At 72.9% G+C, this 54,935-nt stretch carries 54 protein-coding genes (1 of these 54 running past the window's edge); 25 read left to right on the forward strand and 29 right to left on the reverse strand.

Annotation, left to right across the window (positions count from 1 at the left end):
• Positions 1-147: 147 nt before the first annotated feature.
• Positions 148-1,713 carry an APC family permease gene (locus tag ACFYZY_RS26875; RefSeq protein WP_388698972.1) on the reverse strand — a complete coding sequence of 522 codons (1,566 nt, stop codon included), beginning with the start codon at positions 1,711-1,713 and terminating at the stop codon, positions 148-150.
• Between the two features lie 584 nt (positions 1,714-2,297).
• Between ACFYZY_RS26875 and ACFYZY_RS26880 the strand changes: the two genes are divergently transcribed.
• Entirely contained in the window at positions 2,298-5,345 is a 3,048-nt protein-coding gene (locus ACFYZY_RS26880; protein WP_388698975.1) for a BTAD domain-containing putative transcriptional regulator, read from the forward strand.
• A 215-nt stretch (positions 5,346-5,560) separates the two neighbouring features.
• Positions 5,561-5,776, forward strand: coding sequence for a hypothetical protein (locus ACFYZY_RS26885; protein ID WP_388698978.1), 216 nt, complete (start codon positions 5,561-5,563; stop codon positions 5,774-5,776).
• A gap of 209 nt (positions 5,777-5,985) precedes the next feature.
• Here the strand turns inward: ACFYZY_RS26885 and ACFYZY_RS26890 are convergent, their stop codons facing one another.
• The 3 genes from ACFYZY_RS26890 to ACFYZY_RS26900 all read right to left on the reverse strand — a co-directional run bounded on the left by ACFYZY_RS26890 (position 5,986) and on the right by ACFYZY_RS26900 (position 10,267).
• On the reverse strand, positions 5,986-6,540 hold the full coding sequence (locus tag ACFYZY_RS26890; protein WP_388698980.1) for a hypothetical protein: 555 nt from the start codon (positions 6,538-6,540) through the stop codon (positions 5,986-5,988).
• Between the two features lie 317 nt (positions 6,541-6,857).
• Positions 6,858-9,281, reverse strand: coding sequence for a PQQ-binding-like beta-propeller repeat protein (locus ACFYZY_RS26895; RefSeq protein ID WP_388698982.1), 2,424 nt, complete (start codon positions 9,279-9,281; stop codon positions 6,858-6,860).
• Positions 9,282-9,466: 185 nt separating this feature from the next.
• A complete protein-coding gene (locus ACFYZY_RS26900) occupies positions 9,467-10,267 on the reverse strand; it encodes a VOC family protein (protein ID WP_388698985.1) in 801 nt (266 codons plus the stop codon).
• A 379-nt stretch (positions 10,268-10,646) separates the two neighbouring features.
• Between ACFYZY_RS26900 and ACFYZY_RS26905 the strand changes: the two genes are divergently transcribed.
• From ACFYZY_RS26905 to ACFYZY_RS26915, 3 genes are all read left to right on the forward strand, one after another.
• On the forward strand, positions 10,647-11,294 hold the full coding sequence (locus ACFYZY_RS26905) for a TetR family transcriptional regulator (RefSeq protein WP_388698988.1): 648 nt from the start codon (positions 10,647-10,649) through the stop codon (positions 11,292-11,294).
• A 162-nt stretch (positions 11,295-11,456) separates the two neighbouring features.
• Positions 11,457-12,119: a pyridoxal 5'-phosphate synthase gene (locus ACFYZY_RS26910; protein ID WP_388698991.1), complete on the forward strand. Its 663-nt coding sequence runs from the start codon at positions 11,457-11,459 to the stop codon at positions 12,117-12,119.
• Positions 12,120-12,152: 33 nt separating this feature from the next.
• On the forward strand, positions 12,153-12,401 hold the full coding sequence (locus tag ACFYZY_RS26915; protein ID WP_388698994.1) for an SCO4226 family nickel-binding protein: 249 nt from the start codon (positions 12,153-12,155) through the stop codon (positions 12,399-12,401).
• Positions 12,402-12,507: 106 nt separating this feature from the next.
• Here the strand turns inward: ACFYZY_RS26915 and ACFYZY_RS26920 are convergent, their stop codons facing one another.
• The 3 genes from ACFYZY_RS26920 to ACFYZY_RS26930 all read right to left on the reverse strand — a co-directional run bounded on the left by ACFYZY_RS26920 (position 12,508) and on the right by ACFYZY_RS26930 (position 15,298).
• Positions 12,508-13,152, reverse strand: a complete 645-nt coding sequence (locus ACFYZY_RS26920; RefSeq protein ID WP_388698997.1) for a TetR/AcrR family transcriptional regulator — start codon at positions 13,150-13,152, stop codon at positions 12,508-12,510.
• 115 nt (positions 13,153-13,267) lie between these two features.
• Complete coding sequence (locus ACFYZY_RS26925) at positions 13,268-14,629, reverse strand: dicarboxylate/amino acid:cation symporter (protein ID WP_388699000.1); 1,362 nt, start codon at positions 14,627-14,629, stop codon at positions 13,268-13,270.
• A gap of 402 nt (positions 14,630-15,031) precedes the next feature.
• On the reverse strand, positions 15,032-15,298 hold the full coding sequence (locus ACFYZY_RS26930; protein ID WP_388699166.1) for a DUF4229 domain-containing protein: 267 nt from the start codon (positions 15,296-15,298) through the stop codon (positions 15,032-15,034).
• 127 nt (positions 15,299-15,425) lie between these two features.
• Here ACFYZY_RS26930 and ACFYZY_RS26935 point away from each other — a divergent pair, with 127 nt between their 5' ends.
• Positions 15,426-15,959, forward strand: a complete 534-nt coding sequence (locus ACFYZY_RS26935) for a GNAT family N-acetyltransferase (RefSeq protein ID WP_388699003.1) — start codon at positions 15,426-15,428, stop codon at positions 15,957-15,959.
• A gap of 97 nt (positions 15,960-16,056) precedes the next feature.
• Positions 16,057-16,923 (forward strand): GyrI-like domain-containing protein, encoded by an 867-nt coding sequence (locus ACFYZY_RS26940; RefSeq protein ID WP_388699006.1) that lies wholly within the window; start codon positions 16,057-16,059, stop codon positions 16,921-16,923.
• A gap of 49 nt (positions 16,924-16,972) precedes the next feature.
• Here the strand turns inward: ACFYZY_RS26940 and mqnE are convergent, their stop codons facing one another.
• Positions 16,973-18,136, reverse strand: coding sequence for an aminofutalosine synthase MqnE (mqnE, locus tag ACFYZY_RS26945; protein WP_388699010.1), 1,164 nt, complete (start codon positions 18,134-18,136; stop codon positions 16,973-16,975).
• A 73-nt stretch (positions 18,137-18,209) separates the two neighbouring features.
• Positions 18,210-18,665: an Lrp/AsnC family transcriptional regulator gene (locus ACFYZY_RS26950; RefSeq protein ID WP_388699014.1), complete on the reverse strand. Its 456-nt coding sequence runs from the start codon at positions 18,663-18,665 to the stop codon at positions 18,210-18,212.
• 125 nt (positions 18,666-18,790) lie between these two features.
• Here ACFYZY_RS26950 and ACFYZY_RS26955 point away from each other — a divergent pair, with 125 nt between their 5' ends.
• Positions 18,791-18,919: a hypothetical protein gene (locus tag ACFYZY_RS26955; protein WP_388699174.1), complete on the forward strand. Its 129-nt coding sequence runs from the start codon at positions 18,791-18,793 to the stop codon at positions 18,917-18,919.
• On the opposite strand, the gene ACFYZY_RS26960 is transcribed toward ACFYZY_RS26955, so the two are convergent.
• From ACFYZY_RS26960 to ACFYZY_RS26970, 3 genes are all read right to left on the reverse strand, one after another.
• Positions 18,916-19,590: a UbiX family flavin prenyltransferase gene (locus ACFYZY_RS26960; RefSeq protein WP_388699017.1), complete on the reverse strand. Its 675-nt coding sequence runs from the start codon at positions 19,588-19,590 to the stop codon at positions 18,916-18,918. The two genes, ACFYZY_RS26955 and ACFYZY_RS26960, sit on opposite strands and share 4 nt — an antisense overlap.
• 31 nt (positions 19,591-19,621) lie before the next feature.
• Positions 19,622-20,524, reverse strand: coding sequence for a menaquinone biosynthesis prenyltransferase MqnP (mqnP, locus tag ACFYZY_RS26965; RefSeq protein WP_388699020.1), 903 nt, complete (start codon positions 20,522-20,524; stop codon positions 19,622-19,624).
• 79 nt (positions 20,525-20,603) lie between these two features.
• Positions 20,604-22,061, reverse strand: coding sequence for a menaquinone biosynthesis decarboxylase (locus ACFYZY_RS26970; protein ID WP_388699023.1), 1,458 nt, complete (start codon positions 22,059-22,061; stop codon positions 20,604-20,606).
• Positions 22,062-22,151: 90 nt separating this feature from the next.
• On the opposite strand from ACFYZY_RS26970, the gene ACFYZY_RS26975 reads away from it, so the two are divergent.
• Positions 22,152-22,529 (forward strand): PLD nuclease N-terminal domain-containing protein, encoded by a 378-nt coding sequence (locus tag ACFYZY_RS26975; protein ID WP_388699026.1) that lies wholly within the window; start codon positions 22,152-22,154, stop codon positions 22,527-22,529.
• A gap of 79 nt (positions 22,530-22,608) precedes the next feature.
• A complete protein-coding gene (locus ACFYZY_RS26980) occupies positions 22,609-23,499 on the forward strand; it encodes a LysR family transcriptional regulator (protein ID WP_388699028.1) in 891 nt (296 codons plus the stop codon).
• Here the strand turns inward: ACFYZY_RS26980 and ACFYZY_RS26985 are convergent.
• Positions 23,396-24,331 (reverse strand): DMT family transporter, encoded by a 936-nt coding sequence (locus ACFYZY_RS26985; RefSeq protein ID WP_388699030.1) that lies wholly within the window; start codon positions 24,329-24,331, stop codon positions 23,396-23,398. The two genes, ACFYZY_RS26980 and ACFYZY_RS26985, sit on opposite strands and share 104 nt — an antisense overlap.
• 148 nt (positions 24,332-24,479) lie before the next feature.
• On the opposite strand from ACFYZY_RS26985, the gene ACFYZY_RS26990 reads away from it, so the two are divergent.
• On the forward strand, positions 24,480-25,109 hold the full coding sequence (locus tag ACFYZY_RS26990) for a flavodoxin family protein (protein ID WP_388699032.1): 630 nt from the start codon (positions 24,480-24,482) through the stop codon (positions 25,107-25,109).
• 19 nt (positions 25,110-25,128) lie between these two features.
• On the opposite strand, the gene ACFYZY_RS26995 is transcribed toward ACFYZY_RS26990, so the two are convergent.
• A complete protein-coding gene (locus ACFYZY_RS26995; protein ID WP_388699035.1) occupies positions 25,129-25,623 on the reverse strand; it encodes a hypothetical protein in 495 nt (164 codons plus the stop codon).
• Between the two features lie 282 nt (positions 25,624-25,905).
• On the opposite strand from ACFYZY_RS26995, the gene ACFYZY_RS27000 reads away from it, so the two are divergent.
• The 3 genes from ACFYZY_RS27000 to ACFYZY_RS27010 all read left to right on the forward strand — a co-directional run bounded on the left by ACFYZY_RS27000 (position 25,906) and on the right by ACFYZY_RS27010 (position 30,089).
• A complete protein-coding gene (locus ACFYZY_RS27000) occupies positions 25,906-26,358 on the forward strand; it encodes a nucleoside deaminase (protein ID WP_388699037.1) in 453 nt (150 codons plus the stop codon).
• A 109-nt stretch (positions 26,359-26,467) separates the two neighbouring features.
• Entirely contained in the window at positions 26,468-28,531 is a 2,064-nt protein-coding gene (locus tag ACFYZY_RS27005; protein WP_388699040.1) for a hypothetical protein, read from the forward strand.
• Between the two features lie 4 nt (positions 28,532-28,535).
• The gene (locus ACFYZY_RS27010) at positions 28,536-30,089 is read left to right on the forward strand and encodes an ABC transporter substrate-binding protein (protein ID WP_388699043.1); all 1,554 of its coding nucleotides are present in this window, start codon (positions 28,536-28,538) and stop codon (positions 30,087-30,089) included.
• Between the two features lie 12 nt (positions 30,090-30,101).
• On the opposite strand, the gene ACFYZY_RS27015 is transcribed toward ACFYZY_RS27010, so the two are convergent.
• The 8 genes from ACFYZY_RS27015 to hemL form a co-directional block, all read right to left on the reverse strand.
• Positions 30,102-30,635 (reverse strand): SRPBCC domain-containing protein, encoded by a 534-nt coding sequence (locus ACFYZY_RS27015; protein ID WP_388699046.1) that lies wholly within the window; start codon positions 30,633-30,635, stop codon positions 30,102-30,104.
• Between the two features lie 46 nt (positions 30,636-30,681).
• Positions 30,682-31,758 (reverse strand): c-type cytochrome biogenesis protein CcsB, encoded by a 1,077-nt coding sequence (gene ccsB, locus ACFYZY_RS27020; RefSeq protein ID WP_388699049.1) that lies wholly within the window; start codon positions 31,756-31,758, stop codon positions 30,682-30,684.
• A complete protein-coding gene (locus tag ACFYZY_RS27025; protein ID WP_388699051.1) occupies positions 31,755-33,593 on the reverse strand; it encodes a cytochrome c biogenesis protein ResB in 1,839 nt (612 codons plus the stop codon). The genes ccsB and ACFYZY_RS27025 overlap by 4 nt, the downstream gene beginning before the upstream one ends.
• A gap of 5 nt (positions 33,594-33,598) precedes the next feature.
• Complete coding sequence (locus ACFYZY_RS27030) at positions 33,599-34,336, reverse strand: cytochrome c biogenesis CcdA family protein (protein WP_388699054.1); 738 nt, start codon at positions 34,334-34,336, stop codon at positions 33,599-33,601.
• 4 nt (positions 34,337-34,340) lie between these two features.
• On the reverse strand, positions 34,341-34,946 hold the full coding sequence (locus tag ACFYZY_RS27035) for a TlpA family protein disulfide reductase (protein WP_388699057.1): 606 nt from the start codon (positions 34,944-34,946) through the stop codon (positions 34,341-34,343).
• Positions 34,947-35,023: 77 nt separating this feature from the next.
• Entirely contained in the window at positions 35,024-36,334 is a 1,311-nt protein-coding gene (locus ACFYZY_RS27040) for a hypothetical protein (RefSeq protein ID WP_388699060.1), read from the reverse strand.
• Positions 36,335-36,537: 203 nt separating this feature from the next.
• A complete protein-coding gene (locus tag ACFYZY_RS27045) occupies positions 36,538-37,200 on the reverse strand; it encodes a histidine phosphatase family protein (protein WP_388699169.1) in 663 nt (220 codons plus the stop codon).
• 146 nt (positions 37,201-37,346) lie between these two features.
• Positions 37,347-38,654: a glutamate-1-semialdehyde 2,1-aminomutase gene (gene hemL / locus ACFYZY_RS27050; protein WP_388699063.1), complete on the reverse strand. Its 1,308-nt coding sequence runs from the start codon at positions 38,652-38,654 to the stop codon at positions 37,347-37,349.
• 269 nt (positions 38,655-38,923) lie between these two features.
• Between hemL and ACFYZY_RS27055 the strand changes: the two genes are divergently transcribed.
• Entirely contained in the window at positions 38,924-39,541 is a 618-nt protein-coding gene (locus ACFYZY_RS27055; protein ID WP_388699066.1) for a hypothetical protein, read from the forward strand.
• Between the two features lie 527 nt (positions 39,542-40,068).
• Positions 40,069-40,470 (forward strand): MerR family transcriptional regulator, encoded by a 402-nt coding sequence (locus tag ACFYZY_RS27060; RefSeq protein WP_388699171.1) that lies wholly within the window; start codon positions 40,069-40,071, stop codon positions 40,468-40,470.
• 12 nt (positions 40,471-40,482) lie between these two features.
• Here ACFYZY_RS27060 and ACFYZY_RS27065 read toward each other — a convergent pair whose 3' ends face one another.
• Entirely contained in the window at positions 40,483-41,454 is a 972-nt protein-coding gene (locus ACFYZY_RS27065; protein WP_388699068.1) for an ABC transporter substrate-binding protein, read from the reverse strand.
• A 126-nt stretch (positions 41,455-41,580) separates the two neighbouring features.
• Positions 41,581-42,159: a TIGR03086 family metal-binding protein gene (locus ACFYZY_RS27070; protein ID WP_388699071.1), complete on the reverse strand. Its 579-nt coding sequence runs from the start codon at positions 42,157-42,159 to the stop codon at positions 41,581-41,583.
• 72 nt (positions 42,160-42,231) lie between these two features.
• On the opposite strand from ACFYZY_RS27070, the gene ACFYZY_RS27075 reads away from it, so the two are divergent.
• Together ACFYZY_RS27075 and ACFYZY_RS27080 are read left to right on the forward strand one after the other, a co-directional pair.
• Positions 42,232-43,272 (forward strand): DUF6597 domain-containing transcriptional factor, encoded by a 1,041-nt coding sequence (locus ACFYZY_RS27075; RefSeq protein WP_388699074.1) that lies wholly within the window; start codon positions 42,232-42,234, stop codon positions 43,270-43,272.
• 14 nt (positions 43,273-43,286) lie between these two features.
• The gene (locus tag ACFYZY_RS27080) at positions 43,287-43,883 is read left to right on the forward strand and encodes a GNAT family N-acetyltransferase (protein WP_388699077.1); all 597 of its coding nucleotides are present in this window, start codon (positions 43,287-43,289) and stop codon (positions 43,881-43,883) included.
• Here the strand turns inward: ACFYZY_RS27080 and ACFYZY_RS27085 are convergent.
• On the reverse strand, positions 43,871-44,320 hold the full coding sequence (locus ACFYZY_RS27085) for a GNAT family N-acetyltransferase (protein ID WP_388699079.1): 450 nt from the start codon (positions 44,318-44,320) through the stop codon (positions 43,871-43,873). The genes ACFYZY_RS27080 and ACFYZY_RS27085 overlap by 13 nt on opposite strands.
• A gap of 164 nt (positions 44,321-44,484) precedes the next feature.
• On the opposite strand from ACFYZY_RS27085, the gene ACFYZY_RS27090 reads away from it, so the two are divergent.
• Positions 44,485-45,336 (forward strand): NAD(P)H-binding protein, encoded by an 852-nt coding sequence (locus ACFYZY_RS27090; protein ID WP_388699082.1) that lies wholly within the window; start codon positions 44,485-44,487, stop codon positions 45,334-45,336.
• 129 nt (positions 45,337-45,465) lie between these two features.
• Positions 45,466-46,203 (forward strand): Mut7-C RNAse domain-containing protein, encoded by a 738-nt coding sequence (locus ACFYZY_RS27095; RefSeq protein WP_388699084.1) that lies wholly within the window; start codon positions 45,466-45,468, stop codon positions 46,201-46,203.
• On the opposite strand, the gene ACFYZY_RS27100 is transcribed toward ACFYZY_RS27095, so the two are convergent.
• Together ACFYZY_RS27100 and ACFYZY_RS27105 are read right to left on the reverse strand one after the other, a co-directional pair.
• Positions 46,200-46,772 (reverse strand): MarR family winged helix-turn-helix transcriptional regulator, encoded by a 573-nt coding sequence (locus ACFYZY_RS27100; protein WP_388699087.1) that lies wholly within the window; start codon positions 46,770-46,772, stop codon positions 46,200-46,202. The genes ACFYZY_RS27095 and ACFYZY_RS27100 overlap by 4 nt on opposite strands.
• Before the next feature lie 56 nt (positions 46,773-46,828).
• Positions 46,829-47,308 carry a hypothetical protein gene (locus ACFYZY_RS27105; protein WP_388699090.1) on the reverse strand — a complete coding sequence of 160 codons (480 nt, stop codon included), beginning with the start codon at positions 47,306-47,308 and terminating at the stop codon, positions 46,829-46,831.
• Between the two features lie 158 nt (positions 47,309-47,466).
• Between ACFYZY_RS27105 and ACFYZY_RS27110 the strand changes: the two genes are divergently transcribed.
• Both ACFYZY_RS27110 and ACFYZY_RS27115 read left to right on the forward strand, forming a co-directional pair.
• Positions 47,467-48,231, forward strand: coding sequence for an SDR family NAD(P)-dependent oxidoreductase (locus tag ACFYZY_RS27110; protein WP_388699093.1), 765 nt, complete (start codon positions 47,467-47,469; stop codon positions 48,229-48,231).
• Between the two features lie 155 nt (positions 48,232-48,386).
• Entirely contained in the window at positions 48,387-49,277 is an 891-nt protein-coding gene (locus tag ACFYZY_RS27115) for a hypothetical protein (protein WP_388699095.1), read from the forward strand.
• 65 nt (positions 49,278-49,342) lie between these two features.
• Here ACFYZY_RS27115 and ACFYZY_RS27120 read toward each other — a convergent pair whose 3' ends face one another.
• Complete coding sequence (locus tag ACFYZY_RS27120; protein ID WP_388699098.1) at positions 49,343-50,536, reverse strand: RtcB family protein; 1,194 nt, start codon at positions 50,534-50,536, stop codon at positions 49,343-49,345.
• 174 nt (positions 50,537-50,710) lie between these two features.
• Between ACFYZY_RS27120 and ACFYZY_RS27125 the strand changes: the two genes are divergently transcribed.
• From ACFYZY_RS27125 to ACFYZY_RS27135, 3 genes are all read left to right on the forward strand, one after another.
• Entirely contained in the window at positions 50,711-51,643 is a 933-nt protein-coding gene (locus ACFYZY_RS27125) for a DUF3558 domain-containing protein (protein ID WP_388699100.1), read from the forward strand.
• Positions 51,644-51,767: 124 nt separating this feature from the next.
• On the forward strand, positions 51,768-52,502 hold the full coding sequence (locus tag ACFYZY_RS27130; protein WP_388699103.1) for a DUF3558 domain-containing protein: 735 nt from the start codon (positions 51,768-51,770) through the stop codon (positions 52,500-52,502).
• A 124-nt stretch (positions 52,503-52,626) separates the two neighbouring features.
• On the forward strand, positions 52,627-53,958 hold the full coding sequence (locus ACFYZY_RS27135) for a DUF2637 domain-containing protein (RefSeq protein ID WP_388699106.1): 1,332 nt from the start codon (positions 52,627-52,629) through the stop codon (positions 53,956-53,958).
• 84 nt (positions 53,959-54,042) lie between these two features.
• Here the strand turns inward: ACFYZY_RS27135 and lysS are convergent, their stop codons facing one another.
• Positions 54,043-54,935, reverse strand: the 3' portion of a protein-coding gene (gene lysS / locus ACFYZY_RS27140; RefSeq protein ID WP_388699109.1) for a lysine--tRNA ligase. 874 nt of this gene lie beyond the right edge of the window; only the last 893 of its 1,767 coding nucleotides appear in the window; its start codon lies off the right edge, out of view; the stop codon is at positions 54,043-54,045.

The following is a 54,935-nucleotide window of genomic DNA, read 5'->3' on the forward strand; positions in this document are numbered from 1 at the left end:
GGGGGGGGGGGGGGGGGGGCCTCGCCCGCCCGCGCGGCGCCCGGGGGGCCCGGGCGGCGCGGGGCGGGGGCGGCGCGGGCCCTCTCGGGGGGGGGGGGGGGCCCCCGCCCCCCCCCCACCTCCGCGTTCCGGCGCCCCGGGGGCCGGTCAGTCCTCCATCACCAGGGACGGGGTCTCCCGGGTCAGGACCTCGCCCCGGAAGAAGGCGGGGCTGCGGCGCTGCATGACCAGCATGATCACCACTCCGAGGAGCAGCAGCCCGACGCCGATCACGAAGACCGAGCCCATGCCGAGGACGGCGGAGCCGGAGCCGTACGCCGGGTCCCACATGTCGTACAGGGTCTTGCCGAAGACCGCCGTGAGCATGAGGCCGCCGAGCAGCGGCATCAGGCCCTTGAAGGCGAAGTCGCGGAAGGAGCGGAACAGCTCCCCGCGGAAGTACCGGACGCAGGCGAAGGCCGTGAGCGCGTAGTAGAAGCAGATCATCAGGCCGAGGGCGTAGATGGTGTCGACCAGGACGTGCTCGCTGACCAGGGTCATCACGGTGTAGAAGGCACCGGTGGCGACGCCCGCCACGACCGTGGCCCTGCCCGGGGTCTTGAAGACCGGGTGGACCTCGGTGAAGGACTTCGGCAGCGCCTCGTACGTGGACATCGCGAGGACCGTGCGGGCGACCGGGATGAAGGTCGTCTGGAGGCTCGCGGCGGCGGAGGCCAGGACCGCGACGAAGAGCAGGATGCCGAGCGTGGGGCCCATGACGGGGCCGGCCAGGGCGGCGAAGACGTTGTCGGAGGTCTCCGGGTTGGCGAGGCCGAGACCGTCCTCGCCGGAGCCGACGGCCATCTGGGCGGCGATGCCGGTGGCCAGGTAGGAGCCGACCAGGACGACCATCGCGATGAGGGCGGCGCGGCCGGGGGTCTTCTCGCTGCCGGTGGTCTCCTCGTTGCTCGCCATGCAGGCGTCCCAGCCCCAGTACATGAAGATCGAGAGCGAGAGTCCGGCCGTGAAGGAGGCGAAGGACTGCACCGCGAAGGGGTTCATCCAGGACCAGGAGAAGTCGATCGAGGTCTCGAACGACCCGGCCTTGGACAGGGCCATGGCGACGAAGACGGCGAGGACGACGAGCTGGAGGCCGACGAGGGCGTACTGCACGCCCTTGGTGGCGGTCATGCCCCGGTAGCTGATCGCGGTGGCGGCGGCGATGAGCGCGAGGCAGGTGAGGATGTGGACGGCCTTGTTGTCGTCGAGCGCGGCGACGGAATCGCTGCCGCTGATCTCGCCCGCCAGGAGCCAGAAGTAGGACGTCGCGACGCCGGCCAGGTTGGAGAGGACGATGATCGTCGCGATGACGAGGCCCCAGCCGCACATCCAGCCGATCTTGGGGCCGAACGCCTTCACGGTCCAGGTGAAGGAGGTGCCGCAGTCCGGCATGGCCTTGTTGAGCTCCCGGTACGCGAAGGCGACGAGGAGCATCGGGAGGAAGCCCGCGAGGAAGACGGCGGGCATCTGGAGCCCGACCTCACCGGCCGTGGAGCCGAGCGTGGAGGTCAGGCAGTAGACGGGGGCGACGGTCGAGACGCCGATGACGGCGCTGCCGAGGAGGCCGACGGAATTGCCGCCCAGGCCCTTGGCGCGTACACCGTGGGCGTCGCCCGGGGCGTCGACGCCCCTTACCGTGTCTCCGGCCTGCGGCCGAGCTTCCACCTGAGTCATGAACAGGACGTTAAATGCTGCGGTTTCCATATCCGGAAGATCAGAATCCGCTCACTTGATCAACAGACTCCTTGCATTGCGGGGGTCGTTCGGGTCGCTCGCCAATGATTGAAAGATCGAGCTGCCACGCCACCCGACCAAGCGGTAGGTCAGCTCGACGGTGTCCGGTATGCGGGAACCGCAGCGCGTCCCCAAATGTCCGTTTCAAAATTTTCCCGAGAAATTTTCCGGCCCGCCGCCGGGCCGCCCCCGGACCGTCCCCGGGCCGGACGCGCCAACGCCCGGGACCCCGGCGGGAGCGGAACGCCTACGGAGCGTGTCCGGCGCGGAAACCCGTCCGGCACACCCGCCTCCCGAATCCGCCGTCCGCCCCTCCCGCCCCGGGACCCGGCGTCCGGCACCCCCCGTCCGTCACCGGCCGTCGTCGTACGCCGCCCCTCGCGCCCGCCGCCCGTACAACGGTCCCGCAACGGCCCGGCTACGGCCTCGCTACGTCCCGGGCGACAACGGCCCGATGCTGACGGACTCCCTCCGGACAAGGCAGACTGTCCCGGGCGAAACCAGCGGTACGGGCAGGGGGAGCTATGCACCGTGAGGACGGGCCGCGCGTTCCGGCACAGCGGGCTCCGGAGGCGGGCGGGGACATCCCGGCGGACCCGACGGCCCCGGTGGAACCGGAGGCCGCGGCGGGCGGGGACGCCCCGGAGATCCCGGCGGAGACGGAAGGCGGGCCCGGCGGTCCGCTGCGCTTCGCCGTACTCGGCCCCGTACGGGCCTGGCGGGACGGCGAGGCCGTGCCCACCGGCTCCCCCCAGCAACGCGCCCTGCTCGCCGCCCTGCTCCTGCGCGGCGGCCGCACCGCCACCGCCTCCGAGCTGATCGACGCGCTCTGGGGCGAGGAGCCGCCCTCCCAGGCCCTCGCGGCCGTCCGCACCTACGCCTCCCGGCTCCGCAAGGCCCTCGGCCCCGACGTCCTCGTCAGCGAGTCCGGCGGCTACGCCCTGCGCGCCTCCGCCGCCGCGCTCGACCTCGCCACCGCCCGGGACCTCGCCGCCGAGGCCGAGAAGCTGCGGACCGGCGGGGACCGCGCGGCGGCCCGGGAACGGCTCGCCCGCGCCCTCGACCTGTGGGACGGCGAGGTCCTGGCCTCCGTGCCCGGCCCGTACGCCGAAGCCCAGCGCATCCGCCTGGAGGAGTGGCGGCTCACCCTCCTGGAGACCCGCCTCGACATCGACCTGGAGGTCGGCGCGCACGCCGAGGCCGTCTCCGAGCTGACCGCGCTCACCGCCGCGCACCCGCTGCGCGAGCGGCTGCGCGAACTGCTCATGCTGGCCCTCTACCGCAGCGGACGGCAGGCCGAGGCGCTCGCCGTGTACGCCGACACGCGCCGGCTCCTCGCCGACGAACTGGGCGTCGACCCGAACCCCGAGCTGTCCCGGCTCCAGCAGCGCATCCTCCGGGCCGACGCCGAACTCGCCCGCCCGGTCGAGGAACCCGCCCCGGCCGCCGCGCCCGCCGCCCGCCCGGCCCAGCTCCCGGCGACCGTGCCGGACTTCACGGGCCGCGCCGCCTTCGTACGGGAGCTGGGCGACCGGCTCGCCACCGCCGAGGGGCACGTCATGGCGGTCTCGGCGCTCGCGGGCATCGGCGGCGTCGGCAAGACCACGCTCGCCGTGCACGTCGCCCACGAGGCCCGCCCGCACTTCCCCGACGGGCAGCTGTACGTGGACCTCCAGGGCGCGGGATCGCGCGCGGCGGCGCCCGAGACCGTCCTCGGCTCCTTCCTGCGGGCGCTCGGCACCCCGGACTCGGCCATCCCCGACTCCCTCGACGACCGGGCCGCGCTCTACCGCTCCACGCTCGACGGCCGCCGGGTCCTGGTCCTCCTGGACAACGCGCGCGACGCCGCCCAGATCCGCCCGCTGCTGCCGGGCACGGCGGGCTGCGCGGCCCTGGTCACCAGCCGCATCCGGATGGTGGACCTTGCGGGCGCGCACCTGGTCGACCTGGACGTGATGTCCCCGGAGGAGGCGCTCCAGCTCTTCACCCGGATCGTGGGCGAGGAGCGGGTCGGGGCCGAGCGGGAGGCGTCGCTCGACGTGGTCGCCGCCTGCGGCTTCCTGCCGCTGGCCATCCGCATCGCCGCCTCCCGGCTCGCGGCCCGCCGCACCTGGACGGTCTCGGTCCTCGCCGCCAAGCTGGCGGACGAACGGCGGCGCCTCGACGAACTCCAGGCGGGCGACCTCGCGGTCAAGGCCACCTTCGAGCTCGGCTACGGCCAGCTCGAACCGGCCCAGGCCCGCGCCTTCCGGCTGCTCGGCCTCGCGGACGGCCCGGACATCTCCCTCCCGGCGGCGGCGGCCGTCCTCGACCTGCCGCTGTGGGACACCGAGGACCTGCTCGAAGCCCTGGTCGACACGTCCCTGGTGGAATCGGCGGCCCCGGGCCGCTACCGGTACCACGACCTGGTCCGCCTCTACGCGCGTGCGTGCGCCGACCGCGACGAGCAGCCCCCGTCGGAGAAGGAGGCGGCGCTCTCCCGGCTCCTCGACTTCTACCTGTCGACGGCGGCCCGGGTCTACGCCATCGAGCGCCCCGGCGACCGGCTCGTGGACCACCTGGAACCCACCGCGTACGACGGCCTGGCCTTCACCGACCGGCACGAGGCGCAGGACTGGCTGTACGCGGAGGCCGGCTGCCTCCTGGCCACCGTCCGCCGGTCCGCCGCCTCGCCCGCGACCCTGCGCCGGGGCGTGGACCTGCTGTGGGCGTCCCTGGACCTGGGCGAGTCGGGGGCGAACTCCAAGGAGTTCGAGGCGACGGGCGTCGTCGTCCGCGACGCCGCCCGCGCCCACGGGGACGCCAGGGCCGAGGGGCGCGCGCTCATGGTCCTGGCGGGCGTCCACCACACGGCGGGCCGCTTCGCGGAGGCGGACCGCGACGCCGAGCTGGCCCTGCCCCACGCGGACCGGGCCGGCGATCCGGTACCGGCCTGCTGGTCCGCCAACGCGCGGGGGATCATCGCCCTGTACCAGAACCGCTTCGCGGAGGGCGAGCACTACCTCACCGAGGCGATCGAACGCTTCCGCGGCATCGGGGACGAGCCGGGGGAGGCGAGCGCCCTCTGCAACCTGTCGCGCATCCACCTGGCCACGGGCCGCACGCCGAGCGCCATAGCCCTCGCCGGGCGGGGCACCGAGATCTACGACGCGATGGGACACGCCCTCCGGGGCGCCAACGGGCGGTACGCCCTCGGTCTCGCCCTCACCCAGGACGGCCGGCTCGACTCGGCGGCCGAGCACCTCCGCGAGGCGCTGGCGGTCTTCGCCGACAGCCGGCAGCGGCTGTGGGAGGGCATGACCCTCTTCCGGCTGTCCGAGGTGGACCTCGCCGCCGGCCGGCACGCGCAGGCGGCGTCGAACGCCGAGATGGCCCTCACGGTGCTGCGGGGCATCGGGGGCGAATGGCGGCGGGGCAACGTCCTCACCGTCCTGGGCCGGGGCCTCTTCGGCATCGGCCAGAGCGGCCGGGCGATGGTCTGCTGGCGGGAGGCGCTCGGCATCTTCGAGGGCCTGGGCGCCCCGGAGGCCGACGAGGTCCGCGCGCTGCTGGCCCCCGCGACGGCCGCGTAGGCGTCCGCCGCCGGGGCGTTCATCGTTCGTTTATCGCCGTCCGGCATGCTCTTCCCATGACGGTCCGTCGCGTCGGGGGGCAGGCGGACCGCCAGTGAGGGTCGTCGTTCCGGGCACCGGGGTGACCGGCCCCGGAGGTCCGTCCGGTCGTCCACGGGGGAACGGCCGGACGGACCTCCTCACACCACGGACACCACACGCAGGAGTTGACGAGCATGACCGACCCGATCCAGCAGGACCCGCTCATCACCACCAAGGACATGCACGCCACCTCGGAGCCCGCGATCGGCGCGATCACCGCGAAGATCACGGCCCCGGCCGGCGAGACCCTCGTGACCAAGGACATGCACGCCACCTCGGAGCCGGCGGTCGGCGCGATCACCGAGAAGGTCACGGGCGACGAGGTCCACACGGCGCGGCCGGTCGACTAGTCCACTCCCGACGGGGGGAGACGGCCGCGGCGGCGACTTCGGGGGAGTCGCCGGGGCCGGACGGAACCGGTCGACGGGGGAGCGCACGGGCCGGGGGACGTCCGGACGGAACCAGGGGGGATCCGTCCGGGCGGGGCCCGTGCGCAACGCGACCGGACCGTCGCACGAAGAAGGGCCGGGCATCCGCCCGGCCCTTCGCACGTCCCGGGCTACTGCTTGCGGACGTCGTAGACCCAGCAGTCCTTCACCCGGTCGACGGCCTTCGGGTGCTCCATCGCGACCTCGACGGTCTTCTTCTCGTAGCTCCCGACGGTGACGGTGGTCCCGACCGAGTCGACCGCCCTGCCCGTGGCGTCCTTGAACTCCAGGGTGATGGTGTACGTCCCGTCGACGGCGTCGTGCGAGTCGATCCGCAGCGTCGCCGTGGTGTCCGCCGCGCGGGCCGGCCGCTTCCCGGTCTTCCGGCGGCCCGGTTCCACGCAGTCCACGACCTCCACGTCGACCCGGGCCGACGTCGGGGACGGGCTCGCCGTGGCCGTGGACCCGCCGCCCGGACCGTTCTCGGAGCCGTAGTCGTCGTTGTCCTTCTCGGAGCTGGAGCAGCCGCCGCCTGAATCGTCGTCGGAGGAAGAGGAGTGGCTCCTGCTCTTGCCGCTCTTCCCGCTGCCACCGCCGCTGCCGCCGTGGCCGCCGGTCTGGAAACCGGTCAGCGCGAGCACCACCGCCGTGAGCGTCGCCGCGAGCTTCAGCCGCGTCCGTACCATCGTCGTTCCCCCGTCACTCCTGTCGTGTTCGCGCCACACTAACGCCGTTCCCGCGCCGCGTGGCGGCCCCTCCGGACCCGGCGTAGCGTCGGGAACGAGAGCCGGACCGCCCGGGGGGCCGCGCCGCCGGTCCGCCGCGGCGCCCGCGCCGTCCCCGTTCTCCCCGGAACGACGGCCGCCGTCCGAAGCCCCTTCCGTGCCCGGTGCGACGGCCGTCACGGCCGTGCCGGCGCCGGTCTCCCGCGGGGCCCGGCCCGTACGGGACCGTCCGCCCCTTCCCGTACGGGACCGCTCGCCCCGACCCGTACGGGAAGGGGTCAGCGGCCCGCTGCCGCGCCGCGGCCCGTCGCCGTGCCCTTCACCGCGTCGAGCGCGTACACGCAGCGGTCCTTGCTGCACGCGTACACGACCCCGCCCCTCACCACCGGAGAGCCGGTGATCTCGCCCCCGGTCGCGAGCTTCCAGCGCAGCTGGCCGCCGTTCGCGTCCAGGGTGTAGAGGACGTGGTCGGCCGAGCCGAAGTGGATGCGGCCGTCCGCCACGACCGGGGAGCCGACCAGCGCGCCGCCCGCCGCGAACCGCCAGCGGGGGGTGCCGGTGACCGCGTCGAGCGTGTAGAGCGCGCTGCCGCTGCCGACGTGCACGTTGCCGTCGGCGACGAGGACCGGTTCGGCCGACTGGCGCGGCTCGGTCGCGATGCGCCAGCGGTCCTGGCCGGTGGTGGCGTCGATCGCGTACACCGTGCCCAGGTGGTCGGCGAGGTAGACGCCGCCGCCGGTGACGGCCGGGCCGGGCGCGAAGACGGGCGGGGAGAGGAAGACGGCCGGGGCCTCGAAGTGCCAGCGGACGTGCCCGGCGGCGACGTCGATCGACAGGACCCGGGTGCCGGCCGACACGTACACGCAGCCGTCCCCGGCCGGGGCCACCCGTACGGGGACGCCCCCGCAGGAGGCGGCGTCCCCGACCGGGTACGACCAGCGCTCCACGCCGGTCCGGGCGTCGAGGGCCCGGAGCCGGGCGTCCCGCCACACGTACACGGTGCCGTCGTGCACGGCGGGCCCCGCCTCCGGGGTCTCGAAGTCGGTCTGGACGCCGGTGACCTCCCACAGCTTGGCGCCGTTGGACGCCTCCCAGCCCTGGGCCCCGCCGCCGCGCGTCCCGGTGACCACCGTGCCCCGGTCGACCTTGAGCGAGTACACCCAGGCGTCGGTGCGCAGCCGCCAGCGCTCGCCGCCGTCGGTGGCGTCGAGCGCGTAGAGGGTGGGCCCGTCGGAGGCGTAAATACGGCCCCCGGCGACGGCCATGGACCAGGCCACGTCCCGGGTCTTGAACTGGCGCCGGCCGCTGCCGGTGTCCAGGGCGTGCACCTCGAAGGAGGTGACGTAGAGCAGGTCGCCCTCGACGACCGGGGTGCCCCAGACGTCGTTCGACATGCGGAAGCGCCAGGGCCGCCAGTGGCCGGGCTCCGGCGGGGGCGGAGCCACGCCCGTGCCGCCGCCCTGCGCGGGGACGTTCAGCGGGCGGGAGCCGGGCGGCGGACCGGGCTCGGCGCCGTGCGGGCCGCCGCCGGGCGGGCGGATCCAGCCGGTCGCGGGGCCCGCGTCGGCGCCCCGGCCGACGGCGAGCGCCGCCCGGGTGTCGGCGACCCGGGGGCCGGGACCGATGGGCACGTTCCCGCCGCCGAGCCGCACGGGGCCGCCCGTGCCCCCGTCGGGACCGGCGTGCCGGCCGCCGGGGGCGGGCGCGGGCAGGGCGCGGCCGGTGCCGGGCCCGGCGTCCGGGAAGCGCGGGTCCCCGGGCGGCGGACCGGGCGGGGGCGGCGGTACGGACGGGGCGGGCGCGGTACGGCCGCCGCCGCGCCGCCGCTCGATCATGGCGGTGGCGCTCTCCGGCAGCCAGGCCGAGGCCGTGCCGCTGTCGTCGCTGCCGGGGCCGAAGAGGTGCGGGGCGAGCTGGGCCTGGAGGTCGGCCGGGGTGGGCCGCCGGGAGACGTCCGTCTGCATGCAGGAGTCGATGAGGGGACGCAGCTCGTCGGGCAGGCCCTCCAGGTCGGGGCCCTCGCGGAGCAGCATGAAGACGGTCTCGACCGGGTTGGCGCCGTGGTAGGGCGCGTGCCCGGTGGCGGCGAAGACCAGCATCGAGCCGAGCGAGAAGACGTCGCTGGCGCCGGTGACGCTGCGCGAGTCGCGGGCCTGCTCGGGCGACATGTAGGCGGGGGTGCCGACGGCGACGTTGGTCATGGTCAGGCGCGTGTTGGAGACGCCGGACGCGATGCCGAAGTCGATCACCCGGGGGCCGTCCTCGACCACGAGGACGTTGGAGGGCTTGAGGTCGCGGTGGACCAGGCCCGCCCCGTGGATGGACTGGAGGGCCTCGGCGACGCCGGCGGCCAGCCAGCGCACGGCCTGGGCCGGGAGCGGCCCGCACTCGTTCACTATCTCCTCGAGGGAGGGCGCCGGCACGTAGGCGGTGGCCAGCCAGGGCACGGCGGCCCGGGGGTCGGCGTCGACGACGGCGGCCGTGTAGAAGCCGGAGACGGCCCGCGCGGCCTCCACCTCCCGGGTGAAGCGGACCCGGAACAGCTGGTCCTCCGCGAGCTCCGTGCGCACGGTCTTGATCGCCACGCGCCGGCCCGAGGCCGACCGCGCGAGATAGACCAGGCCCATTCCGCCCGCGCCGAGCCGGCCCAGCACTTCGAAGGGCCCGATGCGTCTCGGGTCGTGCTGCGTCAGCTGCTCCACTTGCCTGCCACCTCCCCGTACGGGCCATGAGGGTACGGCCCCGTGGCCCTGATTCTTCCTGTCCGGCGGCCCGGTGGCGAACCCGGGGGCGGATCGGGGTGTCACGGGTCGTGAGGAGGTGGTCCGGCGCGGTGCGCGCCGGGCGGCACGGGGGCGGTGCGGGGGCCGGGTACGGGGTGGACTTCTCAGGCCGTACCGGACGGTTTCGAGCCCGTCCTCGCGAGCACCGCGAAGCGGGCGCCCTGGTCGTCGTGGAGGACGGCGACGCGGCCGTGCGGCGTGTCGCGGGCCGGGGAGGCGATCCGGCCGCCGAGCCGGACGGCGGCGGCGCACGCCTCGTCGCAGTCGGCCACGGCGAAGTGGACGAGGACGTGCCCCGGCATCTCGGCGGGGAAGTCGTCGGTGATGACGGTCCGGCCGGCGGAGGTGCCGTCACCGGTGCGGGAGCCGGGGAGCGACCAGGTGCGGCGGCCGGAGCCGGGGCCGGTGTCCCCGGCCTCCTCCCCCGGGCCGCCCCGGCCGCCGGAGTAGCCGAAGACGGCGGCGTAGAAGGTGTCCACGGCGTCGGGCCGGCGCGTGTACACCTCCATCCGGCAGAAGGTGCCCGGTTCGCCCGTCAGCTCGAAGCCGTCGTCGTCGCCCGCCTGGCGGAGGCCGAAGACGGCGCCGCCGGGGTCGGCGGCGAGCGCCAGGACCCCGAAGGGGCCGACGGGGTAGGGGGCCATGACCATCCGTCCGCCGGCGGCCTCGATCCGGGCGGCGAGGGTGCCGGCGTTCCCGGTGGCGAGGTAGACGGTCCAGGTGGTGGGCATGCGGCCGTCGCGCTTGGGGAGCAGTCCGGCGACGCGCCGTCCCCGCAGCAGGGCCTCGTCGCGGTCGGGGTCGAAGGTCCAGCCGAAGAGCCCGCCGTAGAAGCGCTTGCCCGCCCGGAGGTCGGGAAGCTGTGCGTCCACCCAGCACGGGGTGCCCTCAGTACGTACGGCCATGGCCTCACGCTAGGGCGGCGGAGCGGGCTCCGCACGCCCCGAGATGTGAACGAAGAGCCGATTCGCCGGGCCGGAACCCTTGCGGCGCTTGAGTTGTCCACCGAAGTTGTCCACAGGCTGTTCATAAGCCTATTCGAGTGCGGGACCCCTCCGGGTGAACCCGGACTCCGGGCGTCGCCCGGAGGACACCCGGGCGCTTTCCGGCCGACCCCGGCACCTCCGGACCCCTCGCCATTCTGTCCGAATACCGACCCTCCCCCGCCCCGCCCTCTCCTCCCCCACACCCGCGCCAACCTCGCAGAACACGAATGCGCGAGGGGCGCACCCCATTTGCAGTCGGCCGAATCGCGCCCCCACGGCCCGTCGGTAAGCTGACGGCATGACAGGACAAGTACGCACCGTCGACGGCCGCGTGGCCGGTCGGCGCGGTCAGGCGACGCGGCAGAAACTGCTCGACTGTCTCGGTGAGATGCTCAACTCCTCGCCCTACCGGGACGTCAAGGTCATCGACGTGGCCCGGAAGGCGGGTACGTCACCCGCGACGTTCTACCAGTACTTCCCCGATGTCGAGGGAGCGGTTCTGGAGATCGCGGAGGACATGGCGAAGGAGGGCGCCGGCCTTGCCGACCTGACCTCCGGCCGCTCCTGGGTCGGCAAGGCCGGATGGCAGACCTCCGAGGAACTCGTCGAGGGATTCCTGGACTTCTGGCGGAAGCACGACGCGATCCTCCGGGTCGTGGACCTCGGTGCCGCCGAGGGCGACAAGCGGTTCAACAAGATCCGTTCGAAGATCCTCAACTCGGTCACCACCTCCCTCACGGAGGCGGTGAAGGGGCTCCAGGCCAAGGGCAAGGTCGACAAGGACGTCAGCCCGGCGGCGATGGCCGGCTCCCTGGTGACGATGCTGGCGGCGGTCGCGGGTCACCAGAAGGGGTTCCAGGCCTGGGGCGTGAAGCAGAACGAGCTCAAGCCGAACCTGGCCCTCCTGGTCCACCTGGGCGTCACCGGCAAGAAGCCGACCAGGTAGCCGCGCCCCCTCCCGCTCCGTCCTGTCGCCGACGCCGGCGGCGGCCCGCTCCCCCGGGCCGCCGCCGGCGTCGCCGTCTTCCGGGGCGGAACGCCCCCGGCCCCGGACCGCCCCGGCCTCCGCTTCCCCCGCCTCCCCCGCCCCGCGCCCTACCGTGGCCCCGTGACCGACTTCCACCGCGCCCTCCGCTCCCTCCGGGTCTGGGACACCGACCTCCCGTCCTTCGACCCGGCGGACGCCCCGTCCGAACCGCTCCCCCTCTTCCACTCCTGGTTCACGGCGGCCGTCGCGGCCGGCCAGACCGAGCCGCACACCCTCTCCCTGGCCACGGCGGACGGGGACGGCAGGCCCGACGTTCGTACGGTGATGCTGCACGACGCCGACGCGCGCGGCTGGCACTTCGCCTCGCACTCCACCAGCGCCAAGGGCCGTCAGCTCGCCGCCCGTCCGGAGGCGGCGCTCGGCTTCTACTGGCCGGTCCAGGGCCGCCAGGTCCGGGTCAGGGGCCGCGTCACCACCGGCTCCCCCGAGGAGGCGCACGCGGACCTCCACGCCCGCTCCACCGGCGCCCTCGCCTCGGCGCTCACCGGTCGGCAGAGCGAGGTCCTGGACTCCCTCCGCACCCTCGCCGGGGCGAGCGGGGAGGCATGGCGGCGGGCGGAGGCGGAGCCGGACGCCCCGGTCCCGACCTGGACCCTTTACGTGGTCGAGCCGTCCGAGGTCGAGTTCTTCCAGGGCGACGACCGCCGCCGCCACGTCCGCCTCCGCTACCGCCGCGACCCCGCGCCCGGCGGCGGCTGGACCAGGGAGCTGCTCTGGCCCTGAGGGCGCATGATGGAACGAGGAGGTGCGAGGAACATGGGTATGTACATGGACGTGCACCACGGCATGACGGGCATCACCGGGGACCAGCTCCGCGCGGCGCACGAGGCCGATCTCGCCGTCGAGAAGGAAGAGAACGTCCACTTCGAGAAGGCGTGGGCGGACCCCGCGACGGGCACGGTCTACTGCCTGTCGACCGGGCCGTCCGCCGAGGCCGTGCAGCGGGTCCACGAGCGGGCCGGGCACACGGCCGACGAGATCCACGAGGTGCCCCTCACCGTGTGAGGGAGGGCGCGCGGCGCGGCTCCCCGGTCCTCACGGGCGGGCGGGACCGCGCGGACGCGCCGGACCCCGGCGGCGGGACCACCGGCCGGCGGTCCCGCGGCGGGATTCAGCGGGGGGACCACCGCTCGCTCCGCATGAGGTTCCCGAGTCCGGCCCAGGCGAAGTTCATCAGCGTCGCGGCCGCCTCCCTCGCGGTCACGCCCGGCGTCTCGTTGGCCCAGCTCGCCAGCGACTCGGCCGAGCCGACCAGGGCCTGCGCGAGCGCGTTCACGTCCCGCTCCGTGATCCCGGAGTTCCCGTGCGCCTCCCGCGCCGCCTCGCCGATGAGTCCCGCCACGAAGGCCACGATCTCCTCCCGCATCCGGGACGCCTCGGTCGCGAACGGCTCCCCCTGCGTCCGGGCCTGCCGGCTCAGGACCACCCAGGAGTCGGGGTGCTCGGCGGCGTACGTGAAGAAGGCGAGCAGCCCCGCCCACAGCCGTTCGTCGGGCGGCAGCTCCGCGTCACCGACCCCGGCGGCCACGGCGGCGAGCAGCGCCCCGGCCTCCCGCCGGATGCAGGCGGTGAACAGCTCCTCCTTGGAGTTCAGGTAGAGGTACACCAGCGGCTTGGAGACCCCCGCCAGCTCCGCGATCTCGTCCATGGAGGCCGTCTGGTACCCGTGCCGCGCGAAGCTCCGCACGGCCGCGTCCAGCATCTGCCGTTCCCGCACGGCGCGCGGAAGCCGCCGTGCCCTCGTGGCGTCGGCCATGGCGTCCCCCTCCGTTTCCAAGATCCACCGGGTGCCCCGCGAAAGCCTACGTGCCCCCCGCCCGTGCGGGGGCGGGGGGCACGTGGGACTCGGGCGGGCGCTGCCCGCCGGAGGGTCAGGCGGCGACCAGGACCTTCTCGTCCTCGGTGCGCTCCCCGGCCGGCTCGTCGATCGGGGACGACGAGGCGTTCTCGTACGCGGCGCGGTCCAGGATCTTCTCGCGGGCGGCGACGATCACCGGGACGAGTGCCTGGCCCGCGACGTTGGTGGCGGTGCGCATCATGTCGATGATCGGGTCGATCGCCATGAGCAGGCCGACGCCCTCCAGGGGGAGGCCCAGGGTGGAGAGGGTCAGGGTCAGCATGACGGTCGCGCCGGTCAGGCCGGCCGTGGCGGCCGAGCCGACCACCGAGACGAAGGCGATCAGGAGGTAGTCCTGGATGCCGAGCTGCACGTCGAAGATCTGCGCGATGAAGATCGCGGCGAGCGCCGGGTAGATCGCGGCGCAGCCGTCCATCTTGGTGGTGGCGCCGAACGGGACGGCGAAGGAGGCGTACTCCTTCGGGACGCCGAGGCGCTCGGTGACCTTCTGGGTGACCGGCATGGTGCCGACCGAGGAGCGGGAGACGAAGGCCAGCTGGATGGCGGGCCAGGCGCCCTTGAAGAAGTGGAGCGGGCTGAGCTTGGCGGCGGTGGCGAGCAGCAGCGGGTAGACGCCGAAGAGGACGATCGCGCAGCCGACGTAGACGTCGGCGGTGAAGGTGGCGTACTTGCCGATCAGGTCCCAGCCGTAGTCGGCGATGGCGAAGCCGATGAGGCCGACGGTGCCGAGCGGGGCGAGGCGGATGACCCACCACAGCGCCTTCTGGAGCAGTTCGAGGACCGACTCGGAGAGGGTGAGGATCGGCTTGGCGCGGTCGCCGAGCTTCAGGGCGGCGATGCCGGCGACGGCGGCCATGAAGACGATCTGGAGGACGTTCAGCTCGGTGAAGGGCGTGATGACGTCCGTCGGGACGATGCCGGTGAGGAAGTCGATCCAGGAGCCCTCGCGCTTCGGCAGCTTGCCGTCCTGCGGGGTGAGGCCGGTGCCGGAGCCCGGGTTGGTGATCAGGCCGATCGCGAGGCCGATGGCGACCGCGATCAGGGAGGTGACCATGAACCAGAGCAGGGTGCGGGTGGCGAGCCGGGCGGCGTTGTTCACCTTCCGCAGGTTGGTGATCGAGACCAGGATCGCGAAGAAGACGAGCGGGGCGACGGCCAGCTTGAGGAGCTGGACGAAGATGTCGCCGACCTGGCCGAGGGTCTCCTTCAGCCAGGAGACGTCCTGGCTGCGGGCGATCCAGCCGAGCAGGACGCCGAGGACGAGACCGGCGACGATCTGGGCCCAGAAGGGGACCTTGGGTATCCGGAACGAGGACCCCGACCCGGGGGACTCGGGGGCCTCGGAAGCCTTGGAGGCGGAAGCGGGCGCGGACACAGAGACACACTCCACAGGTGCGTACCGGGAGAACCGGGAAGTACGGGGACGGGGGTGCGGCCACGGGAACGCGCTCGGGCGCGGGGCCGCCGCATGGATGCCGGGGAGGTCAGAGCTCGCGGCAACAGACCGCGGACATACAGCGGCACAGATCGACGTGCAGGCGCGCCACGAGCGGGGTGCCCGTGGCGTCGGAGGTGCGCGCTGCTGTCTTCATGGTGAACACGTTAACACTTGTACTTTGAGAAGCTCAAAGCTCTTCTTTGGGGGGCGGGAGCGCCCCGCGGCCTCGGAAACGCGGAAACCCCCAGGCCGGAGCCTTGGAAGCTCCGAACCCGGGGGTGTACGTGTGAGGAAACTTACGCGTTCTTTACGCGAGGTCCACGGCCGCCGGACGACCGGCTAGAGCGCGTCCTCCTGGGCCCGGTTGGCGTCCAGGCGGCCCTTCGCGCGGTCGACCTTCTCCACGATCTCGACGCTCATCTCGTCGCGCTGCCGGCGCAGGAGGACGAAGCTGAGCGGGGCGGAGACGACGATGGCGAGGACCAGGACCCAGAGCAGGTTCGAGTCGCCGAGACCGCGCGGCAGCACGCCGACGGTGACGAGACCCCACAGGGCGAGGAAGCACCCGGCGAAGATGCCGAGCCGCAGCACCGTGTAGCGGAGCATGTCAGTCACTCTTCCGTTCCGAAAAGATCCTCTGTGGGACAAGCGTCCCTCCAGTGAAGCACGGGGCGGCGCGCCCTTCGGGACCGGCCCACCCCCGCCCCCCATTCGTAATGACTAGACTCCATCCATGACCCTTACCTTCGAGGCGGACCCGGCTGTCGGTCCCGCCCTGCGCGACGGTGTGCTCTCCCTCTGGACCGACGTCTCCAACGCGGGCGGGGCCGTCGGCTTCGTCCCGCCCGTGACCGCCGAGGAGATCCGCCCCGCCCTGCTCAGGCACCTCGTCGACATGGCCGACGGCCGCACCCGCCTGCTCGTCGGCCGCGACGGGGACGGCGAGGTCGCCGCCACCGCCTTCCTCACCTTCAACACCCACCCTTTGATGCGGCACTGGGTGTGGCTCTACACCGTGATGGTCCACCCCCGGCACCAGGGCAGGGGGTACGGCCGCGACCTCATGGCGGCGGCCGAGCGCACCGCCCGCACCGCGCCGGGCTTCGAGGGGATCGAGGCGATCCGGCTGACCTGCCGGGGCGGCACCGGCGTCGACGCCTTCTACGCCGGGTGCGGCTACAAGGAGGTCGGCCGCGTCCCCGGCGCGATACGGGTCGCCCCCGGGGACGACCGCGACGACGTCGTCATGCTGCTCCCGCTGAGGTGAGCCGGCGGGAGACCCGACCGGACCGGGCACGGGATGTCGGGTCCGGCCCCCCGGCCCCTTCCTACGGTGAGGACACGGAAAAGGAAGGACGGACCACGTGCTGGAGGGACTGAACCGGGCGCTCGACCACATCGAGGAACGCCTGCGCGGCGACCTCGACCCGGCCGAGCTGGCCCGGATCGCGACGACGTCGGAGTACCACTTCCGGCGCCTGTTCTCCGCGCTCGCGGGGATGCCCCTGTCGGAGTACGTACGGCGCAGGCGGCTCACCGTCGCGGGCGCCGAGGTGCTCGACGGCGGGCGGACGCTCCTGGAGATCGCGGTGCGCCACGGCTACGGCTCCGGGGAGGCCTTCGCCCGCGCGTTCCGCGCGGTGCACGGGATCGGCCCCGGCGAGGCCCGCCGCACCGGCGCGGCCCTGCGCTCCCAGCCCCGGATGTCCTTCCGCCTCGTCGTCCAAGGGAACAGCACCATGCGGTACAGGATCGTGGAGAAGGACGCCTTCCGGATCATCGGGCGCGGAGCCCGGGTCCCCCTGGTCCACGAGGGGGAGAACCCGGCGATCACCGCGCACGTCCGGTCCATCGGCCGGGAGGCCCTGGACCGGCTCGCCCGCCTGTCGGACGGGGAGCCCGGGGGCGTCCTGTCGGCGGTGACCCACCTCTCGGACAGTCGCGAGGAGGGCGCCGAGCTGGACTACTGGCACGGGGTGGTGAGCGGCGCGGACGTGCCGGAGGAGTTCGACGCCCTCGACGTGCCCGCCGGGGCCTGGGCCGTCTTCGAGAACGAGGGCCCGTACCCGCAGGCGCTCCAGTACCTGTGGCGGGACGTCTTCACCCAGTGGTTCCCGTCCAACCCGTACGCGAGCCGGCCGGGTCCCGAACTGCTCGGCGTGCGGCCCTCGGAGGACCGGACGACGGCGCGGGCGGAGCTGTGGATCCCGGTGGAGCGCACGGAGGCGTGAGAAAGGGCCGGCGGGGGGATCGCCCCCGCCGGCCCTCCCCGTGCGGACGTCAGACCCGCATCGGCTGCGGCGACTCGCGCCGCTCCGCGTCCGGGCCCGGGTACTCGCGGATGATCTCGTACCGCGTGTTCCGCTCGACCGGCCGGAAGCCGGCGTCCCTGATCAGTTCGAGCAGGTCCTCGCGGCCCAGCTTGTTCGGCGTGCCGTAGTTGTCGGCGTCGTGCGTGATCTTGTACTCGACGACCGAGCCGTCCATGTCGTCGGCGCCGTGCTGGAGCGCGAGCTGCGCGGTCTGGACGCCGTGCATGACCCAGAAGACCTTGACGTGCGGCACGTTGTCGAAGAGCAGCCGGGAGACCGCGAAGGTCTTCAGGGCCTCGGCGCCGGTCGCCATGGTGGTGCGCGCCTGGAGCCTGTTGCGGATCTTGCCGTCCTTCATGTCCACGAAGTCGTGCTGGTAGCGCAGCGGGATGAAGACCTGGAAGCCGCCGGTCTCGTCCTGGAGTTCGCGCAGCCGCAGCACGTGGTCGACGCGGTGCCGGGGCTCCTCGATGTGCCCGTACAGCATGGTCGCCGGGGTCTTGAGCCCCTTCTCGTGGGCGAGCCGGTGGATCCGGGACCAGTCCTCCCAGTGGGTGCGGTGGTCCACGATGTGCTGGCGGACCTCCCAGTCGAAGATCTCGGCGCCGCCGCCGGTCAGCGACTCCAGACCGGCCTCGATCAGCTCGTCGAGGATGTCGGAGGCCGACATCCCGGAGATCGTCTCGAAGTGGTGGATCTCGGTGGCCGTGAACGCCTTGAGGGAGACGTTCGGGAGGGCCTTCTTCAGCTCGGAGAGGGAGCGCGGGTAGTAGCGCCAGGGCAGGTTGGGGTGGAGCCCGTTGACGATGTGGAGCTCGGTGAGGTTCTCGTTCTCCATCGCCTTCGCGAGGCGCACGGCCTCCTCGATGCGCATGGTGTACGCGTCCTTCTCGCCCGGCTTGCGCTGGAAGGAGCAGTAGGCGCAGGAGGCGGTGCAGACGTTGGTCATGTTCAGATGCCGGTTGACATTGAAGTGGACCACGTCGCCGTTCTTGCGGGTCCGGACCTCGTGGGCCAGACCGCCAAGCCAGGCCAGGTCGTCGGACTCGTACAGGGCGATGCCGTCCTCACGGCTCAGCCGCTCACCGTCCCGGACCTTCTGCTCAAGTTCGCGCTTGAGTCCCGCGTCCATGTGCGGCCGCCTCCCTTTGATCTCCGGAATCCAGACGTCGGTCCCCCGGAACCGAACGTCGTCCACCGTACTCTCAGACCTCTTCGGGCAGCTCTCCGACCCGGTTCTCCCACTTCGTGGAGAGCACGATCGTCGTACGGGTGCGGGAGACGCCCCGGGTGCCGCTGAGGCGGCGGATCGTCTTCTCCAGGCCGTCGACGTCGCTCGCGCGCACCTTGAGCATGAAGGAGTCGTCGCCGGCGATGAACCAGCAGTCCTCGATCTCGGCGAGGTCCTTGAGCCGGCGGGCCACGTCCTCGTGGTCGGCGGCGTCGGAGAGGGAGATGCCGATGAGGGCGGTGACGCCGAGGCCGAGCGAGGCGGCGTCGACGGTGGCGCGGTAGCCGGTGATGACCCCGGCCGTCTCCAGACGGTTGATGCGGTCGGTGACGGAGGGGCCGGAGAGCCCGACGAGCCGGCCGAGTTCGGCGTACGAGGCACGCCCGTTCTCGCGCAGGGCCTGAATGAGCTGCCTGTCCACGGCGTCCATAGGTATGAAGCCTTCCATTGTCCAGCGATACCGCGAGTATAGGTATAGAATCTAAGGCGCACAGGGAAAACCCCCTGTGAATCTTTCAGAAGATCGAAGACGATCCCTCAGGAGTGGTGTTCAGCGTGTACACGATCGAGATGGCCTACGCCCGCATGCGCGAGCTGCAGGACCTGGCCAACCGCTCGCGTGCCCACCAGCCCGTCCCCGCCTCGAGGCGCGCCCCCCGGGGGAAGCGCGCCGCGAAGCGCTAACCGGACCGGAGAGCCGCACCCAGCTCTCCCTCCCACCGGCGGTACAACCGGTGCGGCACCTTCGCCGCGTCCAGCACCCGCCCGGCGACGAAGTCCACCAGGTCCTGGATGTGCGTCGCCCCCGCGTAGAACGCCGGAGAGGCGGGCAGCACCACCGCGCCCGCCTCGTCCAGCGTCACCATGTGCCGCAGCGTCTGCCCGTTCAGCGGGGTCTCCCGCACGGCGACCACCAGCGGACGCCGCTCCTTCAGCGTCACGCTCGCGACCCGCTGGAGCAGGTCCTTCGAGAGTCCGAGCGCCACTCCCGCCACCGAGGCGGTCGAGGCCGGCACCACCAGCATCCCCTTCGCCGGGTACGACCCCGACGACGGCCCCGCGCCGAGGTCACCGGCGGGCCAGTACCGCACGCCGTCCAGGGCCCCCGCCACGTCGAAGGCGTCCGGCCGCCCGTCGGCGCCCCGCGCCAGCCAGGCCGCCAGGTCCTCGCGCCAGTGGGCGTCCCGGAAGGAGATCCCGGTCTCGTCGAGCAGCGTCAGGCGCGAGGCCCGCGACACGATCAGGTCGACGCTCTCCCCGGCGGCGAGCAGCCCCCTCAGGACGGCGGCGGCGTACGGCGTGCCGGACGCCCCGGAAACCCCCACGATCCAGGGGGCGCGCTTGCCGTCGTTCATGCCGTCGAGCCTATCCGTGAGGGGTCCGGGGCTACGGGGCGAGCCCGCGGACCAGCAGGTCGAGGAGGGCGCAGACGAACAGGCTGACGCCGATGAAACCGTTCGTCGTGAAGAACGCCCGGTTCAGCCGGGACAGGTCGTGCGGCTTCACGATGGTGTGCTCGTAGCAGAACGCCACCACGACGACCGCCAGACCGATCCAGAAGAAGAGCCCGGCGCCGGTGGCGAGCGCGTACCAGACGAGCAGACCGGTCGTCACGACCGCCGAGGCCCGCGCGCCCCACAGGGCGGCCGGGATGCCGAAGCGGGCCGGGACCGACTTCACGCCGTGCGCCCGGTCCGCCCGCACGTCCTGGCAGGCGAAGATCAGGTCGAAGCCGCCGATCCAGACGCCCACCGCGACCCCCAGGACCACCGCGTCCCAGGACCACTCCCCGGTCACCGCGATCCAGGCGCCGATCGGCCCGATCGCCTGGGCGAGCCCCAGGATGGCGTGCGGGAAGTTCGTGAACCGCTTGCCGTACGGATAGACCACCATCGGGACGACGGCGAGCGGCGCGAGCGCCAGGCAGAGCGGGTTCAGCAGGGCGGCGGCCCCCAGGAACACCACGACGGCGATCCCGGCCCCGGTCCACGCGGACCGCACGGACACCGCGCCGGTCACCAGCTCGCGGCCGGCCGTGCGCGGATTGCGCGCGTCGATCTCCCGGTCGATGATCCGGTTGCAGGCCATGGCGAAGGTCCGGAGCCCCACCATGCAGACGGTGACGAGCAGCAGCGTCCACCAGTGGATGTGCCCGTCCGTCCGGAACATCGCGGTGAACGAGGCGATGTACGCGAAGGGCAGCGCGAAGACCGAGTGCTCGATCATCACGAGCCGCAGGAAGGCTTTCGTACGTCCGGGCCGGGCGCCGGGCACGGCGGCAGTGGTCACAGCCCGTACCCCGGATCATCCCCGCGAAGGCGGGAAAACCCCGTCTTCGCGCCGTCCGTATGCATCGTGCCGCGTTCCGTCACAGTCCGTACTCCTTCCAGCGCCGGTCCACCAGGGCCGCCGTCGCCGGGTCCGACTCGACCATGTCCGGCCAGCCGCCGTCCCGGGTGTACCCCTCCTCGGGGAGCTTCCTCGTGGCGTCGATCCCCGCCTTGCCGCCCCAGAACTGCTGGTAGGAGGCGTGGTCGAGGTGGTCGACCGGACCCTCGACGACGGTGAGGTCACGGGCGTAGTCGGTGTTCCCGAGGGCCCGCCAGGCCACCTCGTGCAGGTCGTGCACGTCGCAGTCCTTGTCGACCACGACGATCAGCTTGGTCAGCGACATCATGTGCGCGCCCCAGATGGCGTGCATGACCTTCTGCGCGTGCTTCGGGTACTTCTTGTCGATCGAGACGATCGCGCAGTTGTGGAAGCCGCCGGACTCCGGCAGGTGGTAGTCCACGATGTCCGGCACGATGATCTTCAGCAGCGGCAGGAAGAAGCGCTCCGTGGCCCGCCCGAGCGGCCCGTCCTCGGTCGGCGGACGGCCGACCACGATCGACTGGAGCAGCGGACGCCTCCGCGTCGTCACGCAGTCGATCCTCAGGGCGGGGAAGGGCTCCTGCGGCGTGTAGAAGCCGGTGTGGTCGCCGAAGGGGCCCTCGGGCAGCATCTCGCCCGGCTCCAGCCAGCCCTCGATCACGACCTCGGCCTGCGCCGGAACCTGGAGCGGCACGGTCTTGCAGTCGACCATCTCGATCCGCTTGCCCTGCACGAAGCCGGCGAACAGGTACTCGTCGATGTCGCCCGGCAGCGGGGCCGTCGAGGCGTACGTCACGGCCGGCGGGCAGCCGAAGGCGATCGCGACCGGCAGCCGCTCGCCGCGCTCGGCCGCCACCGCGTAGTGGTTCCGGCTGTCCTTGTGGATCTGCCAGTGCATGCCGATGGTGCGCTTGTCGTGGCGCTGGAGCCGGTAGAGGCCGAGGTTCCGGACGCCGGTCTCGGGGTGCTTGGTGTGGGTGAGCCCCAGGTTGAAGAAGGAGCCGCCGTCCTTCGGCCAGGTGAAGAGCGCGGGCAGCGCGTCCAGGTCGACGTCGTCGCCGGTGAGGACGACCTCCTGCACGGGGGCCGCGTCGGACTTCACCTTCTTCGGCGGCACGTGGACCATCGAGCCCAGCTTGCCGAACGCCTCGCGGACCCCGACGAAGCCCTGCGGCAGCTCGGGCTTGAGGAGGCCGCCGATCTTCTCGCTGATCTCGCCGTACGACTTCAGGCCGAGCGCCTTGAGCAGCCGGCGGTCCGTCCCGAAGACGTTCATCGCGAGCGGCATCGAGGAGCCCCTGACGTTCTCGAAGAGGAGCGCCGGCCCTCCCGCCTTGTTCACGCGGTCGACGATCTCCCCGACCTCCAGGTACGGATCGACTTCGGCCTTGATGCGCTTGAGGTCGCCTTCGCGTTCCAGAGCCCTGAGCAGCGAGCGGAGATCGTCGTAAGCCATAGGGGCAAGTATCGGTCACCGGCTACCCTGGACCTGTCACCGGGGCCGCCGAAGCGCGCCCCCGCCACCGCTTCCGGGGGGCTGTCCCACATGCTCAGGGCGCTGCTGTTCATCCTGCCGCTGGCGCTGATGATCTACGCCTTCATCGACTGCCTCAACACCCCGGAGGAAGAGGTCAAGCACCTCCCGAAGCCGGTGTGGGCCATCGTGGTCCTGCTGTTCTCGATCGTCGGCGCGGTCGGCTGGATCGTCGCGGGCAAGGAGCGGAGGCCGAGGAACCGGGGCGGCGCGGGCGCCTGGGTGGCGCCGGACGACAACCCCGAGTTCCTGGACTCCCTCAAGAGCGGCGGGAACGCCCCGAAGGGCGACGACGACCTCCTGAAGGACTGGGAGGCGGACCTCCGCCGCCGCGAGGAGGAGCTGAAGCGGCGCGAGCGGGGCGAGCCGGGGACGGGGACGGAGAGCTGACGGGGCCGGTCCGCGGGCCCGGGGACGGGGACGGGGAGCCGACGGGGCCCGGAGGCACGGGGACGAGGACGGAGAACTGATGGAGCTGCGACTCCTGGCCACCTTCGAGAAGGTCGCGGACGTCCTCTCCTTCACCCGGGCCGCCGCCGAGCTGGGCTACGCGCAGTCCAGCGTCACCGCACAGATCAGGTCCCTGGAGACCTCCCTCGGCACGGAACTCTTCGAACGGCTCGGCGGCCGCGTCCGGCTCACCGACGCCGGGGAACGGCTCCTGCCGTACGCCCGCCGGCTGACCGGTCTCGCGGAGGAGGCCCGGGCCGCCGTCGCGGACACCGGGGAACCGGCCGGGACGGTCGCCGTCGGCACCATGGAATCGCTCACCTCCTACCGGCTGCCGCCGCTCCTGGAGTACTTCCACCACCGCCACCCGAAGGTGCGGATCGCCCTGCGGCCCACGCTCGGCGACGAGACCCGGCGGGCGCTGCGGCAGGGCACGTACGACGTCGGTTTCCTGATGGAGGCGGGGACGGAGCACGAGGGCCTGGAGTCGGAGGTCCTCGCGCCCGAGCCGCTGGTCCTGGTGGCGGGACCGGGCCATCCGCTGGCGGGGCGCACGGGCCTGACGGCGGCGGACGTGGCCGGGGCGCCGCTGGCGGGGCCGGAGCCGGGCTGCGCGTACCGCGACCTGTTCGAGGCGGAGCTGCGGGAGTGGTCGCCGGTCTTCCTGGAGTTCGGCACGGTCGAGGCGACCAAGCGCGCGGTGGCCTCCGGTCTGGGGGCGGCGCTGCTGCCCCGGGTGACGGTCGCGGAGGAGCTGGCGTCCGGTGTCCTGACCCCGCTGGACTGGGAGGCGCCGTTCACGCTCTTCACACAGCTCGCGTGGCGGCGGGGGAAGCGGCTTCCGGCCCCCGCGCGGCTGTTCGCGGAGCAGGCGCGACGGCTCGTGCGGGAGCAGACCCCGACAGGGTGACCCGGAGGCTCGCCAGGACGATGAGCGGGACGCCGAGCGCCTGGACGAGCCCGATGTGGTGCCCGTACACGGCCCAGTCGACGCCCAGGGCGACCGCCGGGTAGGCGAAGGCGAGCACGGCGACCTTGGCGGTGGGCAGCTTGGCGTAGGCCGCGTACATCAGCACGTACATGAGCCCGGTGTGGATCAGACCGAGGCCCGCGAGCCACGCCCACCCGGTGCCGAGCCCGGCCGCCGCCCCGAAGTCCGCGAAGGGCAGCAGCAGCGGCAGCCCGGCGAGCACCTGCACGAGGGCGATCAGATGGGGCCGCACCCCGACGATCCGCCGGGTGACGAAGGTCGCCAGGGCGTAGAGGACGGCGGCGGCGAGCGCGAACCCGAGCCCCCGGAGGGAGCCGGTGGCGCCCGGCCGCACCCCCGAGACGAGGACGAGCCCGGCGAAGGCGACGGCGAGCCACCCCAGCCTCCCGGCGGAGATCCGCTCCCCCGCGAACAGCGCGCCCAGCAGCACCAGGAAGAACGGCTGCGTGTGGTAGACGACGGTGGCGAGGGAGATCGAGGCGGCCTCGTACGCCTCGAAGAGGAAGACCCAGTTGAGGACGATGAACACCCCGCCGAGCGCGGCGAGCCCCAGCTTCCCGGGGGTGAACCCGTGCCCGGTGAGGAACCCCCGGGCCAGGCTGTACGCCCCGAGCGCGAGGGCCCCGAAGAGGCACCGGAAGAAGACCACTTCGAAGGGCCGGGCCCCCGATTCCACGACGAAGACGCCGAGGGTGCCGGAGAGGACCATGGCGAGGGTGAGTTCGACGGTGCCGCGCGTTTCGCTTCTCATGCCGACGACGCTACGGAGGGGGACGGGAACGGTCCACGGCCTCGTGGGGCGTCCTGCCGATGGGGCCCATCGGCGGAACCGATGGGGCCGGAATACCCTCACGGGCAAGGGGGTTGGCACCGGGGAACCCCTGAGACGGAGAGCAGACATGAACCTCGGCGCCCTGTCCGGAACGGACTTCTCGAACCGCTCGTTCCTCTTCGTCCTGGGCAGCTCCCGCCCGGACGGCAACTCGGAGATCCTGGCCCGCGAGGCGGCGGCGCACCTGCCGGCCGGCGTCGCGCAGCGCTGGGTGGACCTGACCGGGCTGTCGCTGCCGGACTTCCGGGACGGGCGGCACGAGGTGACGGGCCCGCCGGTGAACGAGGCGGAGAAGACGCTCCTGGAGGCGACGGTGGAGGCCACCGACGTGGTCATCGTCTCGCCCCTGTACTGGTACAGCCTCTCCGCCCAGACCAAGCGCTACCTCGACCACTGGTCGGGCTGGCTGAACGTCCCCGGCTCGGACTTCAAGGAGCGCATGGCGGGCGGCACCCTGTGGGGCGTGACGGCCCTGGCCCACGAGGAGCACGTCGTCGCCGGGGGCCTGGTCACCTCCCTGAACCACTCGGCCGCCTACCTCCGCATGCGCTTCGGCGGCGTCCTGACGGGCACGGGCTCCCGCCCCGGCCAGGTCCGCGCGGACACGGAGGCCCTGATCCGCGCGAAGACCTTCTTCCAGGAGGAGACGCCGCTCGCGCGGTTCCCCTACGAGGAGGGGGCGGGAGCGGCCGTGTGAGCGGGCGGGCCCCGGCGGGTCAGTCGAAGCGGTGGCCCTGGACGAGTGCCGTCCGCTTCCCGTTCGGCAGGACCAGACGGTACTTCTTGACGCCCTCGTAGCGGCGGCCGACCCTGAAGAAGGTCAGCCCGGCGACGAATCCCACGGCGACGAGCGGCACCAGGACGGCCAGGGGGTTCATCGAGGGGTCGTTCTCCTCCCGGACCTGGCCCCCGACATGGAAGGCCATGGGGAGCGTGACGAGCAGCGAGAGCAACAGCAGCAGGCCGATCGTCAGGTAGACCAGACGCTTGCGCCGGGCCTTGGCCACGCTCTCCACGGTGGCCACGAAGGGCTTCCCGCACCGCGGGCACTCGAAGGCGACCTGCGCCTCCTTCTCCGGTGGTCGGCGCATCTCCGGTGACGACAGCGTGGCGACGCTCCAGGTCACCGTCGTCACGCCCGCACTGCTCTCCACTCCGACCCGGCACCCGACGGTGAGGGCATAGCGGTGGTCCCACGGCAACTCGTCCACCCCCGCGGTTTCCCGCCCCGCCCCCCGCGCGACCACGGGGGGCGCCCCGAGCGTACCGCCGCGACGAGCTGTCCGGACCCCGCCGAGAGGAATTCCGTACGGCACGTGAAAAAGCTTGGCGCGCAAGGGAGTTGTGCGACCAGCGGTGCGGGATTCCGCACCCGGCGACGAGCACGCGGACCGGGCCGGTCCGGCCCCACCGGGCGCACCGCCGCCGGCCGGCCGAGGAGAGAACCCGCCCTCCGGCGCGTGGCGCGGGCGGCCCCCGGGGAAGGCTCCCCCATGGACATGGACCAGGCCCGCTCATGGCTCGCCACCGCCCTCGACGAGGCCCGCGCCGGGCTCCGTGAGGGCGGGATCCCGATCGGGGCCGCCCTCTACGCGGCCGACGGCACCCTCCTCGGGCGCGGGCACAACCGGCGCGTGCAGGACGGGGACCCCTCCGCGCACGCGGAGACCGCCGCGTTCCGGGACGCCGGACGGCAGCGCTCGTACCGGGGGACGACCATGGCCACCACCCTCTCGCCCTGCTGGTACTGCTCCGGGCTCGTCCGGCAGTTCGGGATCTCGCGGGTCGTCGTCGGGGAGGCCGAGACCTTCCGCGGCGGGCACGACTGGCTCGCCGGGCACGGCGTCGAGGTCGTCGTCCTCGACGACCCCGCGTGCGCCGCGCTCATGCGGGAGTTCGTCTCCGCACGCCCCGAGCTGTGGAACGAGGACATCGGCGACGCGTGAGCCCCCGGGCCGCGGGCCCGCTACGGACTCGCAACAGACTCGAAAAGCCGAACGCTTTACCAACACACCGTCTATATCCTTGCGTTGACTGTGACGGGGGTGGCGGGGCATGGACAGGGAGCTGTACGGCCGCGAAGCGGTCCTGGACGACGGTGGTCTGATCGCGCGGCTCGCCGGGCTCACCCGGCACGGTGGTTCCGGGGTGGCGTACGAGCACGGGGACGATCCGCCCGTGACGGTCTTCACCGGCGGGCGCGGGATGGGGAAGACCGCCCTGCTCAAGGAGGTCCGCAACCGCTACAAGGGGTACACGCCGCTCGCCCTGCTCGACTGCGCCCGCGTCGAGCCGCCCGACGACCACGGGCAGGGCTGGACCCCGCTCATCGGGGCGCTGGCCGAGCTGGCCGTGCAGTTCTCGCCGAAGGTGCTCGGGGCGCGGCCCGTGCGGTTCCCCCGGCTCTCGCTCGGGCTCGTCGCCGTCGCCTCGATCTCCTGGTCCCTGGAGGACGACGAGCGGACCCGGCACGACCTCCAGCGGCTCGGGCCGCTCCTCGCGACCGTCGACGCCACCCGGGGCGCCGCCGCCCACTGGGTCGGCAAGGTCCTCACCAAGCTCGCCGCCACCTTCGCGGAGACCGCCGCCCCGCTCGCCGGGCTGCTCGCCGAGGCGACCGTGGAGACCGTCCTCGAGGAGGTGTTCGGGCGGCTCCAGCGCACCTCCGAGAGCTGGTACGGCACCTACCGCAACGCGGGCGGGCGCGGGAAGGCCGGGCTCCAGCAGCTCGCCAACGACTTCGAGCAGGGCGGCCGGCGCCGTCAGGAGGCCGAGGCGTTCCTCGTCGGCTCCCTGACCGAGGACCTGCTCCGCGCCTACACCGGGCTCCGGCGCGGCAGCCGCGTCGGCCGACCGCTGCTCCTCCTCGACAACGCCCACGAACCGCTGGGCCGACAGCTGATCGAGCCGGTCCTGCGCGCCCGCGCCGAGGGCCGCCGGGACCGGATCGTCGTCCTGGCCGCCTCCCGGGTCCGCGACCACGAGGGGCTGCGCCAGGCCACCCGGACCCGGCTGCCGGAGACCGCGCACCGGGCCCCGTGCCCGCGCGGGACGAGCGTCGGCTCCGGCATCCTCGCCGTCGAACTGACGCCGCTCTCCCCGGCCCAGACCCGCACCGCCTTCGACCACTACGAACCGGCGGGCCGCGCCCCCGCCGAACTCGCCCGCGCCGTCCACCGGCTGACCGGCGGCCGGCCCCTGGGCGTGGCCCTCCTCGGTCGGGCCGCCGGCGAGGCGCCCGCCCACCTGCGGCCCGGACTGACCCCGGGCCGGCTGCTCGACCTGACCGTGGAGCTGCGCGAGGACGCCCCGCCGGTGCCGGTCGCCCCCGCGCTCCTCGCCGCGCTCCTCCCGGTGCCCCGGCTCGGCCCGTACGCCGTGCTCGCCGCCGCCCACGACGAGGAGTCCGCGCGGAAGCTGGCCCGCACCCGGCTCCAGGGCGAGTCCCTGGACGGCGACGTGGCGCTGCGCGTCCGCGACCGGCTGCGCGCCGAGGACTGGTCCGCGTCGGCGGCGGGCTCGCACCACTTCGTCGCCGACCCGCTGCTGCGCGCCCTGCTCCTGCACCGGCTGCGCTTCGAGGACGGCGACCACCCGCGCTACGCCGCCTGGCACGCCGTCCACGAGACCCTGCACCGCCACTACGGGCCCGGGCCGTACCGGCTCCACCACGACCTGGCGCTCGGCCGCACCGAGGAGGCCGTCACGCACCTGCGGGAGACCTTCCCCGAGCCGGACGTCCTCGACTGGCTCGGGCGGCTGCGGTTCGTCGCCTCCGCCCCGTACCCGCGCGAGCGGAGCGCGGTGGGGCACGATCCGCGCCGGGCCGTCGCCCTCGGCCGGGCCCCGGCCGGCGACCTGCCGGCCGGGCTCGACGCCGACGGCGTCGAACTGCACCTCTCCATACGCCGGCTGCTGCACGCCGTATGGCTGCTCACCGATCCGCTCGCGCTGCCCGACGAGGAGGTGGCCGACCTGCTCGCGCACGAACTGCGCAGGCTGTCCGGCCGCCACCTGTCGGGCAGCGGTTCGCTCTGGGACGCTGCCACCCACTGGCCGCGCGACATCCGCGCCTGGCGGGAGCCCTCCCTGCCGCCGGGCCGCCAGGACGGAGTCTGACGCCATGCCCGACCGACTCTCCGACCGGCCGCTCGACCGGCTGCGCCGCCGCGTCCGCACCCCCCGCCAGAAGCTCGCCGCCCTCCTCGTCACGGCCGCCGTCGTCCTCGGCCTCGGCGGGTACGGCGTCGCCCGGCTGACCACCCCGGAGGACCGCTCCTGCGCGGCGGGCGTCGAACGCCCGGTGGGCAGCGAGGAGTGCGTCGGCGTCAACGGCGACGGCCACGACTTCGGGGTCGGCGACCTGAGCGGGATCGCCGGGGCCATCGGCGCCGAGAACGCCACGCTCAAGCCCGACGAGTACGTGACCGTCGCCCTGCTGCTTCCGCTGACCTCCACCGACGGGGGCATGCGCGTCAAGGTGCTGCACGAGCTGCGGGGCGCCTACGCCTACCAGTACCGCGCCAACCACGACTCCAACGACGAGCTCCCCAGGATCCGGCTCGTCCTCGCCAACACCGGAAAGGCCAACGCCCACTGGCGCGCCACCGTGGACCGGCTCGTCGCGATGAAGGACTCCGGCGACCGGCTCCGGGCCGTCTCCGGCGTCGCCACCTCCTCCGCCGAGGTGCGGGAGGCGGTCGCGGCCCTCACCGGGGCCGGGATCGCCGTCGTCGGCACCACCATCACCGCCGACGACATCGCCAACTCCCCCGGCAACGAGCGCTTCCCCGGCCTCGCCCGCGTCTCGCCCACCAACAGCGACGAGGCGAGGGCCCTCGCCCACTTCGGGCGCGTGGACGCCACGAAGGCGATCCTCGTCCAGGACACCCGCAGCGGCGACCACTACACGGACACCCTCAAGGCCGCCTTCTCCGCCATCCTCAAGGGCATCCCCCATCAGCCGGAGCTCTTCACCTCGCCCCCCGACCCCAACGAGGAGGGCACCACCGCCAACACCTTCCGCCAGATCACCCACCTGATCTGCGACGCCCGCCCCGAGACCGTGTTCTTCGCGGGCCGCCACACCCAGCTGCGCCAGTTCATCAACGCGCTGGGCGCGCGCGGCTGCTCCGACCGGCCCCTGACCGTCCTGACCGGGGACGAGGGCTCGTACCTGGGCGCGGACACGAAGCTCGACCGGAACGCCCTGAAGGCGAAGCTGACCGTGCGGTACGCGTCGCTCGCCCACCCGGACGCCTGGACGCCGGCCGGGGGGCGCCGGATTCCGGCCACGGGCGGTTCCCCGGAGGCGTACGCGACCTTCCTGAAGGACATCGGCCGTGACCCGAAGCAGCCGGTGGCGCTCGCGGACGGGCAGGCGATCGTGGCGTACGACGCGATGGCGACGGCGGTCCACGCGATCCGCCAGGCCACCCCGCAGGGGGCCCGCCGCCCGTCGGCGGAGGACGTGGCCCGGCAGTGGCCGCAGGTGAAGGCGTCGCTGCGGGTGTGGGGGGCGAGCGGCTGGATCTGCCTGGACAACTACGGCAACCCGTACAACAAGGCGGTGCCGATCGTGGAACTCGCCCCGGACGGCTCCCAGCGCTTCGTGCAGATCGCCTGGCCGGAGGGGCACCCGCCGGAGGCGTCGTGCCTGCCGCCGAACCGGGACTGACCGTACGGGGGCCTACGGCTCCCACTTCGGCCAGGGCGCCAGGTCCCGCTCGTACAGCTCCCGCAGGTGGAGCCAGCGCTCGGACGTCCGCTCCCGCCAGTCGGCGGGACGGCCGTCCAGGGCGCGGGCGAGGCACTCCAGGTGGTCGTGCCAGGCGGCGAGCCGGTCCAGGAGGTGCTCGCGCGGCCCCCGGAACTCGTTGGTGAGGCGCAGCACGGTCGATCCCTCGCCGCCGGGCCCCGGCTCCAGGTGGAACCGGATGCGTCCGTGCGCCGGATCGACCGTGTACTCGGCGACGGACCCGGGGTCCCAGGCGGTCACCCGCCCGGGGTCCTCGGTGTCGCCGCTGGTCAGCCGGTGGAGGACGACACGCCCGCCGAGCCGGGGCTCCAGCGGGTCGGCCGCGCACAGCCAGCCCGCCAGGCCCTCGGGGGTGGCGACGGCCGTCCACACCTCGGGCGGTGGATGGGGCAGCTCGGCGGCGTACCGCACCAGGTGGGTGCCGTCGTCGCGGGTCTCGCTCCTGCCCCGTGGCATCTCGCTCATCCCTCCAGCGTCGCCCCGGGGCGGGAGCGGTGCCAGCCCGGCGGGGTCAGACCCCGGCGTAGGAGTGCTTGCTGGTCACGAAGATGTTCACGCCGTAGTAGTTGAAGAGGAAACAGGCAAAGGCGACGAGGGCGATGTACGCGGCCTTCCGCCCCTTCCAGCCGGCCGTCGCGCGCGCGTGCAGGTACGCGGCGTACCCCACCCACGTGATGAAGGACCAGACCTCCTTGGCGTCCCAGCCCCAGTAGCGGCCCCACGCGTCACCGGCCCAGATGGCGCCCGCGATGATCGTGAAGGTCCAGAGCGGGAAGACGGCCGCGTTGACCCGGTAGGAGAACTTGTCGAGCGAGGCGGCGGAGGGCAGCCGCTCCATGACCGAGCGGGCGAAGGCGCCGGGGTTCCCGCCGGTCGCGAGCTTGTTCTCGTACGAGTCGCGGAAGAGGTACAGCAGGGTCGCGACCGCGCCGAGGTAGAAGACCGCGCCGCAGAAGATCGCGGTGGAGACGTGGATCCACAGCCAGTACGAGTCGAGCGCCGGCACGAGCTGGTCGCTGGGGGTCTTCAGCCAGGTGGTGGCCATGCCCAGGTCGAGCAGGACGGTGGTGACCAGCGGCAGGCCGATCCAGCGCACGTTCTTCCCGGCGAGCAGGAAGCCGAGGTACACGCCGACCGCCACCGTGGAGAAGGTGGTGGAGAACTCGTACATGTTGCCCCAGGGGGCCCGCTGCACGGCGAGCGCCCGGGAGACCACGCCCGCCGCCTCGACCAGGAAGGCGAGGGCGGTGAGCGAGACGGCGACGCGGCCGTACAGGTCGCCCTTGACCGTGCCGCCGGCCGCGCCGGGGCCGTCCGGCACGTCCCGGGCGCCGGCGGCGGAGCGCGTGACGACCTCCGGCCGGTCGAGGACGGCGGTGGTCCCGGCCTTCTTGGTCCGGACGGTCACGGCGGGGGCCGGGGCCCCCTGGGTGAGCGCGGCGGCGGTGCGGCCGACCTTGCTGCGGCTGCCGAGGACCCACTCGGCGATGTGGGCGAAGAAGGCCAGCGTGTAGACGGCCATCGAGGAGTAGATGAGCACGTCGCTCATCCGCGCCAGGCTCTCGTCGGTCGTGGCGGCGAGGATCACTTGTCAGCCTCTCCAGAAGGGGCGGGGTCTGCCGCGGGTACGGCGGGTGCGGCGGTTCCGCCGGATGCGGCGGTTCCGCCGGATGCGGCGGTTCCGTCCGCGGTGTCCGGTGCGGCCTCCGGATCGGTGCGCGGGCCGGCCGGCGGCGTCTTCCCGCCGGGCGGGGGTTCCGGGGCGGGCGGGGCCAGGGCCGCGAGCGCGGCCGTGAGGTCGCCCAGCTCCTCGGGCAGCCGGGCGGACTCGCTGCGGCCGAGCCCGGCCGCCTCGACGACGGTCACGCCGTCCTCGCCCCGTACGGCCCGGATCCAGATCCGGCGCCGCTGGATGAAGAGCGAACCGGCCAGGCCGGCGATCGCGGCGATCGCGCCCGCGAGGGCGAGGCCGTTGCCCGGCTGCTGCGAGATCTGGAAGCTCGCCCACTCCTTGATGTCCTTCTCGAAGGTGATCGAGCCGGCGCCGTCGGGGAGCGTCATGGTCTCGCCGGGCAGCATGCGCTGGGCGAGCTTGTTGCCGGACGCGTCCGTGAACTGCTTCATCTTGGACTTGTCGAGCTGGTACACGTTCTGCGGGAGGCCCGAGTCCACGCGCAGGTCGCCGTGGTAGCCGGTGAGCGCCATGACCGGGAAGTCGAGCGCCGGGAACTGCGAGAACATCGTGCCCTTGCCGGCGCCCGCGAAGGTCGGCACGAAGAACGCCTGGAAGCCCAGCTGCTCCTTCCTGCCGTTCTTGTCGCGGTAGCCGTCCATGACCTTGATCGCGCCGGTCGAGGTGATGTTGTTGTCGATCGGCAGCAGGGGCACGGCGCCGTGGAAGACGGTCTTGCCGCGCCCGTCCCTGACGGTGACGACGGGGGCGTAGCCGTGGGCGATCAGGTAGACCTTGGAGTCGCCGACCCTCAGCGGCTCGTTGACCCGGACGACCGCCTTCCGGTCCGCGCCGCCCCGCGAGTAGGTGACGGCCGCCTCGAAGGTGCGCGGGGTGCCGCGCTGCGGGCCGTTCTTCTCGTACGTGCCCTCGAAGGAGTCCAGCCGGAAGCTGAACGGTTCCAGCTCGTCGGTGCCGAACCAGGAGCCGGACTTGAAGTCGTCGTACTGCGTGAGCGTGTTGGAGAAGCCGTCGCCCTCGACGATCAGCTTGCCGCCCTCGGACTTGAGGAGCTGGCCCCAGGCGAAGGCGACGAGCATCACGATCAGGGCGACGTGGAAGGCCAGGTTGCCGGCCTCGCGCAGGTAGCCCTTCTCGGCGGCGACCGCGTCCCCGGCGGTGTGGGAGCGGAAGCGGCGGCCCTTGAGGAGCGCGAGCGCGGCCTCGCGGACCCGCTCGGGCTCGGCGTCGGTGCGCCAGGTGGCGTACGCGGGGAGCCGGTCGAGGCGGCGGGGCGCGCCCGGCGGCCGGCCGCGGAGCTGGCCGACGAACTGCAGGGTGCGCGGCACGATGCAGCCGATGAGGGAGACGAACAGCAGGATGTAGATCGCGGAGAACCACACCGAGCTGTAGACGTCGAAGAACTGGAGCTTCTCGTAGAGCGGCGCGAGGGTGGTGTGGGCCTCCTTGAAGGCCCGCACCTTCAGCTCGTCCGCGCTGTTCTGCGGGACGAGGGAGCCGGGGACGGCGCCCAGGGAGAGCATGAAGAGGAGGATCAGGGCGACCCGCATGGAGGTCAGCTGGCGCCAGAACCAGCGGACCCAGCCGACGACCCCGAGGACGGGGCCGCCCGCGGGGGCGTCCGGCCGGTCCTCCCGGGGGGCGGTCGACAGCCGCGCGCCGGCCGCCTCGTCGGCGGCCGCGGCGTTCTCCGTGGTGTCGGTCATGTCGGTCGTACCGGCCTTGCTCATGGAACTCAGATCCCCACCGTGAAACCGCTGGACCAGCCCTGCATCGTGGCCACCATGCTGTCCCACGCGCCCGTGAGGAGCAGGACCCCGGTGACGACCATCATGCCGCCGCCGATCCGCATGACCCACGCGTAGTGCTTCTTGACCCAGCCGAACGCGCCGAGCGCCTTGCGGAAGGCGACGGCCGCGAGCACGAACGGTACGCCGAGACCGAGGCAGTACGCGAAGGCGAGCACCGCGCCGCGCCCGGCGCTGGCCTGCTCCAGGGCGAGCGCGTTGACGGAGGCGAGGGTCGGGCCGATGCACGGGGTCCAGCCGATGCCGAAGAGGGCGCCGAGCAGGGGGGCGCCGACCAGGCCGGCGACGGGCCTCCGGTGGAAGCGGAACTCGCGCTGGGTGAACCAGGGCATCAGGCCGAGGAAGAACGCGCCCATGAGGATCATGAGCACGCCGAGGACCGTGGTGAGCGTCCCCCGGTACTCCTGGAGGGTGGACCCGAAGTAGCCGAAGAGGGCGCCGCCGGAGACGAACACGGCGGTGAAGCCGAGGACGAAGAGGGCGGCGCCGGCGGTCATCCGGCCGCGGCGGCCGTCCGCGAGGTCGGTGCCGGTGACGCCGGTCACGTAGCTGAGGTAGCCGGGGACGAGCGGCAGGACGCACGGCGAGAAGAAGGAGACCAGGCCGCCGAGGACCGCGAGGGGGAGGGCGAGCAGCAGGGCTCCGCTGGTGACCGTCTCGTTCACCGGGTCACTTCTCCTTGAGAAGCGGGTCGATCATCGAGCGGAGCTTCTGTTCGTCGAGGGCCAGGAGGGCGCGGGCGGCGATCCTGCCCTCCTTGTCGAGGACGACGGTGGAGGGGATGCCCTGGAGGCTGAGGGTGCCCTTGGGGAAGCCGAAGAGGATCAGCTTGCCGTCGGGGTCGTAGAGGCTCGGGTAGGGGACCTTGTAGTCCTGCTCGAAGGTGAGCGCCTGCTGCTTGTTGAAGTCGCGGGTGTTGAGGCCGACGAACGCGACGCCCTTGCCCTCGAGGTCGGCGGCGACCTTCGCGAAGTGGGGGGCCTCGGCGCGGCAGGGGCCGCACCAGGAGCCCCAGGCGTTGAGGACGACGACCTTGCCCTTGAGGTCGGCGACGTCGAGCCGCTTGCCGTCGAGGGTCTCGCCCGCGAGCTTCCCGGTGGCCGCCCGGCTGCCCTTGGCGGCGGTGGAGACGCCGCCCTTGCTGGTGACGAAGTTGGTGTTGCCGCCGCCGCCGGAGGTGCCGCCGCCGTCGCCGCCGCAGGCCGAGAGCGCGAGGGCGGCGGTCAGCACTCCGACGGCGAGCAGGGTGCGTCGAGGGGCGCGGCTAGGGCTCATGTGAAAAGTTTCGCATGAGCGTTTGGGGGATCTTGGCCACCCCCCTACGTGCCCGTAAAGCCCCTTGTCAAGACCGGCTAAGCGGACGGCGGGGCCGACGGGGTCCTCCCGGCGCCCGTGGGGGTCGCCGGGGCGGGCCGGAGGAAGGCGTTCCAGCCGCCGGCCGGCTTCTGGCCGACTCCCAGGCCGCGCAGCCTGGCGAGGATCCTGGGGTCCTGGACGTCGAGCCAGTCCACGAACTGCCGGAAGGAGACGAGCCGGACGTCCTTCTTCCCGGCCATCCCCTTGAGGGCTTCCTCGACGGCGTCCATGTAGATGCCGCCGTTCCACTGCTCGAAGTGGTTGCCGATGTAGAAGGGCGCGCGGTTGGTCTCGTACGCGCGCCGGAAGCCGGAGAGGTACGCCTCCGTCGCCTGCCTGCGCCAGCCCGGGTAGCGGGAGGGCATGCCCTTCGTCGAGTTCTTCGACTGGTTGGCGAGCATGTTGTAGTCCATGGAGAGGACCTCGAAGGAGTGCCCGGGGAAGGGCACGGCCTGGAGCGGCAGGTCCCAGACGCCCTGGCGCTTCTCGGGCCAGGTCTGGCGGCCGCCGGGCGAGCTGGCGTCGTAGCGCCAGCCGAGCCGCTTGGCGGTGGGGAGCAGCTTGTCCTGGCCGAGGAGGCAGGGGGTGCGGCCGCCGACGAGCTCCTTGGAGTAGTCGAAGGGGAGCGGGTCGAGGTCGGTCCAGCCGCTGTTCGTCTTCCACTGGGTGACGAACTTCACCGCCTGGTCGATCTCGCTCTGCCACTGGGCCGGGGTCCAGTTCCCGACGGAGCCGGAGCCGCCGCAGAAGTGCCCGTTGAAGTGGGTGCCGATCTCGTGGCCGTCGAGCCATGCCTGCCGGACGTACTTCAGGGTGTCCTTGATGTGGGGGTCGGTGAGGTAGCCGATGTCGGAGGCGCCGACGCGGTTGTTCGGCGGACGGTAGAGGTTCTTCTTCGACTCGGGGAGGAGGTAGATCCCGGAGAGGAAGAAGGTCATCGCCGCGCCGTGGTTCCTGGCGAGTTCCAGGAAGCGGGGGAAGAGCCCGTTGCCGACCTCGCCGGCGCCGTCCCAGGAGAAGATCACGAACTGGGGCGGGGTCTGGCCGGGTTCGAGCGGGACGGGGGCGTCGGGCTGGTGGGGCTGCTTGCCGGTGTCGGCGGTGGACCCGTCGCCGATGAGCCGGACGGCGTCCTTCGTCGGGGCGGGGGTGCCGGATCCCGTCGTGGCGTCGCCGGGCTTGTTGGGTCCGGAATGCCCCGTGTTGTCCTTTTTCGAGGTGCTGCACGCCGCGACGCCCACGGCCGCCGCGGCACCAACGCCCGCCCCGAGCAGCCCCCTTCGAGAGATCCCACTGATTTCGCGCATGTCTTCCCCATTCGCGCTGACGTATGACCTAAACGTCATCCAAACCGACAATCAGTGAGATGCGAGGAGGAACACGGAGGTTCCGGGAATTGGCACAAAGATTTCAGGGCGTTCGAATGACAGGAACATCATCCGAACGCCCCGAACTGTGGCCCTTCTCCGCGGCGCTGTCCAGTGCCGCGCGGAAAGCGCCGGAGAACGCCCTACGCGCCGAAAGCCTTCGACTTCCCCGCGGCCGACTTCCCCCTGGCCGGCTTCGCGCCCGCGAGGAGGTGCGCCGGGACGAGGTCCCGGGCCGGCTCGCTGTACCCCACCGAGACGATCGTGTCCCCCCGGTACGTGAACGAGGTCAGCGAGGCCAGCGTGCACTGCCGCCGCCGCGGGTCGTGCCAGAGGCGCCGCTTCTCCACGAAACTGCGGACGATCCAGATCGGGAGCTGGTGGCTGACGCAGACCGCCTCGTGCCCCCGGGCCGCGTCCTTCGCCGCGTCCAGCGCGCCCATCATGCGGACGACCTGCTCGACGTACGGCTCGCCCCACGACGGCTGGAACGGGTTGGTCAGGTGCTTCCAGTTCGCCGGCTTGCGCAGCGCCCCGTCGCCCACGCCGAAGGTCTTGCCCTCGAAGACGTTGGCCGCCTCGATGAGACGCGGGTCGCTGTCCAGGTCCAGGCCGTGGGACGCGGCGATCGGCGCCGCCGTCTCCTGCGCCCGCTCCAGCGGGGAGGCGACGACGTACGTGACGTCGCGCTCGGTCAGGTGCTCCGCGACCCGGTCCGCCATCCGCCGGCCGAGGTCGGAGAGGTGGTAGCCGGGGCGGCGCCCGTAGAGGACGCCGTCGGGGTTGTGCACCTCGCCGTGGCGCATCAGGTGGACGACGGTGACGTCGTCGTCGCTCTTCGCCCGGACCCGGTCCTCGGGCGTGGTCGCGGAGCCGGTCGCGACCTCGGTGCCGGTGGGGCGCCCGGTTCCGCTCATGTGCTTCTCCCCGGTGCGCCCGTTCGTCGCGTCGCTCATGCCGTGGCCTCCGCGGCGGCGCGGGCGGCGGCCGGCAGGGCGGCGGCGATCCGCTCGACGGCCCGCTCGTCGTGCGCGGTCGACACGAACCAGGACTCGAACGCGGACGGCGGCAGGTACACCCCGTCGGCCAGCATCGAGTGGAAGAAGGCGTTGAAGCGGAAAGCTTCCTGCCGCTTCGCCTCGTCGTAGTTGCGCACCTCGTCGGCGGTGAAGAAGACCGAGAACATGTTGGAGGCGGTCTGCAGCCGGTGCGCCACGCCCTCCTTGGCCAGCGCGCCGGTGACCAGGCCCCGGATCTCCCGCGAGACCGCGTCCACCTTCTCGTACGCGGCGTCGTCGAGCAGCCGCAGCTGCGCGAGGCCGGCGGCGGTGGCGACCGGGTTCCCGGAGAGGGTGCCCGCCTGGTAGACCGGCCCGGCCGGGGCCAGGTGCCCCATGACGTCGGCGCGGCCGCCGAACGCGGCGGCCGGGAAGCCGCCGCCCATGACCTTGCCGAAGGTCATCAGGTCGGGCCGCACGCCGTCGACGCCGTACCAGCCGGCCCGCGAGGTGCGGAAACCGGTCATCACCTCGTCGGAGATGTACAGCGCGCCGTTCTCCCGGCACAGGTCCGCCAGGCCCTGGTTGAAGCCCTCGGCCGGCGGGACGACGCCCATGTTGCCCGGCGACGCCTCCGTGATCACACAGGCGATCTCACCCGGGTGCGCGGCGAACGCCGCCCGCACCGCCTCCAGGTCGTTGTACGGCAGCACGATCGTGTCACCGGCCTGCGCGCCGGTCACACCGGGCGTGTCCGGCAGGCCGAAGGTGGCCACCCCGGAGCCGGCCGCGGCGAGCAGCGCGTCCACGTGGCCGTGGTAGCACCCCGCGAACTTGACGACCTTCGCGCGCCCGGTGAACCCGCGCGCGAGCCGGATCGCGGACATCGTCGCCTCGGTGCCGGAGGAGACCAGGCGCACCTGCTCGACCGGCTCGATCCGCGCGACGATCTCCTCGGCGAGCGCGACCTCGCCCTCGCCGGGCGTACCGAAGGAGGTGCCGCGCTCCACGGCCTCCCGCGCGGCGGCGGTGACCTCGGGGTGCGCGTGGCCGAGGATCATCGGTCCCCACGAACAGACCAGGTCGACGTACTCGCGCCCGTCCGCGTCGGTGAGGTACGGACCGGAACCGGACACCATGAACCGGGGCGTTCCGCCCACCGCCCGGAAGGCACGCACCGGTGAGTTCACGCCGCCGGGCGTCACGAGGGAAGCGCGGTCGAAAAGCGTCTGTGAGACTGGGGCTTCGTATGAATACGGCACTGTGATCCTGACCTGCGAGAACGACGTCGGTCACGACATCGGGAACGGAGGGACGGCGTGGACATCCTGTGCGTTACGCCGGGGCGCCCGCCCTCCGCGTCTGCGAAACTGGGGCGTCATAGGGATGACTCACGGATTCCATGGTGTCAGAGGCCACGGCGTTCTCGCGGACGGGTGTTTCGTCGCGGGAGCGTGGGGGAGGTCACTGACACGATGATCGGGTTGCGCGGCGGAGTCGTGCTGCCGAGAAAAAGCAGTCGGGTGGAGATATGCATCGCGGTGGCGGACCGGGCGAGGGGACGGGAGACCTGGGTCCGGAGTCTGCCCGGCGGGGAAGGCACCGGCGCCGGCGGACCGAGGACCCGGTCCCGGGAAATCCGGGCAAGCCGACCCGGCCGGGGGGCCCGGGCTCTCCGGACGGAACGGCCACGGAAAGCGGGAGGAGCCGGTTGGGGGTGACGTACAAGTACTTCGGAGCGCCCGACGGCGCCACGGCGGCCCGCGTCCCCATCTCGATGCGCCCGGAGGAGCTGGGCGGCGACGAGCTGGGCATGGGCGGCATGTTCACCAAGATCAAGCCGGAGACCATAGCGGCCATGGTCCTCACCGGCATCCAGGGCATGCCCCTGCACAAGGTGCCCCCGCTGGAACTGGTCGTGCTGCACCCCGACTACGCGGTCGTGAAGCTGCCCATGACCGTCGTCGACCCGCTGCGCGCGATCGGCGAGGAGTCGGTCGGCGCCGCCGCCTTCATCTGGTCCACCGTCCCCGACCGGGGCGGCCCCCGCGACGCCTTCGACGTCTACCGGCTCCTCCACGAATGGCAGGACTTCAGCCACCGGCTGCACGAGGCGGGGCACCAGCCGTACTGCCTGGTGTGGCCCTGAGCCGGGACCGCGTGGTCCCGCCCCCGGGCCTGGGCGCGGGCCTGGCCCCGGCGCCGGCCCTGACTCCTGCTCCTGCTCCTGCTCCGGGGAGAACCGCTCGCCGTCCCGGACGCCCCTGAGGCTCCCCGCCGGCCCCCGAGGGCCCGAGGCCCGGCTCTCGTCCCGGACCGCCCTGAGGCCCGGCCGCTCCGGACGGCCCCGGGTCCCGCCCGCGTTCCGCCCCTTCTTCCCGCCGACGGTCCACGGCTTCTCCCGTTCTCCCGCTTCTCCCGCCGACGGCCTACGGGTTCTCCTGCGGACGGTCTACGAGCAGGCGTTTCGCCGCCGTTCTCGCGCGCATACGTGATGAAGTTAGGACGAATGGGATGTCATACGTGGAAGCCGCGCCCCCGGGAGGGGCTCGCTCCCTCGCGGAAGCGCCTCCTCACGGAGTGCTCATCCCCTGATGGGAGCGCCTTACGCCCTGTGGGAGCCCCGTACGAGGAAGGACCTGACGCGTGAGCGGAGTACGAACGGCCGGCGAGCCCATGCAGATCTCCGAGGTCGCCGCACGGACCGGGCTGCCCCTGCGCACCATCCGGCAGTACGAGGACAGCGGTCTGGTCGCCCCCTCGGCGGCCTCGCCGGGCGGTTTCCCCCTCTACACGGACGAGGACGTGGCCCGGCTCATGGTGGTCCGCCGGATGACGCCGCTCGGCTTCACCCTCGACGAGTCCCGTGAACTCCTCACGGCGATGGACCTGCTGGCCGCCGACCGGCCGGGTACGGACACCGCGCTCGACCCGGACGAGCGGACCGCGCTCGTGTCCCGCGTCCACCGCTACGAGCAGGCCGCCGCCGAGCGGGTCGCGGAACTCCAGACGCAGCTCGCCCGCGCGGAGGAGTTCGCCCGGTCCCTCCGCTCCCGCCTCGCGATGGCCCCGGCCTGACCGGAAGCGGGGTCAGGGCGCCAGCACCTCCGCGAGGTCGCGGAGGAACCGGGCGTACGCGGCGGGGCTGGGCGGGGTCTCCGGGTTCCAGGGGACGAGCCGCACCCCGGACGGAAGCCCGTACGGGGGCGTGGCGTGCCCCCGGTTGTCGAAGAGGACCAGATCCGGGCGGAGTCCGGCGGCCCGTTCCCAGTCCGTGGTGAGCCAGTTCGCCCCGGGTCCGGGGCCGGGGTCGATCATCCGGACGCCGATCCCGGAGAGCCACGCCAGCTCGGGCCACGCCCGAGGGCGGGCCAGGTGCACCTCGTCGGGCCCCGCCCCGGAGAGGGCGAGCACCCCGAGCCCGGTCCGTACGACGGCCTCCCGGAGCGCGGCCTCCGCCGACGCGAACTCCGCCAGCGCGGCTCCCCGGCCGAGCCCGGTCGCCGGGCTCGCGGTCACCGGGTACCCGGTTTCCGGACCGACGGTTTCCGGGCCGGCGCCCTCCGGGTGCGCGGCGTGCGGACCGGCGGCCTCCCGTCCCCCCGCCTCCCCGTGCCCGGCGTTCGGCCCCAGGAACGTCAGGCCGGCGGCCAGCGCGTCGAACCGGCCGAGAATGTCCCGCAGGCCGGACCCGCCGCCGACGGAGAGCACGGCGAGCGGCACCCCGATCCGTGCGGCGAGCCCCCCGTCCAGCGCGTACGGGTCCTTCCCGTCGTACGTCACGTCGACCACGAGGTCCGGCCGCAGCGCCCCCAGGCCCTCCTCGTCCAGGCCCCGGCCGGGGCCGAGGTACGGCACGCCGACCGCCTCCAGGATGCCCGCCTTCGCCGGGTCGGGCGTGTCGCCGTCGTGCCCGGAGCCGTACACGGCGACCGGCGTCACCCCCAGGTCGTACAGGGCGGCCCCGGCCCGTACGTACGCGACCACCCGCCTCGGCACGTGGTCCGCCCGCAGCTCCTCGCCCCTGTCGTCCGTGAACTCCCACGCCTGTGCTCCGGACATGCGCCGCTCCCTCCCCGGCCGGAATCTCCCTCTTCCGTCACCTTGGAACGGTTGTGCGGTCCGCACAAGAGGGCCCGTGGGCGCGCACCGGGCCGGGGAGGGGCGGTCGGCGCGCCGGTCCCGGGCTCACCGGGCGCGCGGGTCGCGGCCCGTCGTCGCGAGCAGGCGCTCGAAGGCGGTGGCGCTTCCCGGCAGCTCGACGGCCTCCCCGAAGACCTTTATCTCGCGGCCCATCGGCGCCATCCGCTCCACCTCCCCGGCCAGTTCCGCCACCACGACGGGGTCGGGCTCGAAGGTCCGGCCGGTGGCCCGGGCCAGGTCCCAGGCGTGCACGGTCAGATCGAGCAGCACCATGGCGCCGACCGTCCGCGCGGGCAGCCCCATCGCACCGGACGTGCCCTCGTCGGCGCCGGGCGCCGACCACGCCTCGACCAGCTTCCCGGTCTCCGTCCCGAACAGCTCGCGCCAGTCGGCCCCGGAGAGCCGGTCCGGAGTCTCCGAGAAGTCGGGCGTCCCCTTGGCGGCGAGGACCTGGAAGTTCACGACGACGTTGAAGAGGTGGTTGAGCAGGGCACGCACGTCGTACTCGGCGCAGGGCGTGGGCGCGTCGAGCGACGCGTCGTCGGTGCCCCCGACCACGGGGACGGCGTCGGCCGCCGCGATGCGGAGCAGGTCACCGATGCGGGGTGGGGCGTCATTCGTCATGGAACCGACGCTAGGAGGCGCGCGCGGGCGGGTCTTGAAGAAACGCGACGGCACGCGCTTAGCATGCGGACCATGCCCGATTCCGCCCCCCGCCGGGACACCTGGGGCATCGTCGACCCCGCCGGACTGTTCTCCCGCGTCCGCTTCCGCCGGCACGTACCGGCGCCGGAACTGCGGCCCTACCTGGAGCACTACTGGCTGATCGACTGGGAGCTGCCCGAGCCGTACGCGGCACACCTCGTCCCGCACCCGTCGGTGAACGTCGTCTTCCAGCGGTACGGCCTCCTCGGCGCCCCGGCGGAAACCGCGCGTTCGTCGGCCGAGGTCTCGGGGGTCGGACTCGGCCTGTTCACCCGGAAGCTGGCGGGGGCGGGCCGGGTCTGCGGAATCCAGTTCCGCCCCGGCGGCTTCCGTCCCTTCGCGCCCGCGTGGCCGGCGTCGGCGTGGACGGGCCGCAGGGTCCCGCTGAACGGGGTGTTCCCGGAGGCGGGTGGGGGCGGGGGCGACGGTGGGGGCGCGTTCCCGGGTGGGGACGAGGGTGACGACGCGGGCGCGCTTCCGGGTGGGGGTGACGGAACGGACGCGTTCCCGGGTGGGGGTGACGGAACGGACGCGTTCCCGGGTGCGGGTGAAGGCGCCGACGCGTTCCCGGGTGGGAGCGGAGGCGGGGGCGCGAGTCCCGACGTCCTGGCCTCCGTCCTCTCCCCCGACGACGACCACGCGCGCGTGGCGGCGCTCGACGCCTTCCTCCTGGCCCACGGCCCCGTCCCCGATCCGGCCGCCGACCGGGCCGTGGAGCTGGTGGACCTGATCCGCGCGGACCGCACGATCCGGAAGGTGTCCCGGCTCGCCTCCGCGTCAGGCCTGTCGCCGCGTTCGCTCCAGCGCCTCTTCGCCGACTGCGTAGGGGTCGGCCCGAAGTGGGTGATCCTGCGCTACCGGACGCACGAGGCCCTGGAACGCGCCGGGGCCGCCGGGGCGGCGGGTCCCCCGGACTGGGCGGCCCTCGCGGCCGAGCTGGGCTACAGCGACCAGGCCCACCTCGTACGGGACTTCACGGCGACCATCGGGGTGCCGCCGACGGCGTACGCCCGCGCGTTGTCAGAGCCCTGACCTACCGTACGGGCATGGACGACCCCACACGCGTACGCCTGGAACCCTGGTCCGCGGAGGACGACGGCCTGCTGCGGGCCCTGAACGCACCGGAGTTGACGGACCACCTCGGCGGCCCGGAGACCGGGGAACAGCTCGCGCGGCGCCACCTGCGGTACGTGGGGATGAGCGCGGGCGCCCCGGACGCGGGCCGCATGTTCCGGATCGTGCTGCTCCCGGAGGAGGTCACGGCGGGCAGCGTCGGCTTCTGGCCGCGGACCTGGGACGACGAACCGGTGTACGAGACCGGATGGGCCGTGCTGCCGGGCTTCCAGGGCCGGGGCGTGGCGACGGCCGCCGCGCGCGCGGTGATCGCGGAGGTCTCGGAGGTCGTGAAGGGCGCAAAGGTCACGGAGGGCGCGGGGGACACGGAGGCCGCAGGGGCACGGGCGACGGGCCTCCGCCGCTTCCTGCACGCGTTCCCGTCGACGGACAACGCCGCTTCGAACGCGGTGTGCCGCGGGGCCGGGTTCGAGCTGCGCGGCGAGCGGGACTTCGCGTACCCGCCGGGCCGTCCGATGCGGTGCAACGACTGGCGGTTCGGCCTGGCGGGTCCGGATCAGGGGGTCTGATCCGGCGCGATGAGCGGCCGGGCGAAGTGGAAGGCCACGATGTCGAAGCGTTCCCGCAGGTAGAAGCGGTGGGCGCCGGTGCGGTGGGTGCCCGAGTCCAGGTTGAGTTCATGACAGCCGGCCGCGCGGGCACGGGTCTCCAGGTGGGCGAGGAGGGCGTGCCCGACGCCGGTGGAGCGGTCGGCCGCGGCCGTCACCAGATCGTCGACGTAGAGGCTGCGCAGGGAGCTGGTGTTGACGACGATCCGCCAGCCGGCCGCACCGACGCAGCGGCCGTCGTCCGCGTAGGCCGCGCTGAACCGCAGCCCCTGGGCGTGCCCGGTCCCGTAGACCTCCCGGAAGAGTTCCGGGGTGAGGTGGGGGCGGAGTTCGGAGAGCACCGGCAGGAGGTCGCTCTCCAGCCGGGGGTCCTCCGGTGCGAGGTCGGTGATCTTCATGCCGGGACGGTACCCCAGGTTTTTTCGGGGTTGACGAACAGCGGCATCGTCACGGATTGTTATCTGCGTAACGCAATCTATTCGTGGCGCAGTGGATTCACGGCGCGCGGCCCCGTCGGCAGCGTCCCTCCACCCACTGGCGCCCCCTTCCGGAAAGGACCCCCGTGACCGTTCTCGTCACCGGCGGACGCGGCCGCGTCGCCACCGCCCTGCTCGGCCTCCTCGCCTCCGCCGGCATCGACGCCAGGGCCGGTTCCAAGGACCCCGCCGGCCTGTCCCCGCCCGCCGGAACCGCCACCGTGCGCTGCGACCTCTCCGACCCGGCCACCTTCGACACCGCCCTGAGGGGCGCCGAATCCGTCTTCCTGTACGCCGACCCCACGCACGCCGCCGCCTTCGCCGAACGGGCCCGAGCCGCCGGCGTCGAGCACGTCGTCCTCCTCTCCTCCAGCTCCGTCCTCGCCCCGGACGCCGCCGGGAACGCGATCGCCGCCTCCCACCTCATGGCCGAGCGGGCCCTGACGGCCGCCGCCGGGGCCGGAGGCTTCGAGGTCACCCTCCTCCGGCCGGGCGCCTTCGCCACCAACGCCCTCCAGTGGGCCCCCGCCCTCCGGAGCGGCCACGGACCGGCCCTGCCGTACCCGCACGCCCACAGCGACCCGATCCACGAGCGCGACGTCGCCGAGGCCGCCCTCGCCGTCCTCACCGAGCCCCGGCTGCGCGGCTCCTCGTACCTGCTGACGGGTCCCGAATCGCTGGACTTCACCGAACAGCTGGCGGTCGTCGCCGGGGCGACGGGCCACCCCGCGCCGTACACCGCCGTCGCGCCCGAGACATGGAAGGAGTCGACGGCCGCCCACATACCGGAAGCGTTCGCGGACGCCCTCCTCTCCCACTGGGCCTCCCACGACGGCCGACCGGTCCCCCTGACCGGCACCGTCGAGGAACTGACCGGCCATCCGGCCCGCGCCTTCGCCACCTGGGTCGCCGACCACGCGAAGGCGTTCCGCCCCTGACGGCGCCCTCCCGCCCCCTCGCCCCGTCCCGCCCCGCCCGGGGGCGAGACGGGACGGGACAGGGCGAGCCGGGCCGGGGCGAGGCGAAATCCCTGGCCGTCCGCCCGGCCCCGGTGCCATCCTGTCCCCGTGAACGGACCGGAGATCCACATCAGCTTCGCCCCCGGCCTGCGGCTCTTCGTCTCGGCGGAACGGCGCTCGGGCCGCACCCCCGTGATCACCGACGGCTCCTCCTCGCTCGGCCACGTCGTGGAATCACTGGGCGTACCCCTCACCGAGGCCGGACGGATCCTGGTCGACGGGCGGCCCGTCGACACCTCGCACGTCCCCGGCGCGGGCGAGACGGTCGAGGTGGAGAGCGTCACCCGCCCCCAGCGGGTCCCCGGCGCCCCGCTCCGGTTCCTGCTCGACGTGCACCTCGGCACCCTCGCCCGGCGGCTGCGTCTGCTCGGTGTGGACGCGGCCTACGAGAGCGAGGACATCGGCGACCCGGCCCTGGCCGCGCTCTCCGCCCGGGAGCGGCGGGTCATGCTCTCCCGGGACCGGGGGCTGCTGCGCCGCCGGGAGCTGTGGGCGGGCGCGTACGTCTACAGCGACCGCCCGGAGGAACAGCTCCGGGACGTCCTGGAGCGGTTCGCGCCGCCGCTCGCGCCGTGGACCCGCTGCACGGCGTGCAACGGGGAGCTGAGCGGCGCCGACAAGGACGCGGTGCGCGAACGCCTCGAACAGGGCACCGAGAAGACGTACGACGTGTTCGCCCGGTGCGTGGAGTGCGACCGGATCTACTGGCGCGGCGCCCACCACGCCCGCCTGGAGGCGATCGTCACCGACGCGGTACGGGAGTTCGGCGGGACCGCCGCACGCTAGGAGGCGTCCGGCACCGGGACCTCGGACGGGCCCCGGAGCACCGCGCCCGCCGGCTCGCCCCCGGCCGGCTCGCCCCCGGCCGGACGGTCCAGGTCGCCGCCGCGCAGCCGCTCGACCTGCCGGGCGCTCACCTCGACGGTGCGCCGCATATGGGCGATGAGCAGGGCGACCTCGGCGTCGCTGTAGACGTCGAACATCGTGCCCCAGGTGCTGTTGAGCTTCCGCCACAGGACCCCGAGCTCCGCCGTCCGTCGGGGGACGAGCGCCACCAGGACCCGCCGCCGGTCCTCGGCGTCGCGCTCGCGCGTCACGTACCCGGCCCGCTCCAGGCGGTCGACGAGCCGGGTGGCGGAGCCCGTGGTGAGGCCGGTCAGTTCGGCCACCCGCCCGGTGGTCACCGGCCCCTCCTCCAGACCGAGCAGGTTCAGGCACTGCACGTCGGTCGGGTGGAGCCCCAGATGGTCGGCGACGGCCTGGTTGAACAGGGCGTAGGCGGCCATGTAGCGACGGGCCTCCCCGTACAACTCGCCCATCAGCGCCTCGCGCCGGGCGGAACTCTTCTGCGTCATGCAGCAATCGTACGGACCGGCACCGGACGGCCGTCGTGGACGCGGAAGGCGGCGGCTCAGAAGACGTAGGGGTCGCCGGTGGCGAGCACCAGGACGCGGTGGCGGTCGTTCGCCGGGTCGGGATCGGCCGCCCCCTCCCGCCAGGCCGTGGTGATCTCCACCGTCATCTCGTCCGGGAGCCCCGCGGTCCACAGGTCGAGCACCAGTTCCCCGGTCCCGCCGGCCGCCAGGAGTTCTCCCGTGCGGCAGGACACCACCCGGTCGCTGCTCCACAGACAGGCGGGCGGCAGTTCCCGTCCGCCCTCCATCGGCGAGGAGAAGGCGATCCGGACCGTCGCCTGCGCGAGGTCGGAGGGCCCGTGGTTCTCGCTGACCAGCCAGACCCCGACCCGTCCGCCCCAGAGGGAGACGTGACCGTGATGGGACAGATCGGCCTCGGGTCCGGGCACGGACCCCGCGGCGCCGGCGGCCGGACCCGCTCCCACCGTCACGGCCGCGAGAACGGCCCCGAGCACAGCCTTCCGCAATCCACGCATGTGCACAAAATACCCAGGAAACTTCATATCTTCGGACAATCGGACGACCCGCGTGTCAGCGCCGTTCCGTCCCCCGAACACCTCGACCGGTCGCTTCACACCCCACCTATCCTGACCGGGCGATCGACGACACCGACCACCTGCGCGAGGAGCACGCCATGACCGCCCCCGGTACCCCCATCGCCGTCATCACCGGAGCGAGCAGCGGGATCGGCGCCGCCACGGCCAGGCGGCTGGCCGCCGCCGGTTACCGGGTGGTCCTCACCGCCCGCCGCAAGGACCGCGTCGAAGCCCTCGCCGCCGAGATCAACGAGGCCGGCCACCAGGCCACCGCGTACGCCCTCGACGTCACCGACCGCGCCGCCGTCGACGAGTTCGCCACCGCCTTCCGCGCCCTCGCCGTCCTGGTCAACAACGCCGGCGGCGCCCTCGGCGCCGATCCCGTCGCCACCGGCGACCCGGACGACTGGCGCCGGATGTACGAGGTCAACGTCCTCGGCACCCTCCACATGACCCAGGCCCTCCTCCCCGCCCTCACCGCGAGCGGCGACGGCACGGTGGTCGTCCTCTCCTCCACCGCGGGCCACGGCACCTACGAGGGCGGCGCCGGTTACGTCGCCGCCAAGAACGGCGCCCGCGTCCTCGCCGAGACGCTCCGCCTGGAGATCGTCGGCACCCCGGTCCGCGTCATCGAGATCGCCCCCGGCATGGTCAAGACCGAGGAGTTCGCCACCACCCGCTTCCGCGGCGACGCCGACCGGGCCGCCGCCGTCTACGCCGGCGTGGCCGAGCCGCTCACCGCCGACGACGTCGCCGACACCGTCACCTGGGCCTGCACCCGCCCCCCGCACGTCAACATCGACCTCCTGGTCGTCCGCCCCCGCGCCCAGGCGTCCAACACGAAGGTCCACCGGGAGCTCTGACGACGACCCGTCACACGCGCGGGTGAACCGACCCAACCACCCGCATGGCGACCGAACCCCCGGCCTAACATCGCAGACAACTCCACACAGAACGGCCCTCGAGCGGGACGGCAATCCTGCCCGAGGGCCTGACCATCAGGAAGACGACACTTCCCATGGCTGAGCAGGACCCTAGCGTGCCCGCGCTCTTCGATCTGAGCGCCCTCACGCCCACCGCCCCGCCCTCGTCGTCCTTCATGGACCTCGAAGACCCCCGTTACGCCTACATGTACGGTTTCCTCCAGGCCGACGGACACCTCTCCGCGGGACCTGGCCCCAAAGGAAGCCTCGCCGTCGAGATCAACGCGCGGGACATCCAGATCCTGCGCGAGTTCCAGCAGCTCACGCCGTACAGCAGCAGCATCAAGGAACGCACTCGGGCCACGAACTTCTCGGAGAGCCACCACTCGGCCACCTGGTCCCTGTGCGCCCTGGAAGCACGCACCGTCCTCAACCGGCTCGGACTGCCCTACGGCAAGAAATCGAAGAAGATCACGCCGCCCCGGGTGCCCTTCTCACGCAGGGACTACCTGCGCGGCGTCATCGACGCGGACGGATCGGTCGGCTTCACCGGACAGGGCTTCCCGTTCGTCTCGCTCACCACGTCCGGCACAGCCGTCGGCGCCTACCTGTGCCACTACGCGAAGAAGGTCACCGGCGCGGAACGCCGGATCACACGCAACACCCGCGACGGGGTCTACAACGTCATATACACGAAGGAGGCGGCCGTCCAGCTCGCCGCACACCTCTACTACTCAGGCTGCCTCGCTCCGGAACGCAAGCGCACGGCCGCTGAGAGCCTCGGAGCATGGGCACGTCCCGAAGGCATGCGCATCTCATCCCATCGCCGCTGGAAGCCCTCGGAGGACCGCGTCCTCCTCGCCCACGGCAATGCCGCCTCCGCAGCCGGAGAACTGGGGCGCACCGAGCAGAGCTGCTCCCTGCGGCTGTGGCGGTTGAAGACCGGTCGGGTCCCCATGCCGCCCGAGAAGCCCCCGCACCTCTGATACGCGCAAGGCGGGGCCCGGCACGCAGACGTGCCGGGCCCCGCCTTTTACGGCTTCGGGCGCTCTCAGCCCTTCACGCAGATGAACTGCTTCAGCTTCGCGACGACCTCCACCAGGTCCCGCTGCTGCTCCATCACCTGCTCGATCGGCTTGTACGCACCCGGGATCTCGTCCACGACGCCGGAGTCCTTGCGGCACTCCACGCCCCGCGTCTGCTCCTCCAGGTCCCGCACCGTGAAACGCCGTTTCGCCTCGCTCCGGCTCATCCGGCGACCCGCGCCGTGCGAGGCGGAGTTGAATGCCTTCTCGTTTCCGAGTCCCTTCACGATGTACGAGCTGGTGCCCATCGAGCCGGGAATGATCCCGAACTCACCCGAGCCGGCCCGGATCGCGCCCTTCCGCGTGACCAGCAGGTCCATACCCCCGTACCGCTCCTCCGCCACATAGTTGTGGTGGCAGGAGATCTCGGTCTCGAAGGACACCTTCGCCTTCCGGAACTCCCGGCGGATCACTTCCTTCAGGAGGGCCATCATGATCGCGCGGTTGTACTTCGCGTACTCCTGCGCCCAGTACAGGTCGTTGCGGTAGTCGGCCATCTGCGGGGTGTCCGAGACGAACACCGCCAGGTCGCGGTCGACCAACCCCTGGTTGTGCGGCAGCTTCTGAGCCACGCCGATGTGGTGCTCGGCCAGCTCCTTGCCGACGTTCCGGGACCCGGAGTGCAGCATCAGCCACACCGAGCCTTCCTGATCCAGACAGGCCTCGATCATATGATTTCCGGATCCGAGCGTTCCCATCTGTTTGTGGGCACGTTCATGACGGAACTTGACCGATTCCGCGACCTCGTCGAAGCGCGACCAGAAGTCGTCCCACCCCGCCGTCGGGAACTGGAACAACCGCGAGGGGTCCACCTCGTCCCGGTGCATCCCCCGCCCCACCGGAATCGCCTGCTCGATCTTCGACCGAAGTCGCGACAGGTCGCCCGGCAGGTCGTTCGCCGTCAGAGAGGTCTTCACCGCCGACATCCCGCAGCCGATGTCCACACCGACGGCCGCCGGACAGACGGCGCCCTGCATCGCGATCACGGACCCGACCGTCGCGCCCTTGCCGTAGTGCACGTCCGGCATCACGGCGAGGCCCTTGATCCACGGGAGCGCCGCCACGTTCTGCAGCTGCCGCAGGGCGCCGCCCTCGACCGAGGCGGGGTCGGCCCACATCCGGATCGGCACCCTCGCCCCCGGCACCTCTACGTACGACATACTCCCTCGATTCCCCCGAAAAGACCGATAACGCAAAAACCGGAGCCAAAGCCCGTACAGGTGACAGGGGACCGGCATCAACGGCAGCGTGTGCGATAGACATTGTGTCCACCGGCCGGGTTCGCGCGGCAAACAGTTTTCGGGAAAGTCTTCGGGAGAAGGGAGCCTGGGACCGTGCAGCGAAAGACGTACGCCTCCGGCCGCACCGGGCCCACGGCTCGCACCGCCGCCGTCCTCGCACTCGGCCTCGGCCTCGGCGCGGGGCTCACCGGCTGTTCCTCCGGCGCCCCGGCCGACGAGGTGACCGTCGACGCCAAGGCGGCCCCGGCCGCCGCCGTCGCGCGCCCCGGCCGCTACCGCACCCTCTTCGACGCCTGCGGCGCCGTCCCGCAGGCCACCCTCAAGAACATGCTCCCGGGCGCGGCCGAACTGCCCGATGCCGAACGGGCCAGGGTGTACCGGGGCAGTCCCGTCGTCACCTACGACAACGACCGGCGCGTCGGCTGCGCGTGGAAGGCCGACGCCTCCGGCGCCTCGCACCAGCTCACCCTCGACGTCGAACGGGTGGTCTCGTACGACACCGCCGTCAGCGACGACGACCGGGCGCAGGAGGTGTACGTCCGCAAGCAGCTCGCGGCACACGTCCCCCTGCCCCCCACCGCCCCGCCGACGACGGCCGGTACCCCCACCGCCCCGGCCACCGGCACGGCCACGAGCGCGCCCGCCGGCACGCCGACGGCGACCTCCGGTGCGGTGGGCGGCCCCCCGGCGGGCGGCGCCCCCACCCCGACCGCCACCGGCCCGACCGGTTCGGGCACTTCCAGCGCTTCCGGTACCCCCGCTTCCCGGGGCCCCGCCCCCACCGGCCTGGAACCCCGCGTCCTCGAGGGCCTCGGCGACGCGGCGTACCTCGACGACGTGACCGGCACGCTCGGCGCGAACAGCCGCCAACGGGTCGTCAGCGTGGTGTTCCGCACATCCAACGTGCTCGTGACCGTCTCCTACCGGGCGCAGACCTCCGGTTCCCCGGAGGCGCCGGACAGCGGGGAACTGCAGGAAAAGGCCCGTGACCTGGCCCGGCTGCTCGCCGAACGCCTGGAGGAGTAGCCGTTCGGTGCCGCTCCGTGAGCGGGCGCCGAACACGTAACGTGTCGGCGTAGCCCGTGGCCGTACCGGTGGTCACGGCCGTCGGGCCGGCGGCCGGACCGTACGACAAGCGACTGAAGGAACCATGCAGCGATCAGCCTCGCGACTCACCCGCACACTCGCCTGCGCAGCCGTCCCGGTGATGCTCGTCGCAGCCGGATGCTCCTCGGACTCCGGTGACTCCGGCAAGCCGAAGACGGGGGCCGCGTCGAGCGCGTCGGCGTCCGCGACCCCGTCGCCCGCGCAGACGACGAAGACGGTCGAGGCGGCGAAGTTCGCGAAGCTGCCCCAGGTCTGCCAGTCGGTCTCGGCGAAGACGACGGAGGCGCTGGTGCCGAAGGTGAAGGCCAAGAACGGCACGCCGACCGGTTCCGGCGACCTGTCCAGCCGTGGCGGCTGCTCGTGGAACGGCCTCGACGACCAGGGCGTGAAGGGCTCGCAGTACCGGTGGCTGGACGTGTCGTTCTTCCGGTACGCGTCGGACGTCTCGCTCGGCAGCGGCCAGGAGCGCGCGCGGGAGAACTTCGCGAAGGAGCTGGCGAAGGTCGAGGCGACCCCGGACGCCAAGAAACTGCGCACCGTCGTGACCCCGGGCGTCGGCGACGAGGCGAAGACCGTCACGTACCAGGTGCGCAAGACGAACGCGGACTTCGTCTACGCCTCGGTCGTCGTGCGCACGGGCAACGTGCTGGTCCTGCTGTCGTACAACGGCGCCGGGTACGCGGGGGCGCCGTCCCCGACGGAGAAGGCCGTCGCGGACGGAGCGGTCGGCGCGGCCAAGGAGGCCGTCGCGGCGGTCGAGGCCGCCAACAAGCAGTAGCGAACCGGCACGAAACCACGCATTCACACGGAGCCCGCCCCTCCCCGGGGGCCGGGCTTCGTTCACCTGTGCCACTCTGTGCGCGCGGGATGTCGAACGACGGGAGGGATCGCGGGTGGCCGCGATGCAGCTGACACGCACACACCGAGTACTCATCGGCCTCGTCGTCGCCGGCGCGCTGGTCATCGCGGGGATCGGTTTCGCGGGTTCGTACGCCGCCGTGCGCGAGCTGGCCGTGCAGAAAGGTTTCGGCACCTTCTCGTACTTCTTCCCGATCGGCATCGACGCGGGCATCTGCGTCCTGCTCGCCCTGGACCTGCTGCTCACGTGGCTGCGGATCCCGTTCCCGCTGCTGCGGCAGACGGCGTGGGTGCTGACGGCGGCGACGATCGCGTTCAACGGCGCGGCGGCCTGGCCGGACCCGCTGGGCGTGGGCATGCACGCGGTGATCCCGATGCTGTTCGTGGTGGCCGTGGAGGCGGCGCGGCACGCGGTGGGCCGGATCGCGGACATCACCGCCGACAAGCACATGGAGGGCGTCCGGCTCACCCGGTGGCTGCTCTCCCCCGTGCCGACGTTCCGGCTGTGGCGGCGGATGAAGCTGTGGGAACTGCGGTCGTACGAGCAGGTCATCAAGCTGGAGCAGGAACGAATGATCTACCAGGCCCGGCTGCAGGCCCGGTTCGGCCGGAACTGGCGGCGCAAGGCGCCGGTGGAGGCGCTGATGCCGCTGCGGCTCGCCCGGTACGGGGTGCCGCTGGCGGAGACGGCCCCGGCGGGTCTGGCGGCGGCGGGCATCGAGCCGGTCCTGCTGCCGCCCCGGCCGGCCGAGGCGTACGAGCAGCAGGCGCGGGATGTGTCGCGGGACCGGGCACAGGGGCCCCACCCGCTCCCGCAGCCGCAGGCCCACGCGCCGCAGGAACTCGCACGGGCCGGCGCCCCGCAGGTCTCCCGGGCCGCTCCGGCGGCGGTGGACCCGGCCGCCCACGTGACCCACGGGAGTCCGTGGTTCGACGCGCAGAGCCTCCTGACGAAGACGTACACGGGTACGTACGACCCCCGGCGCGTCGTGGAGCCCGAGCCCGCCCCGGCTCCGCCCCGGGCCCAGGTCCCGACCCCGACCCCGGCTCCGGCTCCGGCTCCGGCTCCGCAAGGATCGGAAGGCGCCGCGCCCCCGCCGGAGCGCGAGCGGGACGAGGAGGCCCCGGAGCGCGAGGAGGAGGCCGCGTACGCGGAGCGGGACCAGCAGGTCGAGGAGCTTCGCGAGCTCGCCCACAAGCTCAGCCTGACGTACGCCGTGGAGCACGACCGCTTCCCGGAGGACGCGGAGCTGGAACGGCAGGTGGCGCTGCACTACGGGTTCCAGCGGTTCCCCGAGCCCGATCTGCTCCGGCGGCTGATCCCGGGGATCCAGGAGGAGATCCGGAAGTCGATGGCCGAGCAGCGCACCCCCTGATCCGCGTCCGCGCGATGACGGGGGAAAGGGCCGCCGTCCGGGATTCCGGGCGGCGGCCCTTTCACGCGCTCACGCTCGCGTCGCTCACGCGCCGAGCAGCCTCCGCACCCGCTCCGCTCCCACGGCGAGGAGCAGCGTGGGAAGGCGCGGGCCGGTCTCCCGGCTGACGAGGAGCTTGTAGAGCAGGGCGAAGAAGGCGCGCTGGGCGAGCTTCAGTTCCGGCGTCGGCCTGGCCTCGGGGTCGAGTCCGGCCATGACCTTCGGGACGCCGTAGACGAGGGTGGTGAGTCCGTCGAGCGACCAGTGGGTGTCGAGGCCGTCCAGGAGGAGGCGGAGCGAGGCGCGGCCCTGCTCGTCGAGGGAGCCCAGCAGTTCGGCGTCGGGCTCGTCGCGGACGATGGTGCGCTGGTCGGCCGGGACCTGGTTGGTGATCCAGTTCTCGGCGCGGTCGAGGCGCGGCCGGACCTCGTCGAGGGAGGTGACCGGGTTCTCCGGGTCGAGTTCGGTGAGGATCCGCAGGGTCTGCTCGTCGTGGCCGGCGGTGATGTCCATGACCGAGGCCAGCGTCCGGTAGGGAAGCGGGCGGGGGGTCCGGGGCAGCTCTCCGGCGGCGGTGCGGGCGGCGCGGGAGTGGGCGGCGGCGTCGGCGGGCAGGGCGGTGCCGTCGGCGACCTTGGCCTCCAGCTTGTCCCACTCGTCGTAGAGGCGCTGGATCTCCTGGTCGAAGGCGATCTTGAAGGACTGGTTGGGCCTGCGGCGGGCGTAGAGCCAGCGCAGCAGGGGCGCCTCCATGATCTTCAGCGCGTCGGCGGGGGTCGGCACGCCGCCGCGCGAGGAGGACATCTTGGCCATGCCGCTGATGCCGACGAAGGCGTACATGGGGCCGATGGGCTGGACGCCGTCGAAGATCTCGCGGACGATCTGGCCGCCGACGACGAAGGAGGAGCCGGGCGAGGAGTGGTCCACGCCGGAAGGCT

Source organism: Streptomyces sp. NPDC001744 (assembly GCF_042892575.1).
Taxonomy (GTDB): domain Bacteria; phylum Actinomycetota; class Actinomycetes; order Streptomycetales; family Streptomycetaceae; genus Streptomyces.

Bases quoted from the DNA above. Each gene is read 5' to 3' on its own strand.
- ACFYZY_RS27075 (WP_388699074.1), top strand. From the start codon at position 42,232: ATGCCCGATTCCGCCCCCCGCCGGGACACCTGGGGCATCGTCGACCCC.
- ACFYZY_RS27065 (WP_388699068.1), bottom strand. From the start codon at position 41,454: ATGTCCGGAGCACAGGCGTGGGAGTTCACGGACGACAGGGGCGAGGAG.
- ACFYZY_RS26900 (WP_388698985.1), bottom strand. From the start codon at position 10,267: ATGGCCGTACGTACTGAGGGCACCCCGTGCTGGGTGGACGCACAGCTT.
- ACFYZY_RS26885 (WP_388698978.1), top strand. From the start codon at position 5,561: ATGACCGACCCGATCCAGCAGGACCCGCTCATCACCACCAAGGACATG.
- ACFYZY_RS27100 (WP_388699087.1), bottom strand. From the start codon at position 46,772: ATGACGCAGAAGAGTTCCGCCCGGCGCGAGGCGCTGATGGGCGAGTTG.
- ACFYZY_RS27040 (WP_388699060.1), bottom strand. From the start codon at position 36,334: ATGCGCGAAATCAGTGGGATCTCTCGAAGGGGGCTGCTCGGGGCGGGC.
- mqnE (WP_388699010.1), bottom strand. From the start codon at position 18,136: ATGGACGCGGGACTCAAGCGCGAACTTGAGCAGAAGGTCCGGGACGGT.
- ACFYZY_RS26875 (WP_388698972.1), bottom strand. From the start codon at position 1,713: ATGACTCAGGTGGAAGCTCGGCCGCAGGCCGGAGACACGGTAAGGGGC.
- ACFYZY_RS27070 (WP_388699071.1), bottom strand. From the start codon at position 42,159: ATGACGAATGACGCCCCACCCCGCATCGGTGACCTGCTCCGCATCGCG.
- ACFYZY_RS27055 (WP_388699066.1), top strand. From the start codon at position 38,924: ATGCATCGCGGTGGCGGACCGGGCGAGGGGACGGGAGACCTGGGTCCG.
- ACFYZY_RS27025 (WP_388699051.1), bottom strand. From the start codon at position 33,593: ATGAGCAAGGCCGGTACGACCGACATGACCGACACCACGGAGAACGCC.
- ACFYZY_RS26960 (WP_388699017.1), bottom strand. From the start codon at position 19,590: ATGAACGACGGCAAGCGCGCCCCCTGGATCGTGGGGGTTTCCGGGGCG.
- ACFYZY_RS27130 (WP_388699103.1), top strand. From the start codon at position 51,768: ATGCAGCGATCAGCCTCGCGACTCACCCGCACACTCGCCTGCGCAGCC.
- ACFYZY_RS27115 (WP_388699095.1), top strand. From the start codon at position 48,387: ATGGCTGAGCAGGACCCTAGCGTGCCCGCGCTCTTCGATCTGAGCGCC.
- ACFYZY_RS27000 (WP_388699037.1), top strand. From the start codon at position 25,906: ATGGACATGGACCAGGCCCGCTCATGGCTCGCCACCGCCCTCGACGAG.
- ACFYZY_RS27015 (WP_388699046.1), bottom strand. From the start codon at position 30,635: ATGAGCGAGATGCCACGGGGCAGGAGCGAGACCCGCGACGACGGCACC.
- ACFYZY_RS26920 (WP_388698997.1), bottom strand. From the start codon at position 13,152: ATGGCCGACGCCACGAGGGCACGGCGGCTTCCGCGCGCCGTGCGGGAA.
- ACFYZY_RS27120 (WP_388699098.1), bottom strand. From the start codon at position 50,536: ATGTCGTACGTAGAGGTGCCGGGGGCGAGGGTGCCGATCCGGATGTGG.
- ACFYZY_RS27110 (WP_388699093.1), top strand. From the start codon at position 47,467: ATGACCGCCCCCGGTACCCCCATCGCCGTCATCACCGGAGCGAGCAGC.
- ACFYZY_RS27005 (WP_388699040.1), top strand. From the start codon at position 26,468: ATGGACAGGGAGCTGTACGGCCGCGAAGCGGTCCTGGACGACGGTGGT.
- ACFYZY_RS27080 (WP_388699077.1), top strand. From the start codon at position 43,287: ATGGACGACCCCACACGCGTACGCCTGGAACCCTGGTCCGCGGAGGAC.
- ACFYZY_RS26905 (WP_388698988.1), top strand. From the start codon at position 10,647: ATGACAGGACAAGTACGCACCGTCGACGGCCGCGTGGCCGGTCGGCGC.
- ACFYZY_RS26990 (WP_388699032.1), top strand. From the start codon at position 24,480: ATGAACCTCGGCGCCCTGTCCGGAACGGACTTCTCGAACCGCTCGTTC.
- ACFYZY_RS26975 (WP_388699026.1), top strand. From the start codon at position 22,152: ATGCTCAGGGCGCTGCTGTTCATCCTGCCGCTGGCGCTGATGATCTAC.
- ACFYZY_RS27105 (WP_388699090.1), bottom strand. From the start codon at position 47,308: ATGCGTGGATTGCGGAAGGCTGTGCTCGGGGCCGTTCTCGCGGCCGTG.
- ACFYZY_RS26970 (WP_388699023.1), bottom strand. From the start codon at position 22,061: ATGGCTTACGACGATCTCCGCTCGCTGCTCAGGGCTCTGGAACGCGAA.
- ACFYZY_RS26930 (WP_388699166.1), bottom strand. From the start codon at position 15,298: ATGCTCCGCTACACGGTGCTGCGGCTCGGCATCTTCGCCGGGTGCTTC.
- ACFYZY_RS27045 (WP_388699169.1), bottom strand. From the start codon at position 37,200: ATGCGCCACGGCGAGGTGCACAACCCCGACGGCGTCCTCTACGGGCGC.
- ACFYZY_RS26880 (WP_388698975.1), top strand. From the start codon at position 2,298: ATGCACCGTGAGGACGGGCCGCGCGTTCCGGCACAGCGGGCTCCGGAG.
- ACFYZY_RS26935 (WP_388699003.1), top strand. From the start codon at position 15,426: ATGACCCTTACCTTCGAGGCGGACCCGGCTGTCGGTCCCGCCCTGCGC.
- ACFYZY_RS26950 (WP_388699014.1), bottom strand. From the start codon at position 18,665: ATGGACGCCGTGGACAGGCAGCTCATTCAGGCCCTGCGCGAGAACGGG.
- ACFYZY_RS26890 (WP_388698980.1), bottom strand. From the start codon at position 6,540: ATGGTACGGACGCGGCTGAAGCTCGCGGCGACGCTCACGGCGGTGGTG.
- ACFYZY_RS27085 (WP_388699079.1), bottom strand. From the start codon at position 44,320: ATGAAGATCACCGACCTCGCACCGGAGGACCCCCGGCTGGAGAGCGAC.
- ACFYZY_RS27135 (WP_388699106.1), top strand. From the start codon at position 52,627: ATGCAGCTGACACGCACACACCGAGTACTCATCGGCCTCGTCGTCGCC.
- ACFYZY_RS26985 (WP_388699030.1), bottom strand. From the start codon at position 24,331: ATGAGAAGCGAAACGCGCGGCACCGTCGAACTCACCCTCGCCATGGTC.
- ACFYZY_RS27010 (WP_388699043.1), top strand. From the start codon at position 28,536: ATGCCCGACCGACTCTCCGACCGGCCGCTCGACCGGCTGCGCCGCCGC.
- ACFYZY_RS26980 (WP_388699028.1), top strand. From the start codon at position 22,609: ATGGAGCTGCGACTCCTGGCCACCTTCGAGAAGGTCGCGGACGTCCTC.
- ACFYZY_RS26915 (WP_388698994.1), top strand. From the start codon at position 12,153: ATGGGTATGTACATGGACGTGCACCACGGCATGACGGGCATCACCGGG.
- ACFYZY_RS27035 (WP_388699057.1), bottom strand. From the start codon at position 34,946: ATGAGCCCTAGCCGCGCCCCTCGACGCACCCTGCTCGCCGTCGGAGTG.
- ACFYZY_RS27060 (WP_388699171.1), top strand. From the start codon at position 40,069: ATGCAGATCTCCGAGGTCGCCGCACGGACCGGGCTGCCCCTGCGCACC.